This is a genomic window from Streptomyces sp. NPDC037301, assembly GCF_055602785.1.
On record NZ_JBVJWD010000014.1, the window covers coordinates 55,082 to 111,730 of the forward strand.

Below are 56,649 nucleotides of genomic sequence, written 5' to 3' on the forward strand. Positions count from 1 at the left end.
CCCGGTGACGACCAAACCCTCTTCAACAAGGGCTCGGACGCCAGCGCGTACGGTCTCGCGGCTGTAGCCGTACTGGCTCATCAGCTGCGACTCGCTAGGCAGTGCAGCTCCAGGGGCTAGCTCCCCTTGCTCGATCTGCCTGCGCAGGTCAGCCGCGATCTCCTGCGCCTTAGTCATTCCGCGTCGCACGGGCATCTCCAACCCTTCTGCTCCAGCTCCTCCGTACAAGTTAGACGAGAAGGCTTGACTAGCCAAGGGCGGGTTGTGCAGACTCAGAGCGCGGCACTCCTCCAGACAAGTCGTACGGGGTGTCACGTACGTTGCTGTGTCGGATCGGCATGGCAATCACGACCGCAAAGCACCCGGCGGGTCCCGTGAGGACGGGAGCCCCTCTGACCAGGGGTTACCGCGCTTGCTGGGGAGCGACTGTTCTTTGACAACTGAATGGGGATCACGCCGCCTCTCCTCGGCCAAGTAGGCGGCCACGCGGTCTTCCGCGTGATGTACAGCGCAACCCCGTACCTGTCCGCAGCAGGTTCATGCTGCGGCCGGTTGCCTGATCCGCCTGTCTCGCACAGGCGGTGAGGGGGAGCCGGAGAACGACCTTCCTGCTTCATCCACAACGGCGCGCGGCCCCGGTGTCCTACCACCGGGGCCGCTGTTCTGGGCCGTTCCACCGCTAAGGAGAACCACGACCCATGAAGAACATTGTGGCCGGACACATCGCGGCCAGCACCACCGAGTTCATCGAACTGGCCCTCGGTACCCCGCTGGATCTTTGGCTGGGTGTGGAGGGCGAGAGCGAGATGGAGCGGGCCGCCCGCATGGACGCGGCCCGCGACATCCTCGCGGACAACCCGGACTTCCCCGACCGCGTCAGCCGCGTCGCCGCCGAGGCGATCGAGGCCCACGCGCCGGAGCTGTTCAACGTCACCCCGCTGCCCGCCCGCCGGGCGGCTGGCCGTCGGCAGTACCGGGGCGGAGTTGCGGCATGAGCGGCCGGGTACTGCGGGCGCAGTTGAGCTTGCGTTGCTGCGGGACGACGGTGCCGGAACGGACCGCCGGGCCCTGCTGGCAGTTGTACGTGGTGATCACGGGGCTGGTGAGCGAGTGGCCCGTGTTCACCTGGCCCACGTCAGACCAGGTGCCGAGCCGCGAGGAACGTGGGGCGGCGCTCGCCTCGCTCGGGTTCACGCTCGCGGACGGTGTCGAGTGGGAGTGGAGCGAGGACACCGGTCCCGGCTACCACCCGCACCCGGCGCGCGTCGTTCTCATGGCCGCCGCCAAGGTGCAGCGCGCGCCGGGAGGTGCGGCATGACGACCATGGTGCAGAACATGGATCGGCCGGCGGTTCCGCCGCTGACCCGCCCGGAACTCGGTCTGGCCGGGCTCGGTGCGCTTGCCGCGGCCGGGGTCGGCGCGCTGGGACTGATCTCCTCGTTCGACGCGGTGTCCGATGCTGCCGCACGGTGGGGGTTCGGTGAGCCGTGGATGGTCCCGGTCGGCATGGACGTGTCGATCCCGGTGTTCTCGGTGGCGAACCTGCTGCTGATCCGGATGGACATGGCCTTGGCATGGGTGCGGTTCGTCCCCTGGGTCCTGACCCTGGTGACCTGCGGGTTGAACGTCTCGGCAGGCCACGACCTGTGGGCGAAGGTCGCGCACGGGACGATGCCGCTGCTGTGGGTGGTCTTTTCCGAGATCGGCGCCCACATCTACGCGTCCCGGATCGGGGCCGTCACCGGCCGCCGCATGGACAAAATCCGTGCCTCCCGGTGGCTGCTGGCCTTCCCCTCCACATTCACTCTGTGGCGCCGGATGACGCTGTGGGAGATCACCTCCTACGCCGACGCACTGACCCGCGAGCGGGAACGCCTGCTGGCCCGCGCCGAGCTGCGCGAACGGCACGGCCGCCGCTGGCGCTCGAAGACACCACGCGCCCAACGGGTCCTGCTCAAGCTCGGGGAGGCCAACCCCGCGGGCGAGCAGAACCCACCCACCGAGCTGGCCGTGAAGTCGGAGCCCGAGCCCGGGCCGGAGCAGGCCGCCAAGCCGAAGCCGCCCGCGAAGCCTTCCGCCCGCCGTAGCGCGAAGCCGAAGACGAAGCGGACCCCGGAAGAGATCCTGACCGAGGCGCGGGAGGTCACCACGGCGTGGCCGGACGCGGCACTGACCGCTGACGGTATCCGCACGGCGGTTCACGTCTCGCAGGCCACCGCCCGCACCCTGCGCGACACCCTCAAAGCAGAGCGGGCAGCAGGTCAGCCGCTCCACGCCGTCGACACCGACGACCAGCAGGACGACACCAAGACGGACGCGGAGCACGCCGGGGCGGTGGCGGCATGAGCACCCTGTTAACCGCACTGGCCACGGCCGGGCCGCTCGCCGCCAGTTGGTCCGTCCACACGCTGTGGATGCGCCGCCGCCTGCACAGCGCTCGCCGTGACCCACTCACCGGACTGCGCACCCGCGACGGCTTCACCCGCCGCGCCACGGCCCTGTTGAAGGACTCGCGGGCGGTCGTGGTTCTCGCCGACGTCGACCACTTCAAGCAGATCAACGACCGCCACGGCCACGCCGCCGGGGACGCGCTGCTGAAGGCGACCGCGGACCGGCTGTCTCACTACGTCGGCCGGACCGGAGTTGCGGGACGGCTCGGAGGCGATGAGTTCGCCGCGGTCGTCATCGACGACCACGGCACCGCATCCGATCTCCTCGCGATTCTCCACGGCGTGCTCGCCCGCCCCGCGGACGGGCTCGATCCAGCGGTGCACACCACGGTGTCACTCGGCTGGGCACGCGCCGCCGACCACCCCGGAGAGGACCTGTCCGGTCTGCTCCGCAGGGCCGATGAAGCCATGTACGCGGCCAAGCAGGGGCGGGGCGGGGTCAGCCGGGCGGGGCTCGGCAGGCTCTTCGCATCCGTCACCGGGCGCCGCTCGGGCCGCCGAGCGCGTGCCAACGTGCCCGAGACGGGGGTGGCGGCCTGATGTCCCCGACGTTCGGCGAGTGCTACGACCCGACCGGTGCGATGCATGGGATACCGACGTTCCCATGGAAGTTGGCCCCGGACGGCTATGCCACCCGCCGTCAGCTCCGTGCCCGCGGACTCCGGCCCGGCGGGCAGGAAGTGGCCGCGCAGATCATGCGCCGCTCCCGCCGCCGCAAAGCAGGCGTGGCCGTCGCCTACCTCTACCGGATCGAGATGGCCAAGCCCGTCCGGTCGATGACGCCAGGACGCGAGGCCGCACTCGCCAAAGCGATGCTCGCCCGCCGCACCTGCCCGCAGTGCCTGCAGGACGCCGGGTACTGCATCCCGACCTCACTCGGCGTGTGCCCCACCTGCGCGTACTCGTAGGGCGATAACCGAACGTGAGGCCAGGGCCAGAACTAGCCGAAAGCGAGGCTAGTTAGCGGTCCTCTTGCGCCTCAGCCTTGAACACCGGGCCCGACCGCTCACCTCTCACAGCGTCGGTCGGGCCCGTGTCCACTCCCTTGTCCAGGAAGGACTGTCAGTGAATCACGACGACGAAAGCGAACTCTTCAACCGACTCGAAGCCGACATGGCCACCCCCACCGGGTCCGACTCGGGCGGGGAAGTGGTCGACCTCGACAAGGCGCGGTCGGCCCGTGTCGAGTCGGCCGACCCCGCCGCCGATCGGTCGGCCGACCCGCACCCCGCACGGTCGGGCATCGGGTCGGATGACGGGTCGGGCGACCCGACCGAGCCCGTGATGGTCGATGGCCCGGCGGAAGTCGGGCCCGGGTTCCTGGGCCGACTCATGGGCGCCAAGCGTCGGGCCATCGTCCCGCTGTGGCTGCGCTCCGGTAAGGAGTTCAAGACTGCCGCCCGCTGGGCCACCGGCCACTACGGTCACCTGGCCGGGTACCACGGGCTGCGGTCCCCGTACTACGCGGCGCGGCTCGCGTTCCAGGCGCCGCGGGGTGCGGCAAAGTTCGTGGGCGGGACGATGCGGTGGGTCGCCGACCGGGAGGGCGAGCCGGTCCGACTCGCCTCCGTCCGGCGCGAGGACGCGGCCGAGTACCTGAAGCTCTCCCGGCAGCGCGATGGGCGGGTCCGACTGCGGACCCTGGTCACCGTGCTCGGCATGTTCGTCGGGCTCGGTGCTGCCCTGGCCATCTACGTCCTCGCCCCCGGCTGGCTCCAGGCCCTCTCGGTCGGGGCGGTGCTGCTCGCCCTGGGGTCGGCCGGCACTCAGGCCGACGCCCCGGTCATCACCCGGGCGGTCGAGATGACGAAGGCGCCCAAGCTCACGTCCGACATCGTGCTCCGCGCCCTCGGGGCGCTCGGCATCACGGCCATCAACCAGGTGCAGAGCAAGGGGCGGGACGGGTTCACGTTCACCGCCCCGATCACCCGCGACGGCCCCGGCTGGCGTGCGGAGGGCGACCTCCCCTACGGCGTGACCGTCACCGACGTGATCGAGCGCCGCGACAAGCTCGCCTCCGGTCTGCGGCGCCCGCTCGGCTGTGTCTGGCCCGAGGCCGTCCCCGACGAGCACACCGGGCGCCTGGTGCTGTGGGTCGGTGATCAGGACATGTCGACCGCCACGAAGCCCGCGTGGCCGCTGATCAAGGGTGGCTCGGTGGACCTGTTCAAGCCGGTCTCGTTCGGCACTGACCAGCGCGGGCGCTGGGTCGACATCACCCTGATGTACATCGCAGGCGTCATCGGAGCCATCCCGCGCATGGGCAAGACGTTCCTGCTCCGTCTGCTTCTGCTCATTGCCGCACTTGACACCCGTGCCGAGGTCCATACCTACGACCTCAAGGGCACCGGCGACCTCGACCCCGTCGGGGAACGCGTCTCGCACCGGCACCGGGCCGGGGACGATGACGAGGACATCGAGTACGCGCTTGCTGACCTGCGGGAACTGCGCACCGAGCTGCGGCGCCGGGCGAAGATGATCCGGTCCCTGCCGCGGGACATCTGCCCGGAGTCGAAGGTCACCAGTGAGCTGGCGAACAAGCCGAAGCTGGGCCTGCACCCGATCGTGATCGGGGTGGATGAGTGCCAGGTGTGGTTCGAGCACCCCAAGCACGGCGGGGAGTTCGAAGAGATCTGCACCGACCTGGTCAAGCGCGGCCCCGCCACCGGCATCGTGCTGCTGCTGGCCACGCAGCGCCCTGATGCCAAGGCGCTGCCGACCGGCATCTCCGCGAACGCGTCGGCCCGGTGGTGCCTGAAGGTCATGGGCCAACTGGAGAACGACATGGTCCTCGGAACGTCCAGCTACAAGCGGGGAATCCGGGCCACGATGTTCTCGTGGAAGGACAAGGGCATCCACTACTTCGTCGGTGAAGGCGCCGACGCAAGGATCGTCTCGTCCGTCTACGTCGACGCCCCCACGGCCGAGGTGATCGGGCTGCGCGCCCGGCGCCTGCGCGAAGCCGCCGGAACCCTCACCGGCCACGCCGCGGGCGAGTCGTTCGAGGACCGGGAATCGAGCGGCTTCGACCTGCTCGCCGACATCCTCGCGGTCGTGCCGGCCGAAGAGCCCAAGCTGTGGTCCGAGGTCGTCGTGGCCCGTCTTGCCGAGCTGCGGCCGGACGTCTACGGCGGCTGGGAGCCCGAGCAACTGGCCGCCGCGCTGAAGCCGCACGGCGTCAACACCGGACAGGTATGGGGCAAGACCGAGTCCGGGAAGGGCGCCAACCGGCGCGGTATCGAGCGCTCCCGCATCCTCGCCGCGATTGCGGAGCGTGACGGAAACCGGGACGCGGGCTGACGGATTCCGCCGCTAGACCTAGCGTCACACCCCGCTAGGTCTAGCGGCACCGCTAGCGGCCAAAACCCGCATCGATCAGGCGGCTAGTCACTAGCGCCCCACCTGCGAAAACCCCTGAAACAGGCCCAGGAGACCCGTCATGACCCCTGCCCTGCTCGCTAGCGCACTCCTCCTACTCATCACTCTAAGTTACGCATCTCTATGTGCGGCTTCGCCATTCGGGAACTGCCGCAAGTGCCGCGGCTTCGGCCACGCCATCAAGACCGACCGCAAGGGCCGGGCCAAGCGCGGCAAGGACTGCCGCCGCTGCAAGGCCACCGGAAAGCGCATCCGGATCGGCCGCCACCTCTACAACGTCGCCGCCCGCCTCCACCGCGACGGCACCCGCTAACCCCCGGGGGGGACCGGCGGTCACCCGCCCTGAGGCGATCCCGACCATGTCAGGCGCTCGCCAGCGTGAACGCCGGTCCAAGCCCCGAACTTGCGAGCACCCGGGGCCCACGCACCTTACCCAGCACTCCCAACCGGCCTCAAAGGAGTTCCTGTCGTGGCTGTCACCGTCTCTCTGGTCCTGCTGTTCGGACTGGTCCTGTTCTTCCTGCTCCGCTCCAACACTCTCGGCTGGGGCTCCGCGTTCGTCGCCGTCATGTTCGGGTTCTTCCTCGCCTCCACCGGCGCCTCCGGACCCATCAACGAACTCACCACCGCCGTCATCAACGCCATACCGGATCTGTAGGAGGCCCCGTCATGAACGAACCCCTGATCCAACGCCACTGGGTCGCGCTCGCCGCCCCCAAGGCGGCCCCGGCCGTCGCCACCTCCACCGTGCTCATCCTGGGCCGGATCTGGAACGCCAACGGCGCCGAACACTCCGTCAGCAATGCCGCGTTGATGGTCGTCCTCGCAGCCGGTGCCGCGACGGCCGGCGCGTTCGCCGCCGCAGGCCGGGGTGGTGGTGACGGAGTGCTCGCCGGGACCGCATTCACCGCCTCCGGTGCTCTGGCGCTGGCCGGGGTTGCCGGGTACTCCGACGGGCTGTCCCTCCCGATCCTGCTGTGGGCGGTGGCCACCGCCGTGGCGTACGGGATCGCGGCCCGCTACTGGCGCACCGACCGCCGCGACACCGTGGCCTTTGAGCGGCAGAGCGCCGTACGCCGCGAGGACCATGCCCACATCGAACGCGTGGAAGCCATCCGTGGCCGCGCGCAGATCGAGGTAGCCCGGGAGGGCTCCGCCTACGCCGAAGCGCTCGCCGCCGCACTCACCGCCCGCGCCACCCTGCCCGGCTTCGACCCGCAGGTACTGACCCGCGCAGGACTCCCCGAGCTCCCTGCCGCCGACCAGTAGCTGTGCCGAGGGCGGCCCCCTCTCACGCCAATGAACCGGGGCCGCCCTCGTCCAGCCAGTCACAACAGAACTGGAGACACCCAGCATGACCCAACCCACCCCCAACCGGCGAGCCGTCGACCACCAGCCGCGCTTACGGACCGCCCTGGCCCTGGCCGCCCGCGCGGTACCCGTCCTGCCCCTACGGGCGGGGAAGGTCCCGTTCGGGAACTGCCCCAACTGCCGTGACAGCTCCTGTGGTGGTCGGCCGCACATGAAGACCGCCGGGCCCTGCCAGTGCCCCGGCATCTGCCACGGCTGGGCCGCCGCCACCGCAGACCCCGCAGTGATCGCCTCACCGGCCTGGGCCCCGGTCTGGCGCCAGGCACAGGCCGTGGCCTACCACCCCGGCGGCGCCGGACTCACCGTCGTGGACCTGGACAACGACCAGTCCGTGGACTGGGCCCGTGCGACCCTCCCCGCCACCAGGACCGTCCCCACCACGCGCGGAGAACACTGGATCTACCGAGGCGCCATGCGCTCCGTGAACGCCGTGCGGCCCGGCGTGGACATCAAGTCGTCCATGGCCTACGCACGGTGGCTCGGCCCCGGAACCGGCACCATGACGGCGTTGCCGACGGTCGTGCGTGCGCTGGCCGTCAAGGAATCCTCCATGGCCCAGGCTGCACCGCTCGTCATCACCGTGCCCGCACGGGCTGGGGAAGGGGAGTGCCGCCATCGCACGCCTGCCTACCTGGACCGTGGCATCGCCATGGCCGAGCACCGCATCACCGAGGCAAGCGGCGCGGTCCACGCGACCGTTTACCGGACCTTCCTCGCCGTGCTGTCCGCGCACGGCCGGTGCGGCTGCCTGACCGACACCCACATCGCGCGGCTCTTCGCCGCCGCTCAGGCCAAGGGCGAGGGTCCCCGGCACTGCACGGACGCGTGGGCCAACGCCCGAACCGCACTGGGGATGTGAGCCATGTCCGAGGACGAGAAGACCCCGGCCCGCCAGATCATCACCGACTACGCGCAAGCGCACTTCCGGTACTTCCGTACCACCGAGGGCACCGTGTACGCGCAGAAGAACGGCCACCCCGTCGCCCGTCCCATCCGCTCCCAGGGAACGACAGGGAGCCACCGGCAGGAACTCATGGTCGGCCTCTTCAACGACGGGATCGGCGTCTTCAACGGCACGGCACTCAAGGAGGCGTTGGACTTGATCGAAGCGCTCGCGCTGAGCCAGGACGTACAGCCCACGCACATCCGGGTCGCTCCGGGATACGACGGCGCGACCTGGCTCGACCTGGGCCGCGCTGATGGGCAGTCCGTGCGTATCCACCCCACCGGCTGGGACATCCTCACCCCCGACCCAGAAGAGGTGTGCTGGAGGCGCACCCAGCTCACCGGCGAACTTCCCCTCCCCGCCCGGGACACCGACGGCAAGGGCATCGACCTCCTGCTGAGGCTGACCAACTTCGCGAACGCGGAGACCGAGTGCCTGGCACTCGCGTGGTTGATCGGCTGCCTCGGGCCGTCCGTGCCCGTCCCCGCCCCGTTCCTCACCGGCCCCCAAGGAGCGGGCAAGTCCACTGCGGGCCGGATGCTGGTACGGGTCATCGAGGGCATGAGCGGTGACCTGCGCCGGGCACCGAGGGACGAAGAGAACCTGATCACGGCCGTTGCCGCCGGGTGGGTCACCGCGCTGGACAACCTCTCCCACCTGCCCCCGGATCTGTCCGACCTGATGTGCTGCATCGTCACCGGAGCCGAGAGCATCAAGCGCGCCCTCTTCACCGACGGCGACGTCGTCCGCTCCCGCTACCGCCGCCCCCTGCTGCTGACCGGCATCGACGTCGGCGTCATCCGCCCCGACCTCGCCGAACGTCTCCTTCCCCTGCGTCTGGAGCGTCCCCGGGTGAGGCGGACCGAGGCGGAGCTGTGGGCGGAGTTCGCAGAGGTGCTGCCCGTCATCCTCGGGTCCCTGCTCGACCTCACGGTCAAGGTCCGGGCGACCGAGGCTGACATTCCCACCGATCTGCGGATGGCCGACTTTGCGCATCTGTGTGCGCAGCTCGACGCCGCGACCGGCTTCGGAGCGCTCACCGCCTACCGGGCCAGCCTGGACGACCTCAACGACGACGTGATCGAAGGTGACCTGCTCGCGCAGACCGTGCTCAAGCACTCCGCCGGGCTCGACGCGGGCGCGGAGGCGCGTATGACGTCGTCGGAGTGGCTGCATTGCCTCACCGGCCTCTATGCGGGCGACGACTTCCGTCCCCTGCCTAAAGGGTGGCCCACCACCGGCAAAGTCCTCTCAGACCGCCTCAAGCGCCTTCAGCCCACCCTCGCAGCCCGGGGCGTCCTCATCGACTGGGGCCGCACCAAAGAGGGCCGCTACATCGAGATGACTCGACGCCCGACCCCGTCACCACACCAGCAAGAGCCGATGCTCTGACCGGCGGCCCACGCCGCCCGGACAAGCAAGAGGAGCACCCCCGGCCACGCGGCGCGGAGTGCTCCTCTTGCTGTTCGGCGGCACGCCGCCCCAAGGTCGCGCCGCGAAGCGGCTCCCCATTCACGTCCTTGAGCGCACCACACCACAACAGACACCCCCTCTCTTTTTCCTAAGAGAAGAGACGCTGCGTCACCTGCGTCACCCGAGGACGGAAAACGGCACTTGACCTGCCGTTACAGCGGTGACGCAGGACGGCTTCGGCTGCGTCACCCCGCGTCACCCGCGTCACCCGATGACGAAGCCAGCGTCACCGATGACGCACCCCAAAACCTCTGCGTCACCCCAAAACCGCAGGTCAGGGCGCATGAATGACGCAGATGACGCGGTGACGCAGAATCCCGCACCTCGGACAGACAGGACCCCCTAAGGGCCCGAGGGCCCGGCACGTGTGCCTGGGAGGCACCCACATGGACACCGCCACACATCTGATTGACCCGACGTTGGTGCTCCTCACCGTCGAAGAGGCGGCCCGGCGTCTCGGGATCGGCCGAACACTCTGCTTCCGCCTGATCCGCACCGGACAGCTCGAATCCGTCCCGGTTGGGCGTCTGCGGAGAGTTCCCGCCGACGCCGTTCAGGACTACGTCACCCGACTTCGCACGGCCAACCGGCCCGTCGTCACCGCTGCCTGAGAGGCCACCACATGGATGAGAACAAGAAGCGCACCCGCCAGCCGAACGGCCGCTCCTCGATCTACCTGGGCAAGGATGGGAAGTGGCACGGCCGCGTCACCGTCGGCATCCGGGACGACGGCAAGTCGGACCGCCGCCACGTCGAACGCAAGACCCGTGCCGAGGTGAGCAAGGCTGTCAAGGAACTTGAGCGGGGGCGCGACGCCAAGACGCTACGCAAGCCGGGCCGTGCCTGGACCGTCACGACATGGCTGACCCACTGGGTGGAGGACATCGCTCCCCTCGGAGTCAACGAAAACACGATGGTTGGTTACGGCGTCGCGGTCAGGAAGCACCTGATTCCCGGCCTTGGCGCTCACAAGCTGGACAAGCTCCGACCCGAGCACATCGAGCACCTCTACGGCCGCATGATGGCGTCTGGAAGCAAGCCCGGCACCGCTCACCAGGTTCACCGCACCTTTCGCACTGCCCTGAACGAGGCGGTGCGACGGGGGCACCTCGGACAGAACCCGGTGCGCCTGGCCAAGGCGCCACGGGTACGGGAAGAGGAGATCGAGCCGTTCACCGTCGAGGAGGTGCAGCGGCTACTGCGGGCCGCCGACGACCGGCGGAACTCGGCTCGCTGGGCCGTCGCGCTGGCGCTCGGACTGCGGCAGGGCGAGGCGCTGGGACTCAAATGGACTGACGTAGACCTTGGGCGTGGCGTTCTCATGGTTCGGCGTAGCCGACGCCGACCGCAGTACGCCCACGGCTGTGCCGACGCCGCGGTGTGCGGGCGCAAGGCCGGGTACTGCCCCCAGCGGCAGCGGACCAATCCGGAGACGGCCGACACCAAGTCCCGCGCCGGCCGCCGGGCGGTCGGACTTCCGCAGCAGCTCGTAGACCTGCTTCGTACACACCGGAAGCGACAGGGCGTGGAGAGGACCGCCGCCGGAGAGCAGTGGACGGAAGAGGGCTGGTTGTTCGCCACGGCGACTGGTCGGGGCACGTCTCCCCGTACGGACTACGACGACTGGAAGGAGCTACTACAGGCGGCGAAGGTGCGGGACGGCCGACTGCACGATGCCCGCCACACCGCTGCGACGGTGCTGTTGATCCTCGGAGTGTCGGAGCGGGCAGTCATGGGGCTCATGGGCTGGTCCACTACGGCCATGGCGGCCCGGTATCAGCACATGGTCGACACCGTTCGGACCAGCGTCGCGGAACAGGTTGACGGGCTCATTTGGCATAGCGAGACCACCCGGCCCGACGATGACGACGGCGCCGCCGGGGCTCTCGTACCGGCCAACTGAGACGGAAACTGAGACGGAACGCAGTGAAGGGGCAGACCCAAATGGGTCTGCCCCTTCATCTACCTGCGGTAGCGGAGGGATTTGAACCCTCGGTGAGTTTCCCCACACTCGCTTTCGAGGCGAGCTCCTTCGGCCGCTCGGACACGCTACCGAGAGAGAGCTTAGACCATCCCGGCCGTCCGCCGAAATCCGATTCGTCGCAGCAGGCCGCGGACGAGGGGAAGCCTGGTCAGAGGCTGCGGAAGAACGCCGTCAGCTGATCGGCGCAGACGTCCTCCAGCACTCCGTGGATCACCTCGGGGCGGTGGTTGAGCCTGCGGTCGCGCACGACGTCCCAGAGTGAGCCCGCCGCACCTGCCTTCTCGTCCCGTGCCCCGTAGACCACTCGGTCCACGCGAGACTGCACCAGCGCGCCCGCGCACATCGTGCAGGGCTCCAGGGTGACCACCAGGGTGCATCCGGACAGCCGCCATTGACCTAGCGCCGCTGCGGCCCGGCGGACGGCGAGGATCTCGGCGTGCGCGGTCGGGTCGCCGGTCGCCTCGCGTTCGTTGTGTCCCGTGGCGAGCAGGGAACCGTCCGGGCCGAGCACGACGGCGCCGACCGGCACATCGCCGGCCCGCGCCGCCAGGTCGGCCTCGGCCAGGGCGCGGCGCATATGCGCCCGCCATGGGTCTCTCACGGGATCGTGCGGGTCTCTTACGGGTTCGTGCGGTTTTGGCGGTCCTTGCGGGTGCGGTGGTTCGCTCACCCGCGGACCCTAACGGACGGTCTCCAGGACCTCGGCCGCACCCAGCGCGTCCGCGATCTCCACCAGTGCGTCCGTGCGCAGCATCAGCAGCTCCGCCTCGGGGAGCCCGAGGTCGGCCAGGATCCCGGTGTCACCGAGCGGGCCTGCCGGTACTGCGTCGGCATCGATTTCGTCGTCGTTGTCGTTGTCGTTGTCGTCGTCGTTGTCGGGGGTGATGTCCGGCTCGCCGTCCTCCGTACCGTCGAGGCCGACGAGCTCTTCGAGGGCGGCAATCGTGTCCTCGGCCCCGGGTTCGCGGCCGAGCAGTTCATCGGTGAGCAGGATCTCCCCGTACGAGGAGCGGGCGGCGGCGGTGGCGTCCGAGATGAAGATCCGGGGGTCCTCCTCCCCGTCCACCCGGACGACGCCGAACCAGGCGTCCTCCTGCTCGATGAAGACGAGCACAGTGTCCTCGTCCACCGAGGCCTCACGGGCCAGATCCGTCAGGTCGGACAGGGTCTCCACATCGTCGAGTTCCGTGTCGCTCGCTTCCCACCCGTCTTCGGTGCGCGCGAGCAGTGCGGCGAAGTACACCGTGACTCTCCCACTGGTCATAGGGGTGTCGGTCCGGCGGGAGGGCAGCCGGTGGCCCGGCTGCCCTGCGTCCCGCCCATCGGAATCGTGGCAGAAACATAGGCCTTGCGAGAGGAGTTCGGCCGTTGCGTCGGCCATCAGTTCTCCTGGACGCCGCCACCAGGGGGACACCGGGCCGCCGTCCGACCTACCAGCGGAAGGTCCGCATCCGCATGGCCTGGCGCATCCTGGCCGCCCTGGCCCGGCGCGGCTGGACCCGGTCGCGGAGCGCCTTCGCCTCATGAAGCTCGCGCAGGAACTGGGCGCGCCGCCTGCGGCGTGCCGCGTCGGCCTCCTGCGGATCCTGCTGGCCCTCTGCGTCCTGCGGGGTCGGTGTGTCCGGCCGGCCCCGCTTCCGCTGTTCCCCGTCCGGCATCGGCTCATCACCCCAAGGCTGGGTCCGTATGCCCCCACCTTCCCTCCGAACGTGCGGTTGATGCCAGCGCAGGAGTGCGGGAGGCCCGGTTACTGTTGAACCCATGCGGATCCACGTCGTCGACCACCCACTGGTCGCGCACAAACTCACCACCCTGCGCGACAGGCGCACCGACTCCCCGACCTTCCGGCGGCTCGCCGACGAGCTGGTCACCCTGCTTGCCTACGAGGCCACCCGGGATGTGCGTACCGAACAGGTCGACATCGAGACCCCGGTCACACGGACGACCGGTGTGAAGCTGTCGCACCCGCGCCCCTTGGTCGTACCGATCCTGCGGGCCGGTCTCGGCATGCTCGACGGCATGGTGCGGCTGCTGCCGACCGCCGAGGTGGGCTTCCTGGGCATGATCCGCGACGAGGAGACGCTGCAGGCGTCCACGTACGCGACGCGGATGCCGGAGGACCTCTCGGGTCGCCAGGTGTACGTCCTGGACCCGATGCTGGCCACCGGCGGCACGCTGGTCGCGGCCATTCAGGAGCTGATCAAGCGCGGTGCGGACGATGTCACCGCGGTCGTGCTGCTCGCGGCGCCCGAGGGCGTCGAGGTGATGGAACGCGAGCTGGCGGGTACGCCGGTGACCGTGGTCACCGCCTCGGTCGACGAGCGGCTCAACGAGAACGGCTACATCGTCCCGGGTCTCGGTGACGCGGGCGACCGGATGTACGGCACGGTCGACTAGAGTCCCGAGCAGGATGTGCTGGGCTGCCGGGGTCGACCCGGCAGCCGTCAGCAGGACGGTGCGGAGGCCGGCTTCGCCAGGGCGGCGAGGGCCGCGGCGGCCGACTGGGGCGTGCTGAACGCCTTGAACTTCGTACCGAGGATCAGATCGACGTCCGTCGTCTTGCGGGCATCGGTCTTCGCAACGGCCCCCTGCAGCTGTGTAGCGAGGACCGGGAGCGAGCCGTTCGTGGCCGACGGGGCGCCCAGCAGCACCCCCGGACCTGCGACCTTCTTGTCGTACGCGGCCGAGGCGTTCCCCACCTTGCCGATGGTGAAGCCGCGCTTCTTCAGCTCGTCGGCGGCCTTCTTGGCGAGCCCGCTGCGCGTTGTCGCGTTGTAGATGTTGACGGTGATCTTCGCGGGCTTCGGCAGCGCCTTGGCGGGGGCGGACGGCTTGGCTGACGCGCAGTCCGCCGCGTGGTCGGCGGCGCTGGCCTTCCTGTTGCTGCCCGTGAAGACATCGATGAGCTGCAGCGTGCCCCATCCGGCCAGCCCGAGGGCAACCACGCAAGCGGTGGCAGCGAGGATCAGTTTGCCGCGATGCCGGGGGCGGCGCATGCGCGGGTACTTGTCGCCCGTGATGCGGTACTTTCCGCCCATGCCGGGGGGAGTGAGCATGCTCATGGGCGCAGCGTAGTGCGACCCGGTGATGATGCCTACTAAATGATCAATGGATCGCACCCGTCCGGGTGCGAAAGCACCCGAACGAACCCGGAACGGCCCGCACGGCTTGCGGGTCCGTGGAGGGAACCCGCCGGGCTCCGTCAGCCGAGTTCGAGTACCCGGGCGTGCAGTACCTGGCGCTGCTGGAGCGCGGCGCGGACCGCGCGGTGCAGTCCGTCCTCCAGGTAGAGATCACCCTGCCACTTCACGACGTGCGCGAACAGGTCGCCGTAGAACGTCGAGTCCTCGGCGAGGAGGGTCTCCAGGTCCAGATTGCCCTTGGTGGTCACCAGTTGATCGAGGCGGACCGGGCGCGGCGCGACATCCGCCCACTGCCGGGTGCTTTCCCGGCCGTGGTCGGGATAAGGCCGCCCATTTCCGATGCGCTTGAAGATCACACGGAAAGCCTACCGGGCAAGAGCCTCCGGGCGCAGCCATGGGGCCGGACTGCAATGCTGGCAAGAACGCCACAAAAGCTGGCATTCCGGAATAGGGGCCGTGATGAGTGACAGCGACAGCACGGGCACAGACGCGAGTTCGGGCACCGGCGGAGGTTCGGACACCGACGCGCCGGACACGGGCGTGGCGTCGGGCGGAGGCGCCGGGGTTCTGCCGCAGCCGGTGCAGGAGATCGCCGCCGGCCGAAGCTCGTCTTCTTCTTCGACGAGGCGCATCTGCTCTTCAACGGGGCCTCGAAGGCATTCCTGGAGTCGATCACCCAGACGGTGCGGCTGATCCGCTCGAAAGGCGTGGGCATCTTCTTCGTCACGCAGACACCGCGCGACGTGCCCGGCGATGTGCTGGCCCAGCTGGGCAACCGGGTACAGCACGCGCTGCGCGCCTTCACTCCCGACGATGCGAAGGCGTTGCGGTCGACGGTGAAGACGTTTCCGAACTCGCCCTACGATCTCCTGGAGTTGCTGCCCCGGCTGGGCATCGGGGAGGCCGTGATCACGGTGCTGAGCGAGAAGGGCGCGCCGACTCCGGTCGCCGCGACCCGGCTGCGGGCGCCGCAGTCGCTGATGGGGCAGTTTCCCATGTACGTCGGCTACTTGTCGGCTGCGTGTTTGGTCGCCCTGGCCGCCTGTTTGGCCTGCTGCTTGAACGCGCGGACCTCGGCGAGTGATTCAGGGCCGGTGATGTCGGCGACCGACCGGCGCGAACCCGCCTCGCCGTACGGCCCGGCTGCCTCCCGCCAGCCCGTCGGCCGGACCCCGAACTGCTTGCCCAGCAGCGCCAGGAAGATCTGCGCCTTCTGGGTGCCGAACCCCGGCAGGGCGTTCAGCCGTTTCCGCAGCTCGGCCCCACTGGAGACATCGCTCCACACCGCGCTCGCGTCACCGTCGTACTCCGCCACCAGGTACTGGCACAACTGCTGGACTCGCTTGGCCATGGAGCCCGGATAGCGGTGCAGGGCCGGTTTGGCGGTGAAGAGTTCGGCGAAGGCCTCCGGGTTGTAGGCGGCGATCTCATGAGCGTCCAGGTCGTCTCCGCCCATCCGCCCGGCCAGGGTGTACGGGCCGGAGAAGGCCCATTCCATCGGCACCTGCTGGTCCAGCAGCATGCCGACCAGAGCGGCGAGCGGGCTGCGCGCGAGGAGCTCGTCCGCCGCCGGCTGCTGGGCGATCCGCAGGGTGTCCTGGTCCTTGTTGCTCTCGGTCATGTCTTCGATCATCCCGACGGCGGCGCGGCCCGGCCACCCCACTGCTCGCCGGTGCAGCCGTTTGCCGCCGGATTCCGTTCGAGGAGGCGACGCCACGGCGGCTGCCGAGTGACTGTCAGTGGCGGCCGGCAGTCTCGGAGATGTGGACATCGACAACTGGAAGTTCTACCCGGAGCGTTGGAGCAGGGGGCGGTCAGCAGGTATACGGATACACGCCCGACGGCGACGTGCGCGCGACGAGGGGCACGCTGCCCGCGTCGCTCGGTGCGCTCCTGTCCGGTGGGCCCGCGCTCGACGCGATCGCTGATGTGTACGGAGTGTCATGAGTGGTTCTCCTGTCGCGCTCATGGTCACAGAGCGGCCGGCGGACCCGGAGTGTGACATCCGGGGCGGCTGCGGGGCCGACGGGCTTCGCGGGACCGTACGAACGGACCGGATGCCCGAAGGGGCAGCGCCGACTGCCCCTGGCCGGCGGGGTCCGGGCTGGACGGGGCAGTGACACGTCGTGAAGGTGGAGTGGTGGGGCCATCACGACGCGCCTTCGACCGGGGCGCGGTCAGGGGAGATGACGATGCACGCACAGGAATGGGACCAGGAACACGACCACGAGCGGGATCACGGGCACGGGCAGGAGCACGACGAAGCCCTGCACGCGTCGAGGGCGACCGAGGGCCGGGAGGCGGCGGACACCCCGCACCTCTACCGCGCGGCGGTCGCCGGGCGGACCGATGTGGTCGGAGCCGGCGGCATGAGCGTGCTCCAACGGGCGGTCGGCAACAGTGCCGTGGGGTCGATGCTCCAGAGGCGGGAGGAGGAAGAGCGCTCCCCCGTGCACGATGTGGTCTCGTCCGGCGGCGGGCAGCCCCTGGACACCGATACCCGCACCGATCTGGAGGGGCGGATGGGCGCGGACTTCTCCGACGTACGCATCCACACCGGCTCCGCCGCGCACGAGTCGGCGAAGGGCGTGGGCGCCCATGCGTACACGGTCGGCAACAACGTGGTCTTCCAGCGGGACGCGTACGATCCGTCCTCGCCGCAGGGCCGCACCACGCTGGCCCATGAGCTCACCCATGTGATCCAGCAGCGCAACGGCCCGGTGGAGGGTACGGAGGCGCCGGGCGGTATCCGGGTGAGCGATCCGTCCGACCGGTTCGAGCGGGAGGCCGTCGCGAACGCCGACCGGGTCCTGTCGGACCCGGCCCCGGCCCCGGCTTCGGCGGCTGTGACAGGGGCGGCCGGTCATGACTCGTCCCCCGTCGCGACGCCTGCTGTGCAAAGGGCGGCGACGGAGGACGAGGACGAGCAACCTGCCGATGTGCAGGGCTCCTTCGTCCAACGGGCGGAGGAAGGCGCCGAGGAGGAGGAAGAGGCTCCGCCTGCTTGACGGGCCCGCGGACCGGCCGGCCCGATTCGTACTGTCCGTCCGTGCTGTCAGCCCGCGGTGTCCGTCCGCATCGTGCCGCCGAGGAACAGCGACTCCGCACACCGCGAAGGCGTCGGCGCGTTCACCGGCTTGCCCACCTTCCGGCAGTCGACGGTCATCGTGACCTTGCCGCCTGCGGGCACCAGGATCGGCGTGACGAAGTGGTAGTCGGAGTCCCGGAAGTTCTCCAGTGCCAGCCGGAGCACGGGCGCGTCCCGGCCGGAGGAGACCACGAGCGTTCCCGCGTCGCCCTGTGGGTTCTGGACCACGATGTCCGTCAGCTGGAAAGTGTGTCCGCTGGGCACCTGAAGGGCCGTCGAGGTGTTCGACCCGCCGCCCACCGAGTCCCTGACCTGCACCTGCGCACTGGTCGGGGCCACGGCGGCCGGGCCGTCGGATGCGCCGGAGCTCGGTGAGGGGCTGGGCTTCGGTGAGCCCCCGTTCGCACCGGAGGAGTCGCCCCCGCCCGATCCCGTTCCGGCCGTCGAGCCGGTGTCCGGGGCCTTGCTCTTGTCGGCCGCGACGGCGGACCGGACCGCGTCCGGCGTGATCGCCTCCCGGGCCGCCGACTTCACGGCCGGCCGCAGCAGCGCGTACCAGAGCCCGACCAGCGCGATCAGCAGGACGGCCGCAGTGATGAGGGCCCTGGGAAGCCAGCGCGGCAGGATCGGCTCCTGCTGGTACGAGCCGTCCAGGACCACCGGTGCGAGCGGGTCCTGGCCCTCCGTCACAACCGGCGTGGCGACGACCTGGAAGGGATGCGTGACCGGCGTACCGCGCCACACGCGCTTGGCCGGCCGGATCCGCAGCTTCCCGAATTCCGCCCGGCCGGGCGCGATCTGCAGGGCGTCCGCCGCGAACGCGACCCGGGCCCGCTCCGTACCGGACCGGGCCCCCAGCCGTACGGTCGTCGGGGTGTTTCCCCGGTTGTCGACGGCGAGTTGGTGCCTGCCGCGCCAGGCGCCGTGCGAGCTGCGCGGTACCAGCTCGGCGGTCGTCTCGGTGAAGGGGAGTACGGTCACCCGCCCTTCGGGCACCACCGTGTCGCCCTGCTCGCTGGTGGGCACCACCCGGATCCCGAAGGGCGTCTCCCCTGCGAGTACGGTCGAGTCGCGGGGCGGACGCAGTACGAGGGAGACCGTCTGCGAGTCGCCCGGATACAGGGACAGGGTCGCCGGCTCCACCGTCGACCAGGCGGCACACGCACCGACCACCTCGAAGCGGTATTCCTCGACAGTGCTGCCGGAGTTGAGGATCCGCAGAGGGAGGGCCGTCTCCTCGCCCGGTGCGGCAGTGACGGACGAATCGTCGAGGCTTGCCGTGAGACTCATAGGGCGCACCGTAGGTTCGGCGCCGAACGCCGACATCGGCCGTGAAGGAACACTTCCGGGCAGATTCTGTGCCCGGATCGGCTTTTTTGTTTCCCTGTAGGTATACGCGGGAATCTTTTGACCGCCTCAAGACGAATGAGGCATACGAAAACAGCCGTGATGGTTGTGTTCGCTGTGATGCCATCGGCTGTTGCCCAGGGGGAGCATTGCCATGGAGCGCATCACTGTCGGATTACGGGCCCAGGATCCGATCTCGCAGGCGGGCGTGGCCAGTCAGCTGCGTACCCGTCCCGAGGTCAGCGTGACGGAGTGGGGGGAGGGCGACACCTCACCTCAGATCGTGGTCGTCGTCGTGGACGCGGTCGACGAGGAGGTGCTGACGATGCTGCGTCACATTCAGCGCACCAGCACCTCACGCACCGTCCTGGTCACCACGGACATCGACGAGCAGAAACTGGTGAGCGCCGCGGAGTGCGGCGTCGCCGGTGTGGTCAGGCGCTCCGAGTCGACCCCGGAGCATCTGGTGCAGGTCATCGGGACGGTGGCACGCGGCGAGGGCCATCTGCCTTCCGACCTGCTGGGAAGGCTGCTTGAGGAGGTGGGTCGCCTCCAGGGGCAGGTGCTCGGTCCGCGCGGCCTGCACTTCACCGGTCTCGCGGCGCGTGAGGTGGATGTGCTGCGTCTGGTCGCGGAGGGGTACGACACCGCGGACATCGCGACGAAGCTGGCCTATTCCGAGCGCACGATCAAGAACGTGCTGCATTCGGTGATGACCAGGCTGCAGCTGCGGAACCGGTCGCACGCGGTGGCGTACGCGATGCGGCAGGGGCTGATCTGAGCCGTCCTGTACGGCGTGAGCCGTCCGGCACGGACGCATACGGCAGCTCCGACAGCTACGGCAGCTGCGGCAGATCCGGTAGATCCCCCGCTGCCCGAAAGGGCAGCGGGGGTTTCCCGAGGGTGTGACTCCTGTACCGCTGCGGGCCGGCTGCGCTTACGGGACCGTGGCGTCCGGTGTGCCGATCGGTCAAGGGTGGGGAGACTTCCGTGCGCTGGTTCCAGCCGCTTCAGCGGGCGCCGCGGTCGCGGTCGGGTCCGGTGGCCCGGCCCCGGTCCTCCGCCTCGCGCAGGACCCTCGCCGTGCTCCGTGTCCCGGTGCTGGCCCTTCTCCTCATGGCCACCGGCATCGCCCCCGGCTCGGCCGTCACCTCCGGGGCGCCGGCGGTGGCCGTCCCCGAGCCCTGGGTCACCCCCGCCGAATTCACCGACGCGGTCGACCCCGGCGGCTCCACGGGTGTGGCCAAGCAGGTGCGTACGCCCGCGATTCCGCCGAGGCCCGATGTGGTGCTGCTGGTGGACGGCACCGGCAGCATGGGCGACCCGATCGGCGATGTACAGGCGGGTTTGAAGGACATCACGACGAAGGTCCGTGAACAGCAGCCGGATTCCCGCTTCGCGGTGGCCACCTACGGCGACGAGAAGGACGACCCGACGGCGGAGTTCGCTGTCCTCCAAGGGCTGACGACGAACATGGACGACGTACAGACGAAGGGTGTCGACAAACTGGACACCTCCCGCGGATACAAGAGCAAGGGCCCGTCCGAGGACTGGATCTACGCGCTGTGGAAGGTAGCGAACGGCGCGGACGGTGGAACCGTCTTCCGGGACGGCGCCAGCCCGGTGATCGTCCTGGTCGGTGACGCGTCGAGTCACAACCCCAGCAACAACATCCCCTATGAGGACGCGATGTTCGCGCTCCAGGACAAGGGCGTGCGCGTGATCGCCGTCGACGTGAATACCGAGGACGGCGACGGTCTCAACGGCGACGGGTACAGCAGCCCCACCTATCAGGACCCGTACCACGAGCCCGACCAGGCCAAGCGGATCGTCGAGGCCACCAACGGCCGCATGTTGAACGGAATTCCCGGGGACGGCGTCACCGACGCCATCATCGAGGGCTTCAACAACCTTCCCACCAACGTGAGCTACCGCCTGGAAAACTGCGATCCGCATCTGTCCGTCAGCCTCGACCCGCCCACCCAGCAGGTCACCAGCGGGGACACCGCGCATTTTGCGGAGAACATCGACGTCTCCGCGGACGCACCCCAGGGCACACGGCTGACCTGCACCGTCCAGTTCCTGATGGGCACCCAGCCGCCGGGAACGGACACGATCGGGCCGGCCGCGGCCGCCGACCCGGACTTCCAGGAGCAGATCAGCATCGATGTGAACGACATCGACGCGCCCGTCGTCACCGTGGACGATCTGACCGTCCGGGCCAAGGACAAGAAGGGCGCGCGCGTGACGTACGACGCGACCGCCCAGGACGCCACTGATGGCACGCTCCCGGTGACCTGCACCCCGGCCTCCGGTTCGCTCTTCCCGGTCGGCAGCACCACGGTGACCTGCTCGGCCACCGACTCGGCGGGCAATACGGGCACGGACACGGCACAGATCGAGGTTCTTGAGGCCCCCGTGCCGCCCTCGGCGGATGTGGCGATGAAGGTCGACGTCAGCCCGGACCGTACGTACACCGGCCGGCCGGCCCGTGCCCGCTTCACCGTCACCAATGCGGGACCGGACGCGGCGACGGGCGTGGTCATCGGCTCGGCCTGGCCGAAGCCGTCCGAGGCGAAGGACCGCAGCCTGCCCGCCCTGACCCGCTGTACGGAGGCCAAACCGTGCACCATCCCTGCCGGTGGCCGCATCGAGGTGACCCAGACGGCGACGTACCGCGCGGCGGTGACCGGGGACGTACGGGCCACCGTGCGCGGCACGCTGCCCGACCGCCGGAAGGCCAACAACGAGGACACCGACCGGCTGCGCGTCCTGAAGCCCTCGCTGACCGTCACGCCGCAGGTCGCCAAGCCGGGTCAGCCGGTGCTGGCCCGCGGCAAGGACTACCCGCCGGGCGCGACCGTACGTTTCACGTGGAACACCGGCATCACGCCCGAGGGATCGGTCGCCACGGTGGGCCGCGACGGCACCTTCGAGGTGCAGATCCTGGTCCTGCGCAAGGACAAGCTCGGCCCGCGCAAGCTGCGGGCGGACTCGCGGGACCTCGACCGACTGCAGAAACCGGTCCTGGTGGTCCAGCGAAATCTCCAGCCACCGGACTTCGCGGGCCGCGCATGAGCGCCGACGACCGTACGGGAGTGATCGGGTGATCCACGAGGTCGACGACGTACTGCGGGCCCTGATCAGGGCGGAGGTGCTCGAAGGCGGCCAGATCGCGGTGGTCTTCGACGCCCCGACCCGTGAGTGGGCGGCGAAGGTCAACGCACCCATGGTCAACCTCTACCTCTACGACATCCGCGAGGACATGCGGAGGCGTGAGCGAGGTCTGCACAACGAGTACGACGAGCGCGGCGCGATCATCGCGCGCCGCCGCCCCCCTCGCTTCTTCAAGCTCTCGTACCTGATCACGGCATGGACGAAGCGCGCGGAGGACGAGCACCGGCTGCTCTCGTCGCTGCTCGGCTGCCTGCTGCGTTACGAGGCGCTGCCTCCGGAGCGGCTGACGGGCACCTTGGCGGAGATCGGGGCGCCCGTACCGATGTCGATCGCACTGCCGCCGCCGGAGGACCGCTCGTTCGCCGACGTATGGAGCGCGCTGGGCGGTGAGTTGAAACCCTCGCTGGACCTGGTGATCAGCGTGCCGGTGACGGCGTCGCCGAGCTACGTGGTCGGCCCGCCGGTGGGGGACGAGGGGTTGCAGGCCCGCTTCGGGGACGTGCCAGAGGAGGCCGAGCCGTTGTCGGAACCGATGCCGGGGCGCGGAGGGCTTCCGGTGTACGGAGGCCGGCCGGGCCGCCCTGGCCGGCTGGGCGGTCCGGGAAATCCGGGCAGTCCGGGTGGGGACGTTCCCCGTACCTCCGACGCGGAGCGGCGGCGCGGTCTGTCCCTCCGTATCACCGAGAGCCGCAAGGCCGCTGCGGCGGACGGCATGCGGGGCGGCGCGGCAGACCCTGCCGAGGACGGCACAGAGGACGGCACCGAATGACAACCGCGGGCGACCCGAACCTGCGCCATCTACTCGCCCGTGCGGTAGCGGTGGAGCAGCGCATCCGACGAGCCGTCGAGGCCCGGCAGCTCACCGACCCGGACCCGGACGACGCCTTCCGCGGCCTCTACCTCACGGACGAGAACATCGCCCGTCTGCTGGACGCGGAGGAGGCCCGCGCTTTCCCGTCCCCCGTTCCGGACTACGACGAGAGGCCGACGGAGACGCCGCCCGGGGCGCCGACCGAGACGCCGACCCAGGCCTCCTGGCTCCCCTCCCTGCCCGAAGCGTCCCGACTCACCTCCCTGGCCGCTGAGTTCGGCCTCACCGCTCTCGACATCGAGATCCTCCTCATCACGCTCGTACCGGATCTCGACGACCGCTTCGAGGCGTTCTACGGCTACCTGAACGACGACGTCACCCGCCGCCGCCCGTCCATCGGTCTGGCCCTGGGTCTCTGCGGCCTGTCCCCCGCCGACCAGGTGGCGCGCGATCGGCTGTCGGCCCGTGCCCCACTGCGTGAGGGCCGCCTCCTCCTGGTCGAGGACCTGGACCGCCCGTTCCTGAGCCGTGCGCTCCGCGTCCCCGACCGGGTCACCGCGCACCTCCTGGGCGACGACACCCCCGACCCGCGTCTGGCCGATCTCCTCGCCCCCTGGCACGCCGTTCCGGGCGTCGGCGACCCGGCCCCGCTGGTTGCGGCCCTTGCCCGAGGCGCCTCGCTCGCCTACCTCCGCGAGGGCCAGGGCGGCGCGGGCACGGCCCTCGCGGCCTCCGCGCTGACGCTCGCGGGCCACCGGGTCCTGGGCCTGGATCTGGCGCGACTGGCCGAGGACCCGTCCCCCGCCGAGGTGGTCCGCTCCCTGGTCCGCGAGGCCCGACTGACCGGCGCCGGCCTGGTCTGCGCCCCGCTCGACGCGGTCTCCCGCGAACACCCGGAACTCCTCCGGCTGCTCACCGGTACCCCGGTCCCCACGATCCTGGTGGGCCGGGCCCCCTGGGACGCGGCCTGGTCCGCCGCCCCGCCCCTCCTCCTGCACGCCCCACGCGTGGAACCCTCGACCAGAGCGGCCCTCTGGACCGACGCGTATGAGGCCCCCGTCCCCGAAACCATCGATGTGGACCGCCTGCTCTCGCCGTTCCTCCTGACCCCGGAACAGATCACCCGCGCCGCCCGGGGCGCCGCCCAGACCACCCACCTGGACGGCGGCATCCTCACCCCCGACCATGTACGCCAGGGCGCCCGCGCCCAGAACGCGGCAGGCCTCGACCGCCTGGCCCGCCGCATCGAACCCACCGTCACCTGGAACGACCTGGTCCTCCCGCCGGACACCCACGCCCAACTCCGCGAACTGACCGCCCGCGCGCGCCATCGCGACCGGGTCCTGGGGGAGTGGGGCATGCGCCCCGGCGGCGGCAGGGGCCGAGGCGTATCGGCACTCTTCGCGGGCGACTCCGGCACCGGAAAGACGATGTCCGCGGAGGTCATAGCCGCAGACCTGGGCCTGGACCTCTACACGGTCGATCTGGCGACGGTGATCGACAAATACGTGGGCGAGACGGAGAAGAACCTGGAACGGATCTTCTCCGAAGCCGCGGGCGTGAACGGAGTGCTCCTCTTCGACGAGGCGGATGCGATCTTCGGCAAACGCTCGGACGTGAAGGACGCCCACGACCGTTACGCGAACGTCGAGAGCGCGTACCTGCTCCAGCGCATGGAGTCCTTCGACGGCCTGGCCATCCTCGCCACCAACCTCCGGGCCAACCTGGACGACGCCTTCACCCGCCGCCTGGACCTGGTCATCGACTTCCCGGTCCCGGACCCCGAACAGCGCCTCCTGCTGTGGGAACGCTGCCTGGGCCCCGTACTCCCCCGGGGCAGGGATCTGGACCTCGCCTTCTGCGCGGAGAACTTCGAGCTGGCGGGCGGCAACATCCGCTCGATCGCGGTGACGGCCGCATACCTGGCGGCGGACACGGGCGAATCGGTGACGATGCCGACGCTGATCCACGCGATCCAGCGCGAGTACCAGAAGCTGGGCCGGCTGACGCTGGCGTCGGAGTTCGGGCCGTATCTGGGACTGCTGGCGTGACGCCGCCGGCCCGACACTGGGCGCCCGTGCGTGGGCCCTTGCGCGGGCCGGTGGTTGCCGCCACCGTGGGCGGAGTCGGGCCGGTGACCGACCGGTCCGCTCCGTACGGTGACGGGAGTCAGCGTGATCTCATTGCCCCTGCCCCATGAACTGCACGGCGACGGCCCGCACAAGGTGATTGCGGTGCACGGCTGGCTCGCCGACCGCTCCGCGTACGCCCCCGTGCTGCCGGATCTCGACCTCGGTTCGTTCCAGTACGCGGTGGTGGACCTGAGGGGATACGGCGAGGCGCGGGACGTGGACGGCGCGTACACCACGGCCGAGGGCGCCGAGGACGTGCTCGCGCTGGCCGACCGGCTCGGCTGGGAGAGGTTCTCGCTGATCGGCCACTCGATGGGCGGCTCCGTCGCTCAGCGGACGCTGGCCATCGCACCGCAACGGGTGCGCAGAATCGTCGGAGTGTCGCCCGTGCCCGCGTCCGGCCTGCCCCTCCCTCCCGACCAGTGGGAACTCTTCTCCGCGGCGGCGCACACCCCCCAGAACCGCAGGACCATCCTCGACATCACCACCGGAGGCCGGCGCCCCGCGGGCTGGCTGGACCGTATGGTGCGTCGCTCGCTCGAACGCAGCGACGCCAAGGCGTTCCGCGCCTGGCTGGACTCCTGGGCGGGCGAGGACTTCCACGACCGGATCGATGGTTCGCCCGTGCCGGCCCTGGCCGTGGTGGGCGCGCTGGACCCGGCGCTGTCGGCCGAGTTGCAGCGCGCCACGTGGATGCGCTGGTTTCGGCGGGCCGAGCTGGTGGAGCTGCCGTCGTGCGGCCACTACGCGATGGACGAGGCCCCGCTCGACCTGATCCGCGTGGTGGAGGACTTTCTGCGGGCCGACGCGGAGGACGGCGGGGCGAAGGCGTGAACGGGCCCGTACCGGACGTGTTCGACCCCAGGCAGTATGCGCAGGGCATCCCCCACGACCGCTACCGCCACCTGCGCGACCACTGCCCCGTCTCGTGGCAGGAGGAGCCGGAGGTGCTGGGCTGGCCGGCGGGCCCCGGCTTCTGGGCGGTCACCCGGCACGAGGACGCCGTCCGCGTGCTGAAGGACTCCTCGACGTACTCCTCGTACCTGGGCGCCACCCAGATCCGCGACCCCGACCCCGCCGACCTGCCGTTCATCCGCCGCATGATGCTCAACCAGGATCCGCCGCACCACCGACGACTGCGCGTCCTCGTCAGCCGCGCTTTCACGCCGAAGCGCGTGGACCGCTTCGAGACGGTCGTCCGTGAACGCGCCCGCTCCCTGCTCACCCGGGCAGTCGCCGAGGCGCGGGCCGGCGACGGCACCTGCGACCTCGTCACCCAGGTCACCGACGACTACGCCCTGCTCAACCTCACCGACCTGCTGGGCATACCGGACAGCGACAGTGGACTCCTCCTGCACTGGACCCAACGCGTCATCGGCTACCAGGACCCGGACGAAGCCGGTACTCCGGTCCTGGGCCCGGACGGCAAGCCAGTCAACCCGCGATCCCCCGCATCACTGCGCGACATGTTCGACTACGCGCACGCATTGGCGGCGCACAAGCGCCAACACCCCGGCGACGACGTGATGACGTCCCTGGCCACGGATCCCGAACTGACGGCGCCGGAACTGGAGATGTTCTTCTTCCTGCTGGTGGTGGCAGGAAACGACACGGTACGCAGCGCGGCCCCGGGCGGTCTGCACCTCCTGGCGGCAAACCCCGAGGCCTACCGCCGCCTGTGCGACGGAGAGGTACAGCTCGCCACCGCCATCGACGAACTGCTCCGCCGCCACCCACCGGTCCTGACCTTCCGCCGCACCGCCACCCAGGACACGGAACTGGCGGGCACGCGCATCCGTACCGGTGACAAGGTGGTGGTCTTCCACGCCTCGGCCAACCACGACGAACGCGTCTTCCCCGACCCGTTCGCCCTGGACCTCTCCCGCACCCCCAACCCCCACATCTCCTTCGGCGACGGCCCCCACGTCTGCCTGGGCGCCCACTTCGCCCGCCTGCAACTACGGGCCCTGTACGAGGAGACGTGCCGTGCTTTGCCTGCCTCACTCGAACCCGCGGGCCCGCCGCGCCGCCTGGTGTCGAACTTCATCAATGGGGTGAAGTCTCTGCCGGTGCGGGTGGTCAGCTCCTGACATCCGGTCCGTGTTCTTGGCGCATCTCGACGAGTCGGTGCGCTCGCGATTCAGCGACCAAGCGCCGGGCACCGAGCTCGATCTCATCAAGATCCTCGACATCGAAGATCTCGCGCTTCACTGCGTCCCAGGAATCGAAGGTGGTCATTGCGACATGCCTTTCTGCTACTCCGGGATGGAGGACGATGCTGAAGGAACTGACCCGTCAGGGCGAGGTTGGACACCCGGCATGGTGGCAGCTACAAGCGCAATGCAGGTACTCGACCGGCGTCTCGCCGGGCCTGACACGGATGACCTGCTCGCCGTGGCAGAGCCGGTGCGCTTCGGGCCAGTCACTGCCGGCAGTTCTGCACTCCGGGGATCGGTAAGGAGCACTGGGGCCCAGCCTGGCCGCGGCACTCATGGTCGACCTGCACTGGAGTCGCACCCTGGCGTGTCAGGGTGACGTTCATCTGCATGAGAGGTGTCGAACGGAGCACAGTCGGGATGGGCGTGGGCGTCGGGCCGCGCCCCGCTCATCGAGAAGCCATCGCCAACCAACTGGGCCTCGTTCGTGATGACTTCCTGGCAGCGGCAACAGATCTTCACGATGCCGCACGCTTCCGACAGGTGGTGCAGCAACGGGGGAACCAGACAGCGGTGCTGTTGTGGATGTGTCGACCCCTTGGGCCGAGGTCCACTGCGGTGCGCGGGGTCAGGGTGACGTCGCACCACACGCAGTGTGCACCGCGTTGCTGAGCCTGCGAGAGATCGTCGGGATCAGGAAGCATCCCAAAGTCACTCGTGTTGCCGTCCGTCGTGTAAGTGTCCACGCACTGACGATCCCAAGCGTGGGAGCCTGACGGGAGACGACAACCTATGACACGGAGTTGATCATGCACGCCGTGGCGATCACGGGCACTCGTTCCACAGACCATCGCCCACGAGCCGAGTACGTGGATCTCTTCGCCACGTACCTCGGGGCGTTTGCCCGTAGTGCCTTCTACATCGGTGGCGCAAAGGGCATCGATTCATGGGCGTTGCTGTGGTTGGCGGAGAACACGTGCGCGGACATCACGATCGTCGTTCCGGGCACGGTTGCCCTGCAGCCGCAGGAGGCTCGACAGGCCATCACCCATGCTCACGATCGAATCAAGGAGATCGTTGAACTCGGAGCTCTCCACCTGTGCGTCGATGCGTACCACGCGCGGAACCGGTGGATGGTCGATCGCTCCGCGCTGACGGTCGGGTTCCCCCACAGCACTGCCCCGTCATCGGGTACATGGCAAACCATCAACTACACAGCAGATCAGGGGAAACCGCGACTGATTGTGCCCGTATAGCGCCGGTCTGCGCCACGATGAGTGGATGGACAGCTCATCCGCAGGAGCGGCGGCGCTGAAGAGGCTGAGGACTCGACGCGGCCTGTCTCTGGCTGACATGGCGCGTGCTTTGACACAGGTTGCTCAGGACCTGGGCATGCCCAGGCTGCCGCACGTTGCGAGTGTCCAGCGTTCGATCGCGCGCTGGGAGTCGAAAACGGCGACGATGCCGGACGATCGCTACCAACTGCTGCTTGCCAATCTGTACGCGGCCACGCCTAGCGGAAGCCGCTCGCTCGGAGCAGGGTCGGATTTCGCGCAGTACCTCGATGCGTTGAGAGAACTCGGTGAGAGCGAGCGACGCATCGAGGAGTTGCGGAACACTCTTGTCCGGGCGGCTACGGATGACGGCGGTGGTCTGCTCGCGCTGCTGGCGCCTCGAACCGGAGCGGGACTGAGACACGCCCTCGCAGACTCGTCGCTCTTGGACGCGGAGACCGTCTCAGGGCTTTTCTCTGTTGTTGCGGATGTCAATTCTCAGGTAGGGAGCCTCCCCTTCGTACGCCTGCAACTGATGCTCGCTCCGGCGTTGGAAGCTTGCCGTCGGCTGATGGCTGGCCGACCACCGAAGCCGGTTCGTGAGCGTTTACGGAACACGTGGGTTGAGGCAGCGATGCTGGCAGGCCGCCTTGCGTTCGAGACTCGCGACGATGCCGCCAGCCGCTCCTTGTATGAGGAGGCGACCAGGGAAGCAGCTCGCCTGGGACAACCCTGGCGACAGGCCACGGTGCACCTCAGCCATGCGCTCACCGTCCTCTACGCGATGCCCGATATTGCGCACGCGGCTCGGCTCGTCGAAAGGGCGGTGCGAGCTGCGGGGGGTGGCGAGAGCCCTCTTCTCCGCGCGCGTGCGCACGCACTGCAGGCGGAGGTCGCTGCCCGGTCGGGGCAGGGCCGCCAATCCAGCGCCGCGTTGGGGCTGGCCTGGTACGACATCGAGAGGGAGTCCTTCGATGAGCCCCTCCCCGGCGCGTTCTCTGCGGAGTACTTGCGCGGCTTCGAGGGCGTGTGTCAGCTGTACGTGGGTGACCCGGCCGTCGCACACGACCAGTTTGCTGCCTCCGCCGCGACATTGAGAGCCCCACGGCAGAAGGTTCAGCGCGCCATCGTCACTACGGATCAGGCGCTGGCGAGAATCCAACTCGGTGAACCCCGGGCGGCAGCCGACCTGCTGCACGAGTGCGTCACGGCGGCAGCTTCAACGGGCGGACGGGTACCGCTGATCCGGCTACAGAGAGCCCGCCAGGAACTGCGTCCGTGGCACCGGGAGGACTTTGTCGCAGACCTGGACGACCATCTGATGGAAGTACTTGGCCGGTAGCTGCGAGCAGCGATCTTCCGTGCCGAGAGGTGAAGCACATGCGCACCCCTCGGGCACCGAGTGAGAGAAGGACGCTGACGCGTGGCCGTGGTTCACGGCGGGCTCGTTTTCAGACCGGTCCTGCCGATACTGTCCTGCCGTCCACGAATTTGAATCCGGAGATGTGTGACAACATCCGGGAGTAGGAAGTGAACGCAGGTTGGCTTGACCCCTCCACTGATTCTTCGTTGAAGGACATGTCCCAGTAATCTGCGCCTGAGAATTCATGGATTCGTCTGTCGCTCGGGTTTCTCAGATTGATCGCAAGGTAAGACTGGTCCGTACCGAACCATGTTGCAATAGGGTATAAGCCCGCCTGGCCAACGAAAAGCTCTCTGTCGTCTTCCCCCATGACTCCCATTTTTAATTGATACCATTGTGTTTCTTCCGAGTCGGTCATGCTGCAGTCGTAGTCACATGCGTCAAATCGGGCGAGAACTGGGGGATGGGTGGGGGTGAGGGGGTGGATAAAAGCTAGCGTCTCTCGAATATTGCGGAACCAGGCCGGGATGTGTACTCGATCCTGCCTCTCGCGCCGACTGATGTCTTCTGGGGTATCTCGCGAGAAGGTAAAACCTGGAAAGTTTGTGACAAAATCCTTAAGGTTGATTTTGTCTTCATCGTGTAGCGATGACGCTGAGATCCAGTGGAGCGCATCCCGATAATCGCCGGTCTGGTTTGGGGTTTCGCCTGAATGTCGGTTCATGCTCGGGTCCTTAATCGATCAGAGTTTTAATCTTGTCGATGATTTGGGTGTAGTTGCCCTGCTGTCGAGTTGCAGTTACCTGGTTCCCGTACTTGTCCAGACATTCCGGATGCACGTCGTGCGGGTAAGGTTGATTGCCGTCCCATATCCACTTCTCCGCCACGGCCTTCAGATTTATGGCGATTCCGGATATGTCGCTGGCGTCAGCGAATACGTTCCGTGCGGCGTTATGGAAGTTCTTCTCGTACTTTGTCTTCTGATCACCTTTGTAGTAAACCGCCCCTACGTGTCCGGTTGGTATGGAGAATTTCTTTCTCCTTTGCTCAACGGTCTCCTCTGTGACCCCTGGAGGGGCCTCGTCCAGGTTATGGAATACGAGTAGCGAGGTGTCGCTGCGCAAGTCGTGGTGATCGTCAATCCATTTCTCTCCGGCGACAATGGTTTCCGCGTTCTGGGCGCGCTCCATTACAATTAAAATATAATCGCTCGGAATCCATTCGTGATGACCCGGCGTTGCATCTCTGAACCGTTTCTTGATGAATCCTCGCGCCTGGCCGTACGGCGCTTTGTTCCATGCCTCTTTGAAGAATTTCATGTCTACTTTTATTTCGGATCCCTCGTACTCGACGATCTCGGGGTCGTTCTTTGCCATCTTTTTCAAGAAGGGAACGATATCTGCTGCCCCTGGGATCGCTTTTCTGAGAATCAGCTTGTAGTCCTTGCTAGTAAGTTGCACCGTTGCCTGGGCGACTGGTGTGGGCGGGCTTGCTTTTGCGATAATGGAGAAGTTGACCGGATCTCCACCTGCGGGTTCTGCGTGGAGTTGCTTGAGCCCCTTCGGTTGTAGTCGCGTCAGGGTATGAGTAACTATCGCGTCGAGCGCGGCTTTGGTCGGTAGAGGTTTGGCTGTCTGCGCAGCGAGTTGATCCTTTGCTTCCCTCTTTACGTCGAGACTCTTCTCGGTTTCTCGCCCCCCGGACTCGTTCTTCTTTGTTGGCCTTCCCTTGATTTTGTTCCAGAGCTTTTTGCCTGCCTTGGTGATGAAGTTGACGATTTTGTCGATGGCGCGGTTGACGGGTTTGGCGACGGCGTGGAAGACGGATTTGACCTTGTTGGCGAGGGATCCGATGCCGAGGAGTGAGGCGAGGAAGCCGATGAGGAGCGGGACGCTGGCGGCGAGGGCGGCTTCGACCATCTTGGGGACGCCTGCGGTGCCACCGTTGGCTATGGCTATGACGGCGTCCAGGACGGCGTTGACGAATTCGACGATCTGGGCGCCCTGGTTCACGATGAACGTGACGATGTCGATGATTCCCTTGACCGCGCGGACGAATGCGGAGGCGGGGTTGAGGAGGGAGATGATCCAGGTGATGCCCGCGATGATGACGGTGGGGATCAGGTAGCTGGTGAGTTTTTCGAGGATGGTGGCCTTGAGGTCGCCCGCTTCCTCGGTGATTTCCTTGGCGGCGCCCGCGGGGCCTTCGCGGGCGAGGGTCTGGGCGACCGGGACGGACTGTTCGACGGCGGTCATGGCCTGGTCGGGGATGCCCTTGCGGGTGATGCGGGCGCGGATGTTGGCCCAGGTCAGGCCGAGGAGGGAGGCGATGAGCTGGATGATGCCCTTGAGGTCGAACTTCTGGGGGAGTTCGAGGCCGGCCTTGACCGCGGTGCCCAGCAGCCAGGACACGACGCCGGTCTTGAGGTGGTCGGCGACGTTGGTGATGAAGAGGTTGAGGCCCGCTCCTACCGCCTTGACCAGGTTGCCCAGGAAGCCGATCGGGTCCTTGATGATCTTCATGATGGCGGAGGCGGCCTTGGCGAGGATGCCGAGGAGGAGGTTCTTCAGTTCGTTGATCGTCTTGATCGCGCCGACGATGGCGTCCTTCGCCTTGTCGATCAGGCCCTTGTTGGCTTCCTGAAGCTTCTTGATCTCCTCGTCGATCTTGTTCAGGGCTGCCGTGTACTTCGTCGCGAGGTCCTGGACGAGCTGTTCGGACTTCTCGTTGACGGTGGCTTCCAGGTCGTCGAACTTCCCCGCGAAGTCCTTGGCCGCGTCCTCGCCGAACTGGCGCAGGTCGGCGGGAAGTCGGTCCACCTCCGCCTTGAGCTCGGCGCGGCCCTTGGCGATGCGGGCCTTCGCCTTGCCGAGTTCCGCGCCGATGATGTCGGCGACGGACGAGATGACCGTCTGCATCTTTGCGACGTAGAGCTTGCGGGCCTCCTGGTAGAGGTTGTTGGCCTCCTTGGGCAGGCCGGCGAACTTGTCCTTGACCCAGCGGGCCTTGCCCGTCCAGCCCGAGTACCGCTTGTCCTTGTAGGCCTTCATCCGGCGCTTGTGGTCGGCGGTGAACGCGTCCCGGGCCGCCTTCTCACCCGTCGTGAACGCGGTGTCGACCTTCTTGTCCAGGCCGGACAAGGTGTCCTCGACGTCCTTCTTCGTGCCGTCGTAGACCTTCTGCAGCTTCGCCGTGACCTCGGCGCGTTTCTTCTCGTCCTTCGACTTGGTGTCGCCCTTCCCGCCGTCGACCTGTTTCCCGGCCGAGGCACGGGTCGCGGTCAGGGCGGTCATGGCCTGCGCCCCGGAGGCCGCCGCTCCGGCCTTCGCGGTGGAGAGTTGCTGGGCCTCGGCCGCCTTGCCCTTGACGGGGGCCTTCGCCGAGTCCGTCTCGGCGGTCTTCTTCGCGGAGAGAGCCTGGTCGAACTCCGGCTCGTTGCCCTTGGCGAGCTGCTCCTCGGTGACTTCGGCGTCGGCCATGGCCTGGTCGTTCTGGGCCGGGCCTTGGGAGAAGTCCGTGACCGCAGCCGGCTGCTTCTCCGGGATCGCGTCCGTGGCGGAGGGGGCGCCCGGATTGGCCGGGGGCTGGTCCGGGGTGAGCGGCGTGACGGGTTTGTCCTTGGCGGCGGACGTGTCCGGCGGGGCCTTCGTCGCGGTGTCGATGTCCTTGGCGGAGGACTCCTTGCCGTCCGAGACCTTGCCGTCGACCTCTGACTTGATCTTGTCGGCCTTGCCGGACTTGGAGAACTTGTCCGCGTCGTCGAGGTTCTTCGGGGCCTGCGCGTCGATCGCCTTGTTCACCGCGTCGATGAACGCCTGCTTGTTGAACTCGCCGGGCTTCGCCGCGTTCATCTTCTCCGCGTTCGCCGCCTTGCCCTGCGCCTCCCTGTCGTCCGGCGGAGCCACCGCCGCGTCCTGCGCCGATTTGGACTCCGCGGGAGCAGGGACATGAGCAGCGATCCTCGTCCGCTTCGCCGCCACATCCGCCTTCACCCTGCGGAAACCGGGAGCCTGGGCGGGGGAGGGTTTCACGGGGGCCGTGTAGCGCTGGGCCACCAGGCGGGCGACCGCGCTGTTGCCCGCCGCGCGTTGCAGACGTTGCAGGCTGCGGGGGTCCGGGGCGGGGCGGTCACCCGGCGGCCGGTGGGGTGGGGGTGTCTGTGAACGTGACACTTCGGGCGTGACTGTCACGTCGTCACGACGGGGGGTATCTCCATGGCCGGACACGGAGGCAGGGTCCTTCTCCGGAACCGCCTTCATCCGCCCTCCCGGCCACCACTTCCCCGGACAGTCGGCACTCGACGCACATGGCCCTGCCGCCGTCCCAGGGTGCGGGGGCGCGCATCGCGTACGCAGCGCGCGGGGGACGCGTCCGGGGGCAGAGCGCGCCGACACGTACAGCGCGGGCACGTTGCCTGATCGGGCAGCAGCCGGTGCACGGCAGGGCGGCCGTGCGTCCGTTCCCGGTGATCGCCGCTGTCACGAGAATTGCGGGCGTTCCCCGGCCAAGGAGAGACTCACATGCCGTCGTACCTGTCCCCGGGCGTCTACGTCGAAGAGATCGAGTCCGGATCCCGGCCGATCGAAGGGGTGGGCACCTCGGTCGCCGCCTTCGTCGGCTTCGCGCAGAAGGGCCCGTTCGACGAGCCGACGCTGATCACGAACTGGAGCCAGTTCGCCGGCACCTTCGGCGACTTCGTCGACGGTACGTATCTCGCCTCCGCCGTCTACGGGTTCTTCTCCAACGGCGGCGGTGTCTGTTACGTGGTGCGCATCGGTGATGGCACCGAGCCCCCGGCCGAGGACGAGAGCAACGGGGCCGCCGGACAGTTGCCCGCCGGATCGGAGACGCAGCTCGGGCCGTACGCGGTGAAGCCCCGCCCCGGTGCGGTCGGTGAGATCACCGTCGAAGTGACCGAGGTGGAGGGAGACGATCCGCCTTCAGATGTCTTCCAGCTGATCGTGAAGCGGGACGGACAGGTCGCGGAGACGTACCCGAGCGTCACGACCAAACGCAGCAAGGAGAACGTCGCCACCCGGGTCAACGCCAAGTCGGAGCTCGTCGAGATACGGGAGTCCGGGCGCGGCGCCGCTCCCGCCAAGCCCGAGCCGCAGGCCGTGACCCTGGCCCCCGCAGCACCCGCGTCACCCGGAGCAGGGGCGCTGACTCCCGAGGTGTACGTCGGCGATCCCGACCGCAGGACCGGCCTCGGCGGGCTCGAAGCCGTCGAAGAGGTCACCACGATTGCCGTGCCGGACCTGATGAGCGCATACGAACGCGGGCTGCTGGACCTGGAGTCGGTCGTCGCCGTGCAGCAGGGGCTGATCAGCCACTGCGAGCTGATGGGCGACCGCGTCGCCATTCTCGACCCGCCGCCCGGACTCAGTCCGCAGCAGATCCGCGCCTGGCGCACCGACGGCGCCAACTTCGACTCCAAGTACGCCACGCTCTACTACCCCTGGATCCGGGTTGCCGATCCCTCGTCGGGGCGCGCGCAGCTGGTCCCGCCGAGCGGCCACATCGCCGGGGTCTGGGCGCGCAACGACGAGTCGCGCGGTGTGCACAAGGCCCCCGCCAACGAGGTCGTACGAGGGGCGGTCGCCCTGCAGACCCAGCTGACCAAGGGCGAACACGATCTGCTCAACCCGATCGGGCTGAACTGCATCCGGTCCTTCCCCGGACGCGGCATCCGGGTCTGGGGCGCGCGCACGCTGGCATCGGACCCGGCCTGGCGCTATCTGAACGTCCGGCGCCTCTTCAACTACCTGGAGGAGTCGATCCTCGCCGGTACGCAGTGGGTCGTGTTCGAACCGAACGACGACGCCCTGTGGGCCCGTATCCGGCGCACGGTCTCGGCGTTCCTGGTCAACGAGTGGCGCAAGGGAGCGCTGTTCGGGCTCACTCCGGAAGAGGCGTTCTACGTCAAGTGCGACCGTGAGACCAACCCGCCGGAAAGCATCGACGCAGGTCAGGTCATCTGCGAGATCGGGGTGGCACCGGTCAGGCCGGCCGAGTTCGTCGTCTTCCGCCTCTCCCAGCTGACCGGGGGCACCGGCGGCGTCGACGAATAACGCCGCCGGTGCCGGGCCGAGCAGCGCGGCCGTCCTGAGGTCCCCCAAGCGGTAAAAGCGGTAAAGGAGCCTGTTGTGCCACTTCCCGATCTCGACAGCACCGTCGGGGCCTCCTTCGGCCTCGAATTCGACAGCGTCGTCATCAAGCAGATCACCGAGGTCAGTGGTCTGAAGATGGAGCAGGACGTCATCGAGCTGAAGCAGAACACCGCCGACGGCCGCTACGCCATCAAGAAGCTCCCGGGCCGGCCGAAGGCCGGTGAGGTGACCGTGACCCGGGGCCTCACCGAGGACAACAGCTTCGAACGGTGGATCAAGGACTCCCGGTTCGGCCGGATGACCATGGCCCGCCGCAACGGTGCGGTCATCGTGTACGACCACGAAGGCATCGCCATCAAGCGCTACAAACTCATCAACGCCTGGCCGAAGTCGCTGGAGATCGGCACCCTCAAGGCCGGTGACACCTCGGTCCTCACGGAGAAGCTCGCGATCACCTACGAGAGCATGGAACTCGACTGATGCGACGTACGGCACCGGCACCGGATCCGGCCGAGGCTCCGGAACGGCCGGACGCACATCTCCCGGCCGGCAGGAGCGGGCGGTCCGGCCAACGGGAGCCGCTCCGCACCGAGTTCACCTTCGAGCTGCCGCGCGGGTACGTCGACGAGACGGGCGCCGTGCACCATACGGGCGTCATGCGGCTCGCGACCGCGCGCGACGAACTCGTGCCGTTGCGGGACGACCGGGTGCGTGAGAACTCCGCGTACCTCTCGGTCGTGCTCATCGCCCGGGTCGTCACCCGGATCGGCACGATCGATGACATCCACCCCGGCATCATCGAGGACCTCTTCGCCTCCGACTTGGCCTTCCTCCAGGACTTCTACCGGCGGATCAACGCCGAGGGGCACACCCGCGCCGCCGTCACCTGTCCGTCCTGCCAGGAGGAGTTCGCGGTGAATCTCGCCGGTGGCCGCCTGGGGGAATCGTGACGTACGCGGCCGACCTGCTCTACGAGGAGGTCGCGTACCTCGCCTATCACTTCCACTGGCCGCTCGATGAGCTGCTGGACCTGGAGCACCCGGAACGACTGAGGTTCGTCGCACAGATCGCTCGCCTCAACGGGCAGTAGCGAACAGCGCAGGGAGGGCGAAAGAATCCATGGGCCTGATGTCATGGCTGCGCGGTGGCGGGCGCACGGAGACGGGTACGGGTACGGAGACGAGCAGCGCGAGCGCCGCTCCGCCGGCCTTGCCGCGCGAACGAGTCGATCTGGCCGAACTGCCGCCCATCCAGCGGACCCTGGGCGCCCAGGATCTGGTCATCGACCCTGCCGGATTCCAGGGATCGCTCTCCACTCGGCAGGACCACTCGCTCGGGACACCCCTCGGGCATCTGGTCAGTCCGGACGCGCCCACCGGGCTGGTGCACGGGATCACCGCACCGGCCCCCGTGGACCGTCCGTCGCCGGTGCAGCGGTCCGTTCAGCGTCCGGTGGAGCTGCCGGACCGTGCCAGGACCGTGCCCCTGTCCGTGCCCATGCAGCGCACTGTCGCGGGTGGTGCGCCCGCGATGACGTCGGCCGGGGAGTCGGCCGTGGCGGAGCTGCCAGTACGCCAACTGGTGGGCGAGCAGCCCCTTGTGGCGGTGCCCGAACCGGCCGCGCCCGAACCGGCCGCGCCTGGGTCCGCGACCCCGCCGCCACCCGTTCAGCGTTCGGTGATGCCGCCGGTCGCGGGCCCGCCCCGGCGGGCACCCGGTCTCGGCGCGCCCATGTCCGCGCTGCCGCCCACGGCACAGCGACAGGCTGCCCACGCCGGTCCGGAGGCGGAGGGGGCGGCCGGAGTGGTTCCGGTTGCCCGGAGCGTGGCGGACGACGGTGCCGGTGAGGTCCCGGAGGCCCCTGAGGCGCCCGCGGCCCCGGAGTCGGCCCCCGAGTCCGACGGGCCCACTGCTCCGCTGCTCGGTGACGATCCGCTGCTCCCCGCCCCGTCGGAGACCGCACCCGCGCCTACTGCCGCCTCCTCGTCCGCCCTGGCGGAGTCCGCACCCGCGCCCACTCCCGCCTCCTCGTCCGCCCCGGCGGCGCAGCGGACTCCCGCCGTGCCCGCGCAGGCTCCCCTGTCACGGCCCCCGGCCACCGCTCCGGTCGCGCCCCTGCTCGCCGACCGGCCCTTGACGCTCCAGTCCGGGCAGAGCGGTGGGGCGGGCGTCGTACAGCGTTCCGCCGTGGACGGGGCGGCGGCATCTCCGTCGGGTGGTGCGGGTCCGGTGCCGGGTCCCGGGCTGCCGTCCCTGCCCGATGCCGTTCCGGTGCGCTGGACGTCTGCCGGGGCGGGTGCGCCTTCGGTGGCGCCGGCCGCATCTCTGCCGGCAGCTCTGCAACGTACCGCCACGTCTCCGAGGGATGCGCCGGGTGTGCTTCCTCGGCCGCTTCCCGCCCTGCAACGTCAGGCAGCCGGCGGGCCGCCGGTGCCTCGTTCGTTGCCGGGTGCCGGCAGCCGTACCGCACCCTCCGCACCCTCCGCGCCCGCCGCCCCCTCGTTCCCCACGGCCGGTTCGGTCGCCGTGGCCGCGGGGGTGGCTCAGCGGATGGCCGACGGCAGTGTCGTCTTCGGCTCGCCGCCACCGCCGTACTCATCACCCGTCGTACAGCGCGAGACGGAGACCACGGAACCACCGCCTCCGGAGCCTCCCCAGGAGCCCGAACCGGTACCGGAACCGGAACCGGAACCGGAACCCGGGCCCATGGCCGAGGACCACGGCGCACCGGGCGCGGCCGCCTCCGCCCCTGGCGCGCCACCCGGGCAGAGCGGTGGTCACGGCGGCGCCGCAGCCCCCGTCGTCACCGACGAGCTGGTACGCGCCCTGTACGCACCGCTCAGCAGGCTCTTCAAGGCGGATCTGCGGCTGGAACGCGAACGAGCGGGTTTTCTCATCAACACCCGGCACTGATGAACGGCAGCGACAACACAGGGAATTGAGAGGTACGTGCCATGGCCACCGCCCAGGACAACGATCCCGCCGTCAGCGTCTGCTTCGTCGTCACGATCGACGACATCGAGCTCGGGTCGTTCAACACATGTGACGGGCTGGGCTGTGAAGTGGTGCTCGAAACGCGGGAGGAAGGCGGCAACAACGGGCATCTGTGGCAGCTGCCGACCCGCCTGAAGTACTCGAACGTGAAGCTGTCCAGGCCGCTGACCAAGGAGACCGAGAAGGTGGCCCGCTGGTTCGCCACCATGACGACCGGATTCAGCCGCAAGACGGCGCACATCGAGGCGCGAACCGGGGACGGACAGAAGGTGGCCCAGTGGGGGCTGCTGGAGGTCGTGCCCGTCCGCTGGACCGGCCCCTCCTTCACCCCGGAATCGCCCAAGGTCGCGATGGAGACGATCGAGATCGCCCATCACGGCTATGTGATGGAGGGCTGACCGTCGTGAGTGGCGCAGGTCCCATCGCGTTCAGCGCCGCCGGTACGTCCGGGGCGTCGGCGGCGAGGGCGGGCAAAGGAGGTTCGGCCCGGCCCAAGCTGGAGCACGCCTATCTGGAACTGCGGACACCGCCGACCGGCGGTGGCCTCACGCCCGGTGGTCCGTGCGGACGGATCGACTTCCAGTTCAACCCCAAGGAGCTGAGCCTCACCAAGGCCGCCTCCTGGAAGCGGAGTCCGGCCAAGGGCGCCAAGAGCTCGGGGCCGCCGGAGTATCAGGGCTCGCAGCCCAGCAAGCTCACCGTGGAGATGTTCTTCGACGCCAGCGACACCCAGGACACCCGCGTGGTGACCTCGGTCGAGCAGCTCTTCGCGTGCTGTGTGCCGACGAGCGAGACCCGTCAGCAGCAGCGTTCGTCACCGCCGTGGGTGGTCTTCCACTGGGGCGGGCTGACCGGGTTCCCCGGCTACGTCAGTCAAGTACAGGCGAAGTACACCTTGTTCACCACATCGGGCGTGCCGATCCGGGCCGTCTGCCAGGTGACCATGGAGGAGATCAGCGGCGACACCCCGGGCCAGAACCCGACCTCGGGCGCCCTCGCGGCCCGCCGGGTGCACCGGCTGGACGCCGGGGACTCGCTGCCCTCGCTCGCCCAGCGCGAGTACGGCGACCCGGCGGCCTGGCGGGTGATCGCGGAGGCGAACGGGATCGACGACCCGATGCGGCTGGCCCCCGGACGGCAGCTGCTGCTTCCCGCGCTCGACGAGCTGAGCCGGCTCGAAGAGAGCCGGGACGGAGGGCGGTCCTGATGGCGCAGCCGGGCGTCGCGACGGCGCTGGTGGTGGAGTTCGGCGGCAGTCCGCTGCCGCCGAAGTTCGTGAACTCCCTGGTCGAGGGGTACGTCGACGACAGCCGGACGCTGCCCGACCTGTTCCTTCTGCGCTTCCGCGATCCGGACCGGGTGCTGCTGGAGCAGACCGGGCTGAAGATCGGCAGCGAGGCCCGGCTGCTGGCCCGCGCGGGCGGGGACACGGCACCGAAGCCGCTGCTTAAAGGGGTGGTCACCGCACTGGAGGTGGAGCTCGACGAGACCGGCACCTTCACCGTCGTACGCGGGCTCGACGAGTCGCACCGGCTGTTCCGGGGACGTCGGGTGGCCAGCTACCAGAACATGACGCTCGCCGACATCTGCGCCCAGGTGGCCCAGCGCGCCGGGCTGAAGCCGGGGACGGTGGACGTGGCCGGCCCCGTACTCGAACACATCGCCCAGCCCAACGTCACGGACTGGGAGTTCGTGCGCGATCTGGCGGAGGAGGCGGGCGCGCAGGCGTACGTACTCGACGGACAGCTGCACATCACCAGACCCGCGGAGGCGAGCGGCGCACCCGACGGTTCGGCACGGGCCGACCGCAATCCGCTGGTCCTGGAGATGGGCAGCAATCTGCTGCGCTGCCGGGCCGGGGTGTCCTCCGCGGAGCAGGTCTCCGAGGTCGAGGTGCGCGGCTGGGACATCAAGACCAAGCAGCCGCTCGTCGGGCGGGCGCCCGCGGGGAAGTCGGCGACGCTCGAGCTGGGGGTGAGCGCGGCCGAGGTGTCCGCACCCTTCGGCGAGGCGCGTTTCGTGGTCACGGACACGGCGTACGGGGCACAGGCGCAGGTGGACCAGGCGGCGAAGGCCCTGGCGGAGCGGATCGCCGGATCGTTCGCGGAGCTGGAGGCGGTGATCCGGGGGAACCCCGAGGTGCGGGCGGGCAGTGCGGTGGCGCTCAACGCGGTGGGGGCGCCTTTCGAGGGGCGGTACACGGTCACGTCGTCGCGGCATGTCTTCGACCCGGTGCGCGGGTACGAGACCTGGCTCACCGTCTCCGGGCAGCAGGAGCGTTCGCTGTTCGGGCTGACCGGTGGAGGGCCGGGGTCGGGCGGGCCGGGAGCGGGGTCGGGCGGCGGGTCGCGGTGCGTGGGGCTGGTCAGCGGGACGGTCACGGACACCCACGATCCGGAGGGATCGGGCCGGGTCAAGGTGCGGTTTCCCTGGCTGTCGGACGAGTACGCGAGCGACTGGGCGCGTACGGCGCAGTCGGGCGGGACGAGCGGTGGTGAGGCGTTCATCCCCGAGGTCGGGGACGAGGTCCTGGTGGGATTCGAGCACGGGCATCTGGACCGTCCGTACGTCCTCGCCGGTCTGTACAACGGGAAGGACCGGCCGTCGCAGGGCAGCGGCGGCGGGTCGGGAGGGAGTGCTGGTGGCGCGTCCGGGCCGGGTGACCCCGGGGCGGGTGCCTCCGGGGCGGGTGCCGGACCCGGCCCGTCCACAGGCCCGTCCGCCGGCGCGGAGCCCGCCGGTTCACCCGCGGCAACGCCCGCCGCACCCCCCGCCCCAGGAGGTGAGCTGGTCGACCCGACCACCGGGGCGGTCAACCGGCGTTCCATCGCCTCCAAGAGCGGAAACCAGCTGGAACTCCTGGACGGCGCCAACGGACCGCAGGGCGTACGTCTGCTCACCGGCGACGGAAAACTGAAGATCGATCTCGACCGCAGGGGCACCGTGATCGTGATCAACAGCGACGGCAGCGTGAACATCGAGGCCAAGCAGCAGGTGTCCATCAAGGCGGCGCGCGGGGTCGCGCTGGACGGCGGGCAGGGAACGCTCGAACTGAGCGGCGACAGCGTCACGTTGACGTCCCGCAGCGGAGTGCGGGTCGACGGCGGAAACGGCGAGGTCAAGCTCTCCACCGGCGGAACGGTGGACGTCCGGGGCGCCCAGGTCGCGGTCAACGGAACACAGCGGACCGACATCAAGGGCGGCAGCTCCCTGGCCATCAACGCACCTCTGGTGAAGATCAATTGACGGCGCGGACGCGCTGAGCGAGAGGAACGGACTTTCATGTCAGCAGCCGCGGCGGCAGCCGCACGGGTCGGCGACCCCACCGGACACCCCGGCACGGTCGGGCCGCCCGGTGTCCCGTCCGTGCTCATCGGAGGCATCCCCGCCGCCACGGTCGGCACTCCGCACCTGTGCGCGATGCCGCCGCCCGCGGTGCATCCGCCGTCCGCGATCGCGCCGCCCGGCAGCGCCACGGTGCTGATCGGCGGGCAGCCCGCCGCACGCGTCGGGGACCTGGCCGCCTGCGGATCGCCCGTCGTGTCCGGTTGTCCGACGGTGCTGATCGGAGGCTGAGCGTCCATGGGCCAGCAGTTCATCGGCGCGGGCTGGGCCTTCCCACCGCGTACGGATGCCACCGGTTCCATCGCCCTGGTGCGTGGCGAGCACGAGCTGGAGGAGTCGATCCGGCTGATCCTGGCCACGTCACCGGGCGAGCGGCCCATGCGTCCGGAGTTCGGCTGCGCGGTCAACGACTACGTGTTCGCCCCGGCGGACGCGGGCACGGCCGGGCAGCTCGCGTACGAGGTACGTCTGGCTCTGGACCGGTGGGAGCCCCGGGTCGAGGTCACCGAGGTCGTCGTCCGGTTCGACGAGGTCGACCACGGAGTCCTGTACATCGACATCGGCTACACCGTACGGGGCGCCAACGACCCCCGGAACCTGGTCTTTCCGTTCTATGTGATCCCGCAGCACGAGGAGGTGGACGGCGCGTGACGCTGCCCAGTCCGTATCTGGACGACCGTCGCTTCCAGGGCCTGGTCGACGAGGCGAAACGGCTCGTCCAGCAGCGCTGCCCCGAGTGGACCGACCACAATGTGTCGGACCCCGGCGTGACCCTCATCGAGGCCTTCGCGACCATGGTCGACCAGCTCGTCTACCGGGTGAACCGGGTTCCGGAGAAGAGCTATCTGACCTTCCTCGACCTGATCGGGGTCCGGCTCCACCCGCCCACGGCCGCCCACACCGATGTGACGTTCAGGCTCTCCGCACCGCAGCCCGAACCGGTACGGGTGAGGGCCGGCACGGAGGTGGCAACCGTCCGTACGGAGACCGAGGAAGCGGTCGTGTTCACGACCGGCCGTGAACTGTCCATCGTGCCGTGCGAGTTCGCCCATCTCGCCACCTGGCCGACATCCGGCGACGCCGTCGACCGTACCGAGGAACTCACGCTCGGCCGGGCCGTCCCCTGCTTCGACACCACGCCCGCGCCCGGCGACGCCCTCTATGTGGGCCTGTCGGCCGCCGTTCCGTCCGGAGTCGTCGTGCTGCGGCTGGACTGCGCGGTCGAGGGCGTCGGCGTGGATCCGCTGCGGCCACCACTGCTCTGGGAGGCCTGGGACGGCAGCGCCTGGACGGTCTGCGAGGTCGAGAAGGACGACACCGGCGGCTTCAACCGGTCCGGAGAGCTGATCCTGCACCTTCCCGAGGGACATACCCCGGCCGTCGTCGTGCGCCGGACCGGCGGCTGGCTGCGCTGCCGCCTGGTGGAGGCCACCCCCGGGCAGCCCACCTATATGGCGTCTCCGGTGGTGCGCCGGATCACGGCGTTCACGATCGGCGCGACCGTCGGGGCGGTCCACGCCGAGACCGTGACCGACGAGGTGCTCGGCGCGGCCGAAGGCGTACCCGGACAGACCTTCACGGTGAGCCGCCCGCCGGTGGTGCCCGGCGACTTCGTCGTCGAGGTCGCGAATCCGGCGGGGGGCCCGCAGGGCACGGAGTGGACCCGCGTCGACGACTTCGCGCACTCCGGACCCGACGACCGGCACATCACGCTCGACCCCAACTCGGGTCGGGTCGAATTCGGTCCGGCGGTCCGGGAACGGGACGGCTCCATCCGCTACTACGGCGCGGTACCGCCGAAGGGCGCCACCGTACGTGTGCGTTCGTACCGCACCGGCGGTGGACTGCGCGGCAATGTCGCCCGCTCCACGCTCCGGGTGCTGCGCAGCGCCATCCCGTACGTGGCCCGGGTGGAGAACCGGCGCCCCGCGCTCGGCGGAGTCGACGGCGAGACGGTGGACAGCGCACGGGTACGCGGGCCGATGACCCTGCGGACCCTGCACCGGGCCGTCGTACCGCACGACTACGAACTGCTGGCCCGCGAGGTCGCACCCGACGCGTCCAGGGTGCAGTGCATTCCGGCCGGCGGGGACTCGGACGTCGAGGCGGGCGGGGTGCGGCTGCTCGTCGTACCGGCCGGACGCAGCGACGAGCAGGGCCGGATCCAGTTCAACGAGCTCATCCCGCCGCAGCACACCCTCGCCCTGATCGCGGGCCATCTGGACGAACGGCGGCCCATCGGCGCCCGGTTGGTGGTCGAACCGCCCTATTACCAGGGGGTCACCGTGGTCGCCGCGGTCCAGGCCCGCAGAGGTGCCGTGCTGGAACGGGTACGCGAGGAGGCGCTGGCAGCCCTCTACGGCTACTTCAACCCGCTGAGCGGCGGACCCGGCGGCGAGGGCTGGCCGTTCGGCCGGCCGATCCAGTCGGGCGAGGCGTTCGCCGTACTGCAACAGGTGCCGGGGGTGGACCTGGTGGAGGACGTACGCCTCTTCCCCGCGGACCCCGTGACCGGGCAGCGCGGCGAACCCGCCACCAAGATCGCACTGGACCGGCACGCTCTGGTCTTCAGTTACGAGCACCAGCTCCGGGTACGGGAGGCCTGACCGCCATGCGCACAGCTGTGACCGGCCTGCCGACACCGCACCCGCTGATCGAGCAGCTCCCGGCGGTCTATCTGGAGCAGGACTTCCTGCAACGGTTCCTCGCGGCGCTCGACGACGTACTCGCCCCGGTCCTGCTCTCGATCGACAATCTGCCCGCCCACCTCGACCCCCGCAGCGCGCCGGAGGACTTCCTGGCGTGGCTGGCCCAGTGGGTGGCCGTCGACACCCGCGCGGACCACCCGGTCGAGCAGCGGCGTGCGGCGGTAAGGGGCGCGGTCGAACGGCACAGCAGGCGCGGTACCAGGCGTGGGCTGGCGGAGGCGGTGTTCCTGGAGACCGGGATCGAGCCGGACATCGTCGAGAGCGGCGGCACGGCGTGGTCGTCGACGCCGCACACACAGTTCCCGGGCGGCCCGCGGCCGTGGGTGACGGTCCGGGTCCGGGCCTCACAGCCGTACCAGGTCGACCGGGTGCGGCTGGAGGAGCTGATCCGTACGGAGATACCGGCGCATGTTGGCTTCGACCTGGAGGTCTCGTGATCTGTGAGGCGTGCGGGCAGAGCAACGCGCCGGGGACGCAGTTCTGTACGTCGTGCCGGGCGTTCCTGGAGTGGGAAGGGGCGGACGGGGGTTCCTCGGCGTCCTCTGCCGGCCCTGCTCCTGCGCCACAGCCATCACCTCAACCCCAGCCGCAACCCCAACCCCAACCCCAACCCCAGCCCGTGCCCCCATCCCCCGTCGCTGCGGCCGCCCCGCGTCGCCCCGGCGACGAGCCGGACGAGTCGGTGCCGGGGCCCGAGGCGCTGCCCGACGTTCCGCCGGGACCCGTGAACACACCCCCGGGTCCACCTGCCGCCCCACCCATTCGCTGCCCCAACTGCCGTACGGAGAACGCCCCGGACCGCACCCTGTGCATCCGCTGTGCGCTGCTCCTGGACCCGGGGCCGCCGCCCGAGGCCCGGCCCCCCTGGTGGCGTCGGATCCTCCGGAGGCGACCGCGTCAGGCGCCCACCGCCGGTACCCGTCCGCGGCGTCGGTTGTGGCGCCGCCCCGGTCTGGCGTTTCCGATCGTGCTGATCGTGGTGGCGTGCGGCGTCTGGTTCGCCCTGCCGCATGTGTCCGGCTGGTTCGGCTTCGCCAAGGACGAGACCGGGACGCCGGAGGCGGTGCCGCCCACCCGGTTCCGGGCCTCCAGCAGGGCTCCGGGCCACCCGGCGGGTGCGGCGTTCGACGGTTTCAACAATCGTTACTGGGCGCCCTCGGCCGCAGGTCCCGACACCGGCGTGGGCCAGTACCTGGAGTGCGACTTCGAGCAGCCGGTACGCGTGCTGAAGCTGGTCGTCTTCTCCGGTACTTCGGCCAAGAAGGACGAGTTCCTCACCCAGGCCCGCCCGGCCAGGATCACCGTACTGCTCACCTCCGCCGACGGAAGCCGGGTCAGCAAGGAGATCAGGGTCAAGGACCAGCCAGGTCAGCAGACCTTCGACCTTCGCGGTTCGGAGATCGTCCGGGCCCGCCTCACGACGGACACCACCTATGGAGCGGGTCCCGGCCGTCGACTGGCCGTCGCCGAGGTCGAGTTCTTCGGCCGAAGGCCCTGACCCGGAAAGGACCGCCGACGTTCGAAGGACCGCCCCGGATGAGCGACGCCGGCCCCGCCGAGCACGGAGACGATCAGTCCGCGCGCAGGGCCACCAGTGCGCCCGCCTGCGCGAGGCCGCTCTCCTCGACGACCTCGCGCACGCTCTGCGCCTCGCGTACGAGCGCGAAGTGCACCCGCCCGTCGGCACCCGTCCGGTAGCCGTACACGGCAGGCCGCGGCAGCGAGTTGTACGAGAAATGCGACGAGAAGTAGTACGCCCCGGTGTCATGGAGCGCCACCACGTCGCCGGGCTCGATGACCGGGAGCTCGCGCCCGGTCGCGGTCAGGTCCCCCGCGAAACAGCACGGGCCCGCGATGTCGACGATCTCGGTCGGGCCCTGCTTGGGGCGGCCCGCGGCGTCGAACACCCCGACGCGGAGCGGCCAGGCACCGGGCATGAACACCGTACGGGTGGCCACCTGGGCCCCCGCGTGCGTTACCGCGATCTGCCGCCCACCGGCGGACTTGGTGTACTCCACGACCGTTGCGACTGTTCCGCTCTTGGCCAGCAGGGAACGGCCGAACTCCGTGATCAGGGCGTAGCGCCCGTCGAACAGACCGGGTACGGCGCCGCGGAGCTCGGTGACGTAATCGGCGTACGTCGGGCGGTCGTCCTCGCCGGCGAAGTTGACGGGCAGGCCGCCGCCGATGTCGAGCCCGGTGATCTGCGCGCGGCCCAGCTGTGCGTTGATGCGCTCGGCCAGTTCGTACGCGACGCGGATGCCCTCGGAGATGAGCGGCAGGGGGCAGCCCTGGGAACCGACGTGCGCGTGCAGGCGGTTGAGCCACGGCCGGCGCGCGAAGGCGTCGATCACCTCGTCGACCGCCCCCGGATCGCGCAGTGCGACGCCGAACTTCGAGGTCGCCGTCGCGGTGCTCATCGCATCGATGGCACCCGCCCCCACCTGGGGGTTCACCCGCAGCCCGATCGGCCCGGCGGCCGGTCGCCCGGCCAGCAGACGGTCGACGCGGGCCATCTCCTGGAAGTTGTCCAGGTTGATCGCGATGCCATGGGTGAGGGCGAACTCCAGCTCCTCGACCGTCTTCGCGGGGCTGTCGAAGACCAGCCGGTCGTACGTGAACCCGGCCGCCAGCGCCTGTTCCAGTTCACCGGGCGAGGCCACCTCGCAGCCCATCCCGGCCTCGGCGAGCAGCCGCAGCACGGGCACCAGTCCGCACGCCTTGGCCGCGAACGTGTGCCGCACCGGGGCGGGTCCTTGGAACGCCTCGTTCAGCGCGTCGACGGCGGCGAGCACACCGTCCACGTCGAGCAGGCCGACCACGGGCGAGCGCGGACCGAGCAGCCCGTCCTCGACGGCACGCGTCAGCGCCGCCGCACGCCGGGTACCGCGCTGCTCGACTGCCGAGCGGGCTGCCGAACCGGAAGTCATGTGAACCACAACAACAACCCTCCATCTGTCACGTCGGCTGTACGGACAGCTTCGACGCGGAGGGGAAGGCGCGTCTTCGACCGACACGACGATGCCTGCCCGATTCCTTTGTCGCACCGGACAGCTCAACGATCAACGGCTGCTCGCCCCGTGCGCCCTGCGAGCCGCGATGCGCAGCCCGATGTCCGCGAGGAGCCGCACGGCCGGGTCGGCCAGATCGACGCCGAACAGCTCCCGGGCCCGGCGCAACCGGTACCGCAAGGTGTTGGGGTGCACATTCAGGCGCCGCGCGGCAGTGCCCGTATCGCCGAACGCGTCGAGGTAGGCGGTGACCGACGCGCCGTACTGCGAACCGTGTGCGCGGTCGTGCTCCACCATCGCGTGCACAGGCCCCGACAGCGACTTCCACAACGGCTCGACCCGGTCGAGCACCCGGAGCACCGACGTGTCGGCGACCACCTCGCCGAACGCCGCCACCGCCGACTCCACCTCAGCGACGGGCAGCCTCGCAGCCCGCTCCCGCAGCACCCGCACCACCAGCTCCGCGGCCTCCCGCGACGCGGGCAGCCCCGACAGGTCCGCCGACAACGGCCCGGCGCCCGCGAACACCACACTGCGCGGCACCGAGCGGGCCGTCGCCAGCAGGGTGCGCGCCGGATCGGCCTCACGGTCCCTCGCGGGGACCAGGACGTACAGCCGCCGCCCGGACCGCGCGGTCACGCACCCCGGCCGGTACGCGGCGGCCTGCAACGCGAGCACATCCAGAACCCGCTGTTCGGCGCCGGTGCCGGTGCCGGTGTCGGCTCCGCCGCCGGACGCGGCGCCGCCCGTCCGGCTGCCGTACGCCTCCGCCACCATCACCGCGTACGGCCGGTCCGCCGCGATCCCGGCATCGTGCGCGGCCTGCGACACGTGTGCGGCCCCGTCCAGGAGCGCGTGCACCGCCTCCTCCCGCGCCCTGGCCGCCGCCCGGCCCCACGTCCGATGGTGGGACAGATGCGGTACGGCGGCCCGGGCAGCCGTGCGCAGCGCCGCCGCCGCACCCTCGGCGAGCGGCCGGCCGTCGGCGGCGGCCCAGATGGACCCGAGCACCTCGGACCCGTGGCGCACGGCGATGGCCAGCCGCTCGGCGGACCGGCCGTCGGCGGGCCGGCGCACCACGTCGTCGGTGCTCCACAGCGTCCGGAAGAAGCCGCTCTCGCGCAGTTCGTCGACACGCCAGCGAGGGACCTCCTGCCCGAGGATCGTCAGCCGGCGCATCGGATCGGGCTCGTGGTCCATCCGCGAGTAGGCCAGCACCCGCGACTGCGGATCCTCGATCGTGATGGCACCGCCGACCAGGTCCGCCACCGTGTTGGCCAGCCCCGACAGATCGCCGAGCCGGAGCCCGCCCACCCCGTCGGGGCCGGCCGATTCGGTGGTGGAAAAGGCCGGGGCGCTGTGCACCAGAGCGGTCCGCAACCGACCGAGCACCTCCGTCCACCCATGCCCCGGCCGCCGGGTCAGCAACGCCGTACGCCCCTGACCGGCAGCCTCCACCAGGGCCGCCCGCGGCCCGCGACCGCCCCGCCGCATGACCACGGCCGCGGCTCCGGCCCGGTCGGCGTCGCGCAGCACGTCGATCGCCTCGGGCGAGGCGACCTCCACACCGACGGCGAGCAGGATCAGCCCGGATACCGCCCGGGCGTCGTCGTCCCGTTCCTCACCGGGATCGTGCAGCACCACATCGGCCACCGGCACGCCGGTACCGCGCGGCGCCACGACGACATCGAGCATTCCGGGGGCGATCAGCCCGAGGATCTGCTCCAGAGAGGGCCCGGCGTCGCGCCGGTCCGGTTCATGCGTCGGCATCCGCCCATCATGGTCGCGCGGCGCCGCCGCCGGCCGGTACACCGGCCGATGCTGACGGGTGACGGGTGACGGGTGACGGGTGACGGGTGACCGCGGGGTGCCCCTGAATCCTGACCTGCTGAGGATGTGTCGCCTGCCGCGGTGGCGATGTCGCGGATGCTGGTGCGGTCGTACGAGTTCAGTGAGCGCGACACACCTTGGTTCAACGGCTACCCGGCACCGAGCTTCGACCAGCGCGCCCAGCACATGTCCGAGCTGGCCTACCTGTTCGACTGGGCATTGTTCCAGGACGTGAAGGGCGAGCAGGCCCGGTTCCGCGACCGGATGATCGGCACCTGGGTGGACTTCGCCCGCACGGGCCGGACGGACTGGCCGGGCTTCCGCGGCGCAGACGGCCACGTACAGACGCTGGCGTCGGACGCCTGGCAGCGCGCGGACTTCGCGAGGGATCACAACTACCTGTTCTGGAAGAACCACCGCTGACCGGCCGCGGTCCTGGGCGTCGAAACCCGAAATTTTGTCCTTAATGGTCCGAAAACCCTTGACCCGGGAGAAATAGGGAGGACAATTTTCAATACACCAGAAAACCAGAGCGAGCCGCACCGTCGGCGGAGACGTTCGCCGAACCGAGTGACCCTCTCGTTGGCTCTGGCCAGGCCCCCGGCAGATCTTCTCGATCCCGGAACTTTCAGCGACGGTTGAAAGCTCATGGAACCAAGAAGGACTACCGGGGACTGCATGCCCGGCACCCACGAACGGAACGTCGAAGGGCCCCACCGCAAGCGGTGGGGCCCTTCGGCATCGTGCCCGGTGAGAGTAATGGCGGAGGCCGGTCGAGCCTTCGGCGCCGCCGCGAGGCCTTGTCGTCGGAACCGGCTCGGCCGAAACAGCGGAGTCGGGTGCCGGCGGTGCCGAAGCGTCCGGTCCTACCCGATTCCGGTCAAGGCGCGACCACGAGGTCGTCAAAGCGGACTGACGTACTACAGGTGAATATGCGGAGATTGTGATGTGTCCGGGGCCGGGCACCGGCACTCTGCTGAGTGTCGATCTGAGTGGCGCTGCGGCGGAGGATCCCCCGGGACCGTCCGCGGAGCAGGCCGGTCCGCCGTCTGCGGGAGCGAAACCCGCCCGCAGCCTCGACAGGCTTCCGACGGATGCGCAACGCGCTCAGCAGAGTCCGGACACAACGGGGCGCTGTCCGGCCCACCGCGGCAGAGCCTTGCGGCCAGGAGGCGCCGCGACCAGCGGGTGGGTGCGAGGCGGAGGGGGACTGTGTTGCGGCATCCGGCCCTCGCCGGGCCCGCGCTGATCAGGGTCGCCGAAGTGCTCTTCGACGTCACCGACGCGGACGGCAACCAGTTCATCGACGCGGACGAGTACCGGACCCTGTTCCGGACCGGGTTCCGGCGCACGGTGGCCGACGCCGACGCAAGGTACTCCCGCAGCGCGTTCGTGAAGGACTTCCTCTCCTTCATGTCGGGTCGCCGGCGCTCGACCGCTTATGACCCACTGCTCGCCGACGCGTAGGCCCCCCGGACACGACAGGGGCCGCCGCGAGGACAGGACCACGGGGCGTCGTCGCTCGACACGGCGCCCTTCCCCGATCTCGCCCGCGAGACCGTGCACCGCAGACCGACTCTGTCGTCGGACTGCCGATGCCCGCTGCCTGGCTGCTTCTCCGTGGGAGGGTGAACCCGCTCGGGAGCCCCGGGCGGGTGCCGCGCATCCCGCGACAGGACCAGGCACATCAACTGGTCGGCCCGCGAATGGTGTTCGGGGGCGGCTTCAGGCGCTCACCACTTCCCGGACCGCCGCGAGGAAGTCCTCCGTCCGCGGATGCGTGGGGTGTGCGGGGCGGGCGAGGTAGACCGTGGCGGCAGGGGCGTCGGAGACAGGGATGAAGCGAACGCCCGGGTGGCCGTGGCTCTCCGCCGTGCCCGCCGCACCAAGGCCGAACGCGTCGCCGGTGGCGATGAGGTTCAGCCACTCGTCCACGTTGCCCACCTCGACCGTCCGGGTCGGACGCTGCTCCGGGGGCCACAGGTCCGGCGAGGCGGTGCCGGTGTCCGGCCACAGGGCCAGCGGGAGGTCCGGGCGGGAGGTGAGCTCGGCCAGCAGCACCCGATCCCGGTCCGCGAGCGGGTGGTCGTCGGGCAGGGCGGCGACCCGGTCCTCCGTGTAGAGGGCCTCGGCGCGGATGCGCGGGTCGGCGGGGATGGTGCGGAGCACCGCCACATCGGTGTCCCCCGTGGCGAGGCCGGCGGTGCTGTTGTCCTGCCGGACCACGTCGAGCGGGACGTGCGGGTGCGTGCGGCGCCACGAGCGGAGCAGCGGGACGGTCTGCTGCCCGAGCACCGCGCAGGTGTAGCCGATCCGCAGGGGGCGGGAGACCGTCCGGGTGTCGGCGAGAGCCGCTTCGAGGTGGGCGAGGATCGCGCGCCCGTGCCCGAGCAGGGTCGTCGCGGCGGGGGTGAGCGCCAGGTGCCGGGAGGAGCGGTCGACGAGCCGCACGCCGACGCGCGCCTCCAACTGGGCGAGCGTGCGGGAGAGGGCGGGCTGTGTCATGTGCAGTCGGGCCGCCGCGGCGGTGATGGTGCCCGCCTCGGCCACGGCGTCCAGGGCCCTGAGGTGGCGCAGTTCCACATCATCCATACCTATGGAGCATAGACCCTGCCCAAATGGCATTTCCGGGAAAGGTTTGCGGTCCGTAGCGTCGGAGATGACCGGGTGGTCACCCGGGCTTCGTTCCCGGTATACGACGGATGGTGGGTTATGAGGATTCTTCTGGTCGGCGCGGGTGGCACGCTGGGCAGTGCGGTGCGCCAGGCACTTGTGGCACGCGGCCACGAGGTGATCGGTGTGGGCCGCTCGGGCGGTGACCTGGTGGCCGACGTCACCGACCCGGAGGCGCTGGCCCGGCTGTACACGGAGGCCGGCCCGCTGGCCGCGGTGGCGGTCGCGGCGGGCGACGCCGTCTTCAGGCCGCTGGGCGAACTGACCGCCGACGACTTCATGACGACCTTCCGCGGCAAGGCGCTCAGCCAGCTGGAGCTGGTCCGCCAGGGCGCCCGGCATGTGGCCCCGACCGGTTCGTTCACTCTGGTCAGTGGGATCGTCGCCGAGGAGCCGATCGTGGCCGGGGCGGCCGCGTCCGCGGCGAACGGCGCGGTCGAGGCGTTCGTGCGGGCCGCCGCGATCGAGCTCCCGCCCCAGCGGATCAACGCGGTGAGCCCGACGGTGGTCGAGGAGTCCCTGCCCGCCTACGGGCCCTTCTTCGTCGGCATGGAGGCGGTCCCGGTGGACCGTGTGGCGACGGCGTACGTCCGCTCGATCGAGGGCGCGCAGACGGGGCAGGTCTACCGGGTCCGATAGACCCTGGCCGCTACTGCCCAGTGCTTCCGGTGCCGGAGCACACCGCGGTGGAGCGTTGGCGGGGTGGGGCTTCTGTACGGTGCCGACGCCGGTGGACGCAACCAGAACCGCGACCACGGAGAGGTCCCATCCCGCCCGCTTGCCTCGGCGGAACGGCGTTGAGCCGTCCGCGACCGCAGCCGTGACCGACAGCGGAGACGAGATCGGTCCCGGACGCATCTTCACGAGGTCTCCGCGGTGCTCCGACACCTCGTCCTGTCCGCCTACCGTCCGGTGCCGGCGAACCGGGTGTTCCGGCGACTGATCCTCGGCTTCGCGGTCTCGTGCCTTGGGGACGGGACGAGCTTCGTCGCGGTGGCGTGGCTCGCCATCGGGCTCGCGCCTCGGGCGACCGCGGGGCTGTGGGCCGGCGGCTCCGTGTTTGACGCAGGTCCGGTCGTTCGCCGGCAGTTTGCCGGTGGCCAGGTACTGGTTGACCTTGTTGTCCACGCAGGCGTTGCCGTAAGAGGCGTAGATCGCGTGGCGGCCGGCGCCCTTGAAGGTGATCAGCTTGGAGCTCGGCAGCAGGCCGTGCAGGGCGACGGCGCCCGTGTGCGGGGTGCGCGGGTCGCCGGTGGCGGACACGATCAGCGGGGAGGTGTCGCGGCGCACCGCGGTGGGTTCCTCGCGGGGGCGGTCCCAGAAGGCGCATGGGCTGATGTTGTTGGTCAGCGGGGCGAACCGCGGGTACTTCGCGCGGCTGCGCTCGATGTTCCGCCAGTAGACCTCGGGGTCGCGCGGGGCGGCCTTGTCCAGGTCCCGGCCCATCGTGTCGTCGGGGCCTTCGGCACAGCTACTTCAGCTGAGATTCCGCTGGTAGTAGCGGTCGAGTCCGGTCCCGGCGCCATTCTTGCCCGTCGCCCCGGCGGGAGCCGCAGTGGCCGTCGAGGGGGAAGCGGGTTTCCGTGGCCCCCGCGTGGCCCTCTCACGCCGATGGCACCGGTCCCCGTGGCGGGGGCCGGTGCCATCGTTCAGGTGGTGCGCTCAGGCACCGTCAGCGCGGGACGTGGCCCCCGGGCGTCAGCCCTGGCGCGCGTCCGTGACCTTCCCCGTGAGGAGAGGGCCCTCCAGCCAATCGTTCTCCTTGAGGATGTTCACCTGCATCCGCAGGGACTCCTCCGGCTCGGTCAGCGCGTCGGTGACCGTGGGCACGGACACTTCGGTGCTCGTCTCGCCCTTGCGGACGGACACCCAGAGGGAGGGGCTGTTCGTGGACAGGGGCCGCTCCGGGTCTGCGGCCTCGCCGAGCTTGGAGAGCCACTCCTCGTCGACGTCCTTCGTGGACAGCTCCGTGCCCTCGCTCACCGGCAAGAGGTCGAACCGCGTCTCGATGTTGATGTCGGCGGGCTGGGAGAGCTCCACCTTCCAGGTGAGCTTCTGGCCTTCGGTGACCGAGTCGGCGACCGGGGTCACGCTGACCGTGGGCATGGGGTCGTCGTTCTCGACGAGCACGCCCCCGAAGGCGCCGCCGACCGCCGTGCCGCGCACGGCCTTGGCCGCGACCTCGTGGCTGAGGTCGTAGTTGAAGCGGGAGTTGCCCTTGACCGTGATCGGCACGTCCACGGAGCCACCGGCCTTCACCGTCACGGTGCGGACGGTGGACTCGTGGGTCTCCGGGTCGCGGACGGCGAGCTTGATCACGCCGGTGCCCTTGCCGGTGACCTGGACGGGCACGTTGTAGGTGCGGGTGCCGGAGTCGCCCTCCTTGACCGTCAGCCTGCCGATGTCGACACGCGAGAGTGCGACGGGGCGTACCGCCGGGGTGCCGGGGCGCCAGCCCCAGGCGTCCATCAGCCAGAACTCGCCGGAGCTGCTGCGCGGGGTGAGCTCCAGCGACTGCGCCCGCTTCAGGTCGACACCGGCGCTGACGGCGGCCTTCAGCGGGACGCGGACCTCACGCGCCCAGTACGCGGCCGTCGAGTCGGAGCCGGGAAGGCCGTCGACGGTGACCTGACCGAGCCCCACCCGCTTGCCGGAGGTGTCGGTGAGGGCGACGTCGAGCCGGGTGCCCCGGGTGTTCGGCGGCACCATCACCCGCAGGGCGAGCGCGTCGGAGCCCGCCAGTGAGAAGGCGCGCTCCGGCGTCAGCCGGACCGGGGTGCCCGGCTTGGTCCAGCGGGCCGTGACCGCGTTGCGGCCCGGCTCACTGGTGGTCTCCGCCCAGGACGCGAAGTGCGGCGACTTACCGGGGGCGGAGTCAGGCCTACAGGCCCGGGTGGCGCTCGTCGTGACCTGCTGGCACACGCGCCCGTTCATCACCGAGAGCGGGTCGTCGGGCCGGATCGCCGGAGTACGGTTGCCGCCGACGGCGTGGGTCAGCACCCGGGCGGGGCCGGCCGAGGGCGCGCGCCGGTCGGAGCCGTCGAGCAGCGGGCGGACCCGGTCGTCGCCCGCGAGGAAGAGCCGCGCGGCGGCGGCGATGTAGGTGGCGCCCGCCGTCTGCTGCTGCTTGGCGCTCAGCCGGGTCTTGGCCCGTGCCGAGCAGACCGGGTCCGGGTTGGCCTTGTCGTCCCAGAAGTCGTCGGCGGCCGGGGCCTCGGCCTGGCCGGGCGTCCACTCCGTGTTGAAGAAGTTGTGGTTGGCGCCGACCATGTACACCGCGCTGTGCAGCGCCGTGCCCCGGCCGAGGCCCCGGGTGCCGTCGAGGTAGATCTGGCCCTGGAGATCGCTCACATCGCCGTCACAGCCCGGCAGGATGGTCATGGAGGGCACGTCGGGCGTGGGGTTCTGGCCGAAGACGGTGGGGCCGATCAGGACGGTGCCGCGGATCCGCCAGCCCACCGGCCCCCGGTAGCCGTCCTCGGCGGGCGGCGGCGGGGAGACGCTGTCGAGGGCCGCCCGGTTGACGCCCTCGCCGCCCCGGGAGTGGCCGACCAGGAGCACCTTCGAGAGGTCCGCGGGCTCCGTCGCGCGCACGGCCTCGGGAGCCTTCGCGGGGTTCGCGCCCCACTCCGCCCAGCGGGAGAGGTGCTGGCGCACCAGGGACGAACGGGCCTGCGCCCCGAAGTCGGCCGCGCGGCCGTCCTGCGCGTTGACACCGTTCGCGGAGATGGAGACCGTCACATAGCCCTGGGATGCCAGGAGCTTCTGGTCGTGCAGAAAGCCGCGGTAGCTCGGGACCTCCTTGTTGCCCGGCTTGCACGGCCACTCCATGCCCGCGCTGTTCTTGCCGGGCTCGTAGCAGGTGGCGCTGCGGCCGTGGACGAA

The 56,649-nt window shown here is 69.8% G+C and carries 53 protein-coding genes, 1 tRNA gene and 3 pseudogenes (2 of these 57 only partly in view); 40 read left to right on the plus strand and 17 right to left on the minus strand.

Features of this window, described 5'->3' with window-relative positions:
* A protein-coding gene (locus tag ACZ7IB_RS22745; protein WP_470915334.1) for a GntR family transcriptional regulator crosses the window boundary here: on the minus strand, positions 1-195 show its 5' end (the start). Its footprint begins 582 nt before the window's first position; only the first 195 of its 777 coding nucleotides appear in the window; the start codon lies at positions 193-195; the stop codon falls past the left edge of the window.
* Between the two features lie 503 nt (positions 196-698).
* Here ACZ7IB_RS22745 and ACZ7IB_RS22750 point away from each other — a divergent pair.
* From ACZ7IB_RS22750 to ACZ7IB_RS22810, 13 genes are all read left to right on the plus strand, one after another.
* Positions 699-995, plus strand: coding sequence for a hypothetical protein (locus ACZ7IB_RS22750; protein WP_470915102.1), 297 nt, complete (start codon positions 699-701; stop codon positions 993-995).
* Entirely contained in the window at positions 992-1,318 is a 327-nt protein-coding gene (locus tag ACZ7IB_RS22755; protein ID WP_470915104.1) for a DUF6303 family protein, read from the plus strand. The genes ACZ7IB_RS22750 and ACZ7IB_RS22755 overlap by 4 nt, the downstream gene beginning before the upstream one ends.
* A complete protein-coding gene (locus tag ACZ7IB_RS22760; RefSeq protein ID WP_470915106.1) occupies positions 1,315-2,346 on the plus strand; it encodes a DUF2637 domain-containing protein in 1,032 nt (343 codons plus the stop codon). The genes ACZ7IB_RS22755 and ACZ7IB_RS22760 overlap by 4 nt, the downstream gene beginning before the upstream one ends.
* Complete coding sequence (locus tag ACZ7IB_RS22765) at positions 2,343-2,990, plus strand: GGDEF domain-containing protein (protein WP_470915108.1); 648 nt, start codon at positions 2,343-2,345, stop codon at positions 2,988-2,990. The genes ACZ7IB_RS22760 and ACZ7IB_RS22765 overlap by 4 nt, the downstream gene beginning before the upstream one ends.
* Positions 2,990-3,358 (plus strand): RRQRL motif-containing zinc-binding protein, encoded by a 369-nt coding sequence (locus ACZ7IB_RS22770; RefSeq protein ID WP_470915111.1) that lies wholly within the window; start codon positions 2,990-2,992, stop codon positions 3,356-3,358. Before ACZ7IB_RS22765 ends, ACZ7IB_RS22770 begins: the two co-directional genes overlap by 1 nt.
* Positions 3,359-3,515: 157 nt before the next feature.
* Entirely contained in the window at positions 3,516-5,750 is a 2,235-nt protein-coding gene (locus ACZ7IB_RS22775; protein ID WP_470915113.1) for a cell division protein FtsK, read from the plus strand.
* A gap of 139 nt (positions 5,751-5,889) precedes the next feature.
* Positions 5,890-6,141 (plus strand): hypothetical protein, encoded by a 252-nt coding sequence (locus ACZ7IB_RS22780; protein ID WP_470915116.1) that lies wholly within the window; start codon positions 5,890-5,892, stop codon positions 6,139-6,141.
* A gap of 156 nt (positions 6,142-6,297) precedes the next feature.
* A complete protein-coding gene (locus tag ACZ7IB_RS22785) occupies positions 6,298-6,486 on the plus strand; it encodes a hypothetical protein (RefSeq protein WP_470915118.1) in 189 nt (62 codons plus the stop codon).
* Between the two features lie 11 nt (positions 6,487-6,497).
* Entirely contained in the window at positions 6,498-7,097 is a 600-nt protein-coding gene (locus tag ACZ7IB_RS22790) for a hypothetical protein (protein WP_470915121.1), read from the plus strand.
* Between the two features lie 85 nt (positions 7,098-7,182).
* Positions 7,183-8,058: a bifunctional DNA primase/polymerase gene (locus ACZ7IB_RS22795; RefSeq protein WP_470915123.1), complete on the plus strand. Its 876-nt coding sequence runs from the start codon at positions 7,183-7,185 to the stop codon at positions 8,056-8,058.
* 3 nt (positions 8,059-8,061) lie between these two features.
* On the plus strand, positions 8,062-9,537 hold the full coding sequence (locus ACZ7IB_RS22800) for an ATP-binding protein (RefSeq protein ID WP_470915124.1): 1,476 nt from the start codon (positions 8,062-8,064) through the stop codon (positions 9,535-9,537).
* 467 nt (positions 9,538-10,004) lie between these two features.
* Positions 10,005-10,229 carry an excisionase family DNA-binding protein gene (locus ACZ7IB_RS22805; RefSeq protein WP_470915126.1) on the plus strand — a complete coding sequence of 75 codons (225 nt, stop codon included), beginning with the start codon at positions 10,005-10,007 and terminating at the stop codon, positions 10,227-10,229.
* An 11-nt stretch (positions 10,230-10,240) separates the two neighbouring features.
* The gene (locus tag ACZ7IB_RS22810) at positions 10,241-11,521 is read left to right on the plus strand and encodes a tyrosine-type recombinase/integrase (protein ID WP_470915129.1); all 1,281 of its coding nucleotides are present in this window, start codon (positions 10,241-10,243) and stop codon (positions 11,519-11,521) included.
* Positions 11,522-11,587: 66 nt separating this feature from the next.
* Here the strand turns inward: ACZ7IB_RS22810 and ACZ7IB_RS22815 are convergent.
* From ACZ7IB_RS22815 to ACZ7IB_RS22830, 4 genes are all read right to left on the minus strand, one after another.
* Positions 11,588-11,672: transfer RNA gene (locus ACZ7IB_RS22815), tRNA-Ser, on the minus strand.
* Between the two features lie 78 nt (positions 11,673-11,750).
* Positions 11,751-12,179 carry a tRNA adenosine(34) deaminase TadA gene (gene tadA / locus ACZ7IB_RS22820; RefSeq protein ID WP_470915131.1) on the minus strand — a complete coding sequence of 143 codons (429 nt, stop codon included), beginning with the start codon at positions 12,177-12,179 and terminating at the stop codon, positions 11,751-11,753.
* 102 nt (positions 12,180-12,281) lie between these two features.
* The gene (locus tag ACZ7IB_RS22825; protein ID WP_351256156.1) at positions 12,282-12,845 is read right to left on the minus strand and encodes a tRNA adenosine deaminase-associated protein; all 564 of its coding nucleotides are present in this window, start codon (positions 12,843-12,845) and stop codon (positions 12,282-12,284) included.
* Positions 12,846-13,032: 187 nt separating this feature from the next.
* On the minus strand, positions 13,033-13,260 hold the full coding sequence (locus ACZ7IB_RS22830) for a hypothetical protein (RefSeq protein WP_470915133.1): 228 nt from the start codon (positions 13,258-13,260) through the stop codon (positions 13,033-13,035).
* Positions 13,261-13,363: 103 nt separating this feature from the next.
* Between ACZ7IB_RS22830 and upp the strand changes: the two genes are divergently transcribed.
* Positions 13,364-13,999 (plus strand): uracil phosphoribosyltransferase, encoded by a 636-nt coding sequence (gene upp, locus ACZ7IB_RS22835; RefSeq protein ID WP_470915136.1) that lies wholly within the window; start codon positions 13,364-13,366, stop codon positions 13,997-13,999.
* Between the two features lie 47 nt (positions 14,000-14,046).
* Here upp and ACZ7IB_RS22840 read toward each other — a convergent pair whose 3' ends face one another.
* Both ACZ7IB_RS22840 and ACZ7IB_RS22845 read right to left on the minus strand, forming a co-directional pair.
* On the minus strand, positions 14,047-14,640 hold the full coding sequence (locus ACZ7IB_RS22840; protein ID WP_470915336.1) for a LytR C-terminal domain-containing protein: 594 nt from the start codon (positions 14,638-14,640) through the stop codon (positions 14,047-14,049).
* Positions 14,641-14,804: 164 nt separating this feature from the next.
* A complete protein-coding gene (locus ACZ7IB_RS22845; RefSeq protein WP_072488263.1) occupies positions 14,805-15,101 on the minus strand; it encodes a type II toxin-antitoxin system VapB family antitoxin in 297 nt (98 codons plus the stop codon).
* Between the two features lie 228 nt (positions 15,102-15,329).
* Here ACZ7IB_RS22845 and ACZ7IB_RS22850 point away from each other — a divergent pair.
* Positions 15,330-15,731, plus strand: a pseudogene (locus tag ACZ7IB_RS22850) (helicase HerA-like domain-containing protein); the annotation flags it as partial.
* A gap of 20 nt (positions 15,732-15,751) precedes the next feature.
* Here the strand turns inward: ACZ7IB_RS22850 and ACZ7IB_RS22855 are convergent.
* A complete protein-coding gene (locus ACZ7IB_RS22855; RefSeq protein WP_470915139.1) occupies positions 15,752-16,378 on the minus strand; it encodes an HhH-GPD-type base excision DNA repair protein in 627 nt (208 codons plus the stop codon).
* 553 nt (positions 16,379-16,931) lie between these two features.
* Between ACZ7IB_RS22855 and ACZ7IB_RS22860 the strand changes: the two genes are divergently transcribed.
* Entirely contained in the window at positions 16,932-17,753 is an 822-nt protein-coding gene (locus ACZ7IB_RS22860; RefSeq protein ID WP_470915141.1) for an eCIS core domain-containing protein, read from the plus strand.
* A 47-nt stretch (positions 17,754-17,800) separates the two neighbouring features.
* Here ACZ7IB_RS22860 and ACZ7IB_RS22865 read toward each other — a convergent pair whose 3' ends face one another.
* Positions 17,801-19,123 carry a COG1470 family protein gene (locus ACZ7IB_RS22865; protein ID WP_470915144.1) on the minus strand — a complete coding sequence of 441 codons (1,323 nt, stop codon included), beginning with the start codon at positions 19,121-19,123 and terminating at the stop codon, positions 17,801-17,803.
* A 211-nt stretch (positions 19,124-19,334) separates the two neighbouring features.
* Here ACZ7IB_RS22865 and ACZ7IB_RS22870 point away from each other — a divergent pair, with 211 nt between their 5' ends.
* The 6 genes from ACZ7IB_RS22870 to ACZ7IB_RS22895 all read left to right on the plus strand — a co-directional run bounded on the left by ACZ7IB_RS22870 (position 19,335) and on the right by ACZ7IB_RS22895 (position 27,390).
* Complete coding sequence (locus ACZ7IB_RS22870; RefSeq protein WP_470915146.1) at positions 19,335-19,961, plus strand: helix-turn-helix transcriptional regulator; 627 nt, start codon at positions 19,335-19,337, stop codon at positions 19,959-19,961.
* A gap of 302 nt (positions 19,962-20,263) precedes the next feature.
* A complete protein-coding gene (locus ACZ7IB_RS22875) occupies positions 20,264-22,258 on the plus strand; it encodes an HYR domain-containing protein (RefSeq protein WP_470915148.1) in 1,995 nt (664 codons plus the stop codon).
* A gap of 28 nt (positions 22,259-22,286) precedes the next feature.
* On the plus strand, positions 22,287-23,126 hold the full coding sequence (locus tag ACZ7IB_RS22880) for a Pvc16 family protein (protein ID WP_470915150.1): 840 nt from the start codon (positions 22,287-22,289) through the stop codon (positions 23,124-23,126).
* Positions 23,123-25,219, plus strand: coding sequence for an ATP-binding protein (locus tag ACZ7IB_RS22885; protein ID WP_470915153.1), 2,097 nt, complete (start codon positions 23,123-23,125; stop codon positions 25,217-25,219). The genes ACZ7IB_RS22880 and ACZ7IB_RS22885 overlap by 4 nt, the downstream gene beginning before the upstream one ends.
* 123 nt (positions 25,220-25,342) lie before the next feature.
* Positions 25,343-26,134 (plus strand): alpha/beta fold hydrolase, encoded by a 792-nt coding sequence (locus ACZ7IB_RS22890; RefSeq protein ID WP_470915156.1) that lies wholly within the window; start codon positions 25,343-25,345, stop codon positions 26,132-26,134.
* A complete protein-coding gene (locus tag ACZ7IB_RS22895) occupies positions 26,131-27,390 on the plus strand; it encodes a cytochrome P450 (RefSeq protein ID WP_470915158.1) in 1,260 nt (419 codons plus the stop codon). Before ACZ7IB_RS22890 ends, ACZ7IB_RS22895 begins: the two co-directional genes overlap by 4 nt.
* On the opposite strand, the gene ACZ7IB_RS22900 is transcribed toward ACZ7IB_RS22895, so the two are convergent.
* Positions 27,380-27,538 (minus strand): hypothetical protein, encoded by a 159-nt coding sequence (locus ACZ7IB_RS22900; RefSeq protein WP_470915159.1) that lies wholly within the window; start codon positions 27,536-27,538, stop codon positions 27,380-27,382. The two genes, ACZ7IB_RS22895 and ACZ7IB_RS22900, sit on opposite strands and share 11 nt — an antisense overlap.
* A 727-nt stretch (positions 27,539-28,265) precedes the next feature.
* Between ACZ7IB_RS22900 and ACZ7IB_RS22905 the strand changes: the two genes are divergently transcribed.
* Positions 28,266-28,712 (plus strand): hypothetical protein, encoded by a 447-nt coding sequence (locus tag ACZ7IB_RS22905; protein ID WP_470915161.1) that lies wholly within the window; start codon positions 28,266-28,268, stop codon positions 28,710-28,712.
* Between the two features lie 25 nt (positions 28,713-28,737).
* Positions 28,738-30,072: a hypothetical protein gene (locus ACZ7IB_RS22910; protein WP_470915163.1), complete on the plus strand. Its 1,335-nt coding sequence runs from the start codon at positions 28,738-28,740 to the stop codon at positions 30,070-30,072.
* A 109-nt stretch (positions 30,073-30,181) separates the two neighbouring features.
* Here ACZ7IB_RS22910 and ACZ7IB_RS22915 read toward each other — a convergent pair whose 3' ends face one another.
* Together ACZ7IB_RS22915 and ACZ7IB_RS22920 are read right to left on the minus strand one after the other, a co-directional pair.
* Positions 30,182-30,817, minus strand: a complete 636-nt coding sequence (locus ACZ7IB_RS22915) for a hypothetical protein (protein ID WP_470915165.1) — start codon at positions 30,815-30,817, stop codon at positions 30,182-30,184.
* Positions 30,818-30,827: 10 nt separating this feature from the next.
* Entirely contained in the window at positions 30,828-34,265 is a 3,438-nt protein-coding gene (locus tag ACZ7IB_RS22920; RefSeq protein WP_470915167.1) for a phage tail protein, read from the minus strand.
* A 348-nt stretch (positions 34,266-34,613) separates the two neighbouring features.
* Here ACZ7IB_RS22920 and ACZ7IB_RS22925 point away from each other — a divergent pair, with 348 nt between their 5' ends.
* The 13 genes from ACZ7IB_RS22925 to ACZ7IB_RS22985 all read left to right on the plus strand — a co-directional run bounded on the left by ACZ7IB_RS22925 (position 34,614) and on the right by ACZ7IB_RS22985 (position 46,748).
* Positions 34,614-36,164, plus strand: a complete 1,551-nt coding sequence (locus ACZ7IB_RS22925) for a phage tail sheath family protein (RefSeq protein ID WP_470915169.1) — start codon at positions 34,614-34,616, stop codon at positions 36,162-36,164.
* A 75-nt stretch (positions 36,165-36,239) separates the two neighbouring features.
* Entirely contained in the window at positions 36,240-36,683 is a 444-nt protein-coding gene (locus tag ACZ7IB_RS22930) for a phage tail protein (protein WP_470915171.1), read from the plus strand.
* Positions 36,683-37,153, plus strand: a complete 471-nt coding sequence (locus ACZ7IB_RS22935; RefSeq protein WP_470915173.1) for a hypothetical protein — start codon at positions 36,683-36,685, stop codon at positions 37,151-37,153. Before ACZ7IB_RS22930 ends, ACZ7IB_RS22935 begins: the two co-directional genes overlap by 1 nt.
* Entirely contained in the window at positions 37,150-37,293 is a 144-nt protein-coding gene (locus ACZ7IB_RS22940) for a DUF6760 family protein (protein WP_093896703.1), read from the plus strand. Before ACZ7IB_RS22935 ends, ACZ7IB_RS22940 begins: the two co-directional genes overlap by 4 nt.
* A gap of 29 nt (positions 37,294-37,322) precedes the next feature.
* Positions 37,323-39,116, plus strand: a complete 1,794-nt coding sequence (locus ACZ7IB_RS22945) for a hypothetical protein (protein ID WP_470915176.1) — start codon at positions 37,323-37,325, stop codon at positions 39,114-39,116.
* A gap of 41 nt (positions 39,117-39,157) precedes the next feature.
* Complete coding sequence (locus ACZ7IB_RS22950; RefSeq protein WP_093549687.1) at positions 39,158-39,595, plus strand: phage tail protein; 438 nt, start codon at positions 39,158-39,160, stop codon at positions 39,593-39,595.
* 5 nt (positions 39,596-39,600) lie between these two features.
* On the plus strand, positions 39,601-40,404 hold the full coding sequence (locus tag ACZ7IB_RS22955; protein ID WP_470915180.1) for a CIS tube protein: 804 nt from the start codon (positions 39,601-39,603) through the stop codon (positions 40,402-40,404).
* Complete coding sequence (locus ACZ7IB_RS22960; protein WP_470915182.1) at positions 40,404-42,443, plus strand: VgrG-related protein; 2,040 nt, start codon at positions 40,404-40,406, stop codon at positions 42,441-42,443. Before ACZ7IB_RS22955 ends, ACZ7IB_RS22960 begins: the two co-directional genes overlap by 1 nt.
* A gap of 36 nt (positions 42,444-42,479) precedes the next feature.
* Entirely contained in the window at positions 42,480-42,773 is a 294-nt protein-coding gene (locus ACZ7IB_RS22965; RefSeq protein WP_470915184.1) for a PAAR domain-containing protein, read from the plus strand.
* A 6-nt stretch (positions 42,774-42,779) separates the two neighbouring features.
* A complete protein-coding gene (locus tag ACZ7IB_RS22970; protein WP_470915186.1) occupies positions 42,780-43,193 on the plus strand; it encodes a GPW/gp25 family protein in 414 nt (137 codons plus the stop codon).
* A complete protein-coding gene (locus ACZ7IB_RS22975) occupies positions 43,190-45,148 on the plus strand; it encodes a putative baseplate assembly protein (RefSeq protein WP_470915189.1) in 1,959 nt (652 codons plus the stop codon). The genes ACZ7IB_RS22970 and ACZ7IB_RS22975 overlap by 4 nt, the downstream gene beginning before the upstream one ends.
* A gap of 5 nt (positions 45,149-45,153) precedes the next feature.
* Entirely contained in the window at positions 45,154-45,687 is a 534-nt protein-coding gene (locus ACZ7IB_RS22980) for a phage tail protein (RefSeq protein ID WP_389607256.1), read from the plus strand.
* A gap of 530 nt (positions 45,688-46,217) precedes the next feature.
* Positions 46,218-46,748 (plus strand): discoidin domain-containing protein, encoded by a 531-nt coding sequence (locus ACZ7IB_RS22985; protein ID WP_232837730.1) that lies wholly within the window; start codon positions 46,218-46,220, stop codon positions 46,746-46,748.
* A gap of 73 nt (positions 46,749-46,821) precedes the next feature.
* Here ACZ7IB_RS22985 and ACZ7IB_RS22990 read toward each other — a convergent pair whose 3' ends face one another.
* Together ACZ7IB_RS22990 and ACZ7IB_RS22995 are read right to left on the minus strand one after the other, a co-directional pair.
* The gene (locus ACZ7IB_RS22990) at positions 46,822-48,180 is read right to left on the minus strand and encodes a diaminopimelate decarboxylase (protein WP_470915191.1); all 1,359 of its coding nucleotides are present in this window, start codon (positions 48,178-48,180) and stop codon (positions 46,822-46,824) included.
* Positions 48,181-48,312: 132 nt separating this feature from the next.
* Entirely contained in the window at positions 48,313-50,031 is a 1,719-nt protein-coding gene (locus ACZ7IB_RS22995; RefSeq protein ID WP_470915193.1) for a helix-turn-helix domain-containing protein, read from the minus strand.
* A gap of 126 nt (positions 50,032-50,157) precedes the next feature.
* Here ACZ7IB_RS22995 and ACZ7IB_RS23000 point away from each other — a divergent pair, with 126 nt between their 5' ends.
* Both ACZ7IB_RS23000 and ACZ7IB_RS23005 read left to right on the plus strand, forming a co-directional pair.
* Positions 50,158-50,514 (plus strand): hypothetical protein, encoded by a 357-nt coding sequence (locus tag ACZ7IB_RS23000; protein ID WP_470915195.1) that lies wholly within the window; start codon positions 50,158-50,160, stop codon positions 50,512-50,514.
* Positions 50,515-51,270: 756 nt separating this feature from the next.
* A pseudogene (locus tag ACZ7IB_RS23005) lies at positions 51,271-51,558 on the plus strand (calcium-binding protein); the annotation flags it as partial.
* Positions 51,559-51,816: 258 nt separating this feature from the next.
* Here ACZ7IB_RS23005 and ACZ7IB_RS23010 read toward each other — a convergent pair.
* Complete coding sequence (locus ACZ7IB_RS23010) at positions 51,817-52,683, minus strand: LysR family transcriptional regulator (protein WP_470915338.1); 867 nt, start codon at positions 52,681-52,683, stop codon at positions 51,817-51,819.
* Between the two features lie 120 nt (positions 52,684-52,803).
* Between ACZ7IB_RS23010 and ACZ7IB_RS23015 the strand changes: the two genes are divergently transcribed.
* Complete coding sequence (locus ACZ7IB_RS23015) at positions 52,804-53,403, plus strand: short chain dehydrogenase (protein ID WP_470915340.1); 600 nt, start codon at positions 52,804-52,806, stop codon at positions 53,401-53,403.
* Between the two features lie 486 nt (positions 53,404-53,889).
* On the opposite strand, the pseudogene ACZ7IB_RS23020 reads toward ACZ7IB_RS23015, so the two are convergent.
* A pseudogene (locus ACZ7IB_RS23020) lies at positions 53,890-54,210 on the minus strand (alpha/beta hydrolase); the annotation flags it as partial.
* A 252-nt stretch (positions 54,211-54,462) separates the two neighbouring features.
* A protein-coding gene (locus ACZ7IB_RS23025; RefSeq protein ID WP_470915197.1) for an alpha/beta hydrolase crosses the window boundary here: on the minus strand, positions 54,463-56,649 show its 3' portion. Its footprint extends 585 nt past the window's final position; the window shows 2,187 of its 2,772 coding nt (coding positions 586-2,772); its start codon lies beyond the right edge, outside the window; it ends in the stop codon at positions 54,463-54,465.

Excerpts from the sequence above, each read along its gene's own strand:
- ACZ7IB_RS22750 (WP_470915102.1), top strand. The coding sequence starts at position 699 with ATGAAGAACATTGTGGCCGGACACATCGCGGCCAGCACCACCGAGTTC.
- ACZ7IB_RS22755 (WP_470915104.1), top strand. The coding sequence starts at position 992 with ATGAGCGGCCGGGTACTGCGGGCGCAGTTGAGCTTGCGTTGCTGCGGG.
- ACZ7IB_RS22760 (WP_470915106.1), top strand. The coding sequence starts at position 1,315 with ATGACGACCATGGTGCAGAACATGGATCGGCCGGCGGTTCCGCCGCTG.
- ACZ7IB_RS22765 (WP_470915108.1), top strand. The coding sequence starts at position 2,343 with ATGAGCACCCTGTTAACCGCACTGGCCACGGCCGGGCCGCTCGCCGCC.
- ACZ7IB_RS22770 (WP_470915111.1), top strand. The coding sequence starts at position 2,990 with ATGTCCCCGACGTTCGGCGAGTGCTACGACCCGACCGGTGCGATGCAT.
- ACZ7IB_RS22780 (WP_470915116.1), top strand. The coding sequence starts at position 5,890 with ATGACCCCTGCCCTGCTCGCTAGCGCACTCCTCCTACTCATCACTCTA.
- ACZ7IB_RS22790 (WP_470915121.1), top strand. The coding sequence starts at position 6,498 with ATGAACGAACCCCTGATCCAACGCCACTGGGTCGCGCTCGCCGCCCCC.
- ACZ7IB_RS22795 (WP_470915123.1), top strand. The coding sequence starts at position 7,183 with ATGACCCAACCCACCCCCAACCGGCGAGCCGTCGACCACCAGCCGCGC.
- ACZ7IB_RS22800 (WP_470915124.1), top strand. The coding sequence starts at position 8,062 with ATGTCCGAGGACGAGAAGACCCCGGCCCGCCAGATCATCACCGACTAC.
- ACZ7IB_RS22805 (WP_470915126.1), top strand. The coding sequence starts at position 10,005 with ATGGACACCGCCACACATCTGATTGACCCGACGTTGGTGCTCCTCACC.
- ACZ7IB_RS22810 (WP_470915129.1), top strand. The coding sequence starts at position 10,241 with ATGGATGAGAACAAGAAGCGCACCCGCCAGCCGAACGGCCGCTCCTCG.
- tadA (WP_470915131.1), bottom strand. The coding sequence starts at position 12,179 with ATGCGCCGCGCCCTGGCCGAGGCCGACCTGGCGGCGCGGGCCGGCGAT.
- ACZ7IB_RS22830 (WP_470915133.1), bottom strand. The coding sequence starts at position 13,260 with ATGCCGGACGGGGAACAGCGGAAGCGGGGCCGGCCGGACACACCGACC.
- upp (WP_470915136.1), top strand. The coding sequence starts at position 13,364 with ATGCGGATCCACGTCGTCGACCACCCACTGGTCGCGCACAAACTCACC.
- ACZ7IB_RS22840 (WP_470915336.1), bottom strand. The coding sequence starts at position 14,640 with ATGGGCGGAAAGTACCGCATCACGGGCGACAAGTACCCGCGCATGCGC.
- ACZ7IB_RS22855 (WP_470915139.1), bottom strand. The coding sequence starts at position 16,378 with ATGATCGAAGACATGACCGAGAGCAACAAGGACCAGGACACCCTGCGG.
- ACZ7IB_RS22860 (WP_470915141.1), top strand. The coding sequence starts at position 16,932 with ATGACGATGCACGCACAGGAATGGGACCAGGAACACGACCACGAGCGG.
- ACZ7IB_RS22865 (WP_470915144.1), bottom strand. The coding sequence starts at position 19,123 with ATGAGTCTCACGGCAAGCCTCGACGATTCGTCCGTCACTGCCGCACCG.
- ACZ7IB_RS22870 (WP_470915146.1), top strand. The coding sequence starts at position 19,335 with ATGGAGCGCATCACTGTCGGATTACGGGCCCAGGATCCGATCTCGCAG.
- ACZ7IB_RS22885 (WP_470915153.1), top strand. The coding sequence starts at position 23,123 with ATGACAACCGCGGGCGACCCGAACCTGCGCCATCTACTCGCCCGTGCG.
- ACZ7IB_RS22900 (WP_470915159.1), bottom strand. The coding sequence starts at position 27,538 with ATGACCACCTTCGATTCCTGGGACGCAGTGAAGCGCGAGATCTTCGAT.
- ACZ7IB_RS22905 (WP_470915161.1), top strand. The coding sequence starts at position 28,266 with ATGCACGCCGTGGCGATCACGGGCACTCGTTCCACAGACCATCGCCCA.
- ACZ7IB_RS22910 (WP_470915163.1), top strand. The coding sequence starts at position 28,738 with ATGGACAGCTCATCCGCAGGAGCGGCGGCGCTGAAGAGGCTGAGGACT.
- ACZ7IB_RS22915 (WP_470915165.1), bottom strand. The coding sequence starts at position 30,817 with ATGAACCGACATTCAGGCGAAACCCCAAACCAGACCGGCGATTATCGG.
- ACZ7IB_RS22925 (WP_470915169.1), top strand. The coding sequence starts at position 34,614 with ATGCCGTCGTACCTGTCCCCGGGCGTCTACGTCGAAGAGATCGAGTCC.
- ACZ7IB_RS22935 (WP_470915173.1), top strand. The coding sequence starts at position 36,683 with ATGCGACGTACGGCACCGGCACCGGATCCGGCCGAGGCTCCGGAACGG.
- ACZ7IB_RS22945 (WP_470915176.1), top strand. The coding sequence starts at position 37,323 with ATGGGCCTGATGTCATGGCTGCGCGGTGGCGGGCGCACGGAGACGGGT.
- ACZ7IB_RS22950 (WP_093549687.1), top strand. The coding sequence starts at position 39,158 with ATGGCCACCGCCCAGGACAACGATCCCGCCGTCAGCGTCTGCTTCGTC.
- ACZ7IB_RS22960 (WP_470915182.1), top strand. The coding sequence starts at position 40,404 with ATGGCGCAGCCGGGCGTCGCGACGGCGCTGGTGGTGGAGTTCGGCGGC.
- ACZ7IB_RS22965 (WP_470915184.1), top strand. The coding sequence starts at position 42,480 with ATGTCAGCAGCCGCGGCGGCAGCCGCACGGGTCGGCGACCCCACCGGA.
- ACZ7IB_RS22970 (WP_470915186.1), top strand. The coding sequence starts at position 42,780 with ATGGGCCAGCAGTTCATCGGCGCGGGCTGGGCCTTCCCACCGCGTACG.
- ACZ7IB_RS22980 (WP_389607256.1), top strand. The coding sequence starts at position 45,154 with ATGCGCACAGCTGTGACCGGCCTGCCGACACCGCACCCGCTGATCGAG.
- ACZ7IB_RS22990 (WP_470915191.1), bottom strand. The coding sequence starts at position 48,180 with ATGACTTCCGGTTCGGCAGCCCGCTCGGCAGTCGAGCAGCGCGGTACC.
- ACZ7IB_RS22995 (WP_470915193.1), bottom strand. The coding sequence starts at position 50,031 with ATGCCGACGCATGAACCGGACCGGCGCGACGCCGGGCCCTCTCTGGAG.
- ACZ7IB_RS23010 (WP_470915338.1), bottom strand. The coding sequence starts at position 52,683 with ATGGATGATGTGGAACTGCGCCACCTCAGGGCCCTGGACGCCGTGGCC.
- ACZ7IB_RS23015 (WP_470915340.1), top strand. The coding sequence starts at position 52,804 with ATGAGGATTCTTCTGGTCGGCGCGGGTGGCACGCTGGGCAGTGCGGTG.